Here is a 57,671-nt window from a genome sequence, read left to right on the forward strand (position 1 = left end):
GGATAAGGATATTTTGTGGCTCGCCACCTCGGCAGGGCTCTATCACTGCGTCAACGGCAAGTGCACCAGGATTCCCGGCGTGGAAGGAGCTGTGGGCGACATGACGATGGACGGCTGCAAGCACCTTATAGTCGCAAGCACGGGAGGAGTCTACCGCATAAACACCGAAAACTACGACCGTGAAGTGTGGAACGACAATCCCGGAGTGTTCCCCACCCTGATAAAGCTCGACAAAGCCATGAACCGGCTGTGGATCGGAACGATGTCTGACGGACTCTACTATCTCGACTGCGACACCAAGGAGCTGAAGGCCTCACCCATCAAGCGATTCCCCCACCAGTATGTGCGTGACATCGAAATAGTGTCGGACTCGGCCATTTGGTGCGGAATCGACGGACGAGGCATCTGGCAGCTCTCGCGCGACGGAAGCCGCGTGACCGAGATATTCCAGGAGGACAAGGACAACCCCCACTCCATTGCAGGCAACGGCGTACTCGACATGTGTTACGACCGTCCCGACAGGGTGTGGGTGTGCTCGTTTACGGGCGGTGTGTCGATAGCCGAACTCAACTCGCCCCTCATAACCCACTTCCGCCACCGCGTCAACGACCCCAATTCGCCGGCCAACGACTATATATATGATGTGGCCGAGGACAGCAAGGGGCGTATATGGATAGGAACCAACGGCGGACTGAGCTACTGGAATCCCGACACGGGAAAGTGGGTCAACCGTTTCGGCCACGAATATGAGTCATTCATCGTGCGCTCGGTGTGCGAGGACAGCAAAGGCGACATCTGGGTGGGCACCTACTCCAACGGCGTCTATGTGCTCGACGGAAATACACAGCGCATCAAGGCGCATCACACCGACCGCCAGGGAATCCTCTCTAAGAACGGATTCGTATTTGACATTCTGCGCGACAGCAACGGCGATATATGGATGGCCGGAATGATAGGCGCGATAATAAAGTATGACCACGTGACGGGCCAGTTCGACGAGTATCCCGTGAGGCCGGTATCGACAATGGCCGAGCTCGACGACTCCACGCTGATAATGGCAAGCAACAACCAGTTGCTGTCGCTCGACAAGAACACCAAGGAGATCAAGGAGCTGCTGACCGACAACATGATACAGGACATCGAGGTGACCGAAGGCAAAATATGGGTGGCAAGTAACGGCAACGGACTTATATGCTACGACATTGCGTCACAGGCCACCGAAACTTTCAACCTGAAGCACGGTTCGGTGTCCGACAACATCAACAGCATCCTATACCACAACGGCAACCTGTGGCTCGGCACCGACAACGGATTGTACCGCTTCAATATCGACGACAAGAGCGTAGCGTCATTTGACTTTCCCGAAACAGCGGGCAAAATCGACTACACTTCCGATGCAAGCGTGAAACTCAGCAACGGCACCTCGGCATGGGGAACCTCCGAAGGCCTGATTATACTCGACACCGAGTCGATGACGTCACGCACCCCCTCGGGACGAATATATCTGCAGGACATTCTGCTCTCAAGCCGATCGATGCGTGACATGCCCGACATTCTGCCCGAAATGCCGCTCGACGAGATTACCGACCTGACGCTGCAACACGACCAGAACAACATAACGTTCAGCCTGCAGCCGCTCGGAAGCCACTCGCGCACATCGCTCTTCTCATGGAAGATGGAGGGATTTGACGATGACTGGAGCGAGCTTTCCGACCTCAGCATCATCAATTACACCAACCTCAACCCCGGCAACTACACATTATATATAAGGCTCTACAATCCCGACCTTATATCGGAGCGCAAGATATCGATTCACATCAAGCCTCCGTTCTGGGCCACATGGTGGTTCAAGACCGCCTATGTGCTGCTGATTGCCACCCTGCTCTATCTGCTGCTGCGCTTCTACATCAACCGCATCAACCGCCGTCACGCCGAACACAAGCTGCAATTCTTCATCAACACGGCCCACGACCTGAGAACGGCACTGACGCTCATCAAGGCGTCTATCGAGGAGATAAAGCGGTCGCCCAACATCAACGAGGAGGAGAAGCAGTATCTGCAACTTGCCATAGACCAGATGCAACGGCTCACAATGGTCACCACCCAGCTGATGGACCTCCAGAAGATCGACCTCGGCAAGGGACAGTTCCATCCTATGAACTACGACATCGTACCGCTTATCAGCAGCCGCATAAGCATGTTTGAGTCCATCGCCGAGAAGCGCAACATCACATTGACCTACAGCTACAAGCCCGAATCCTACGTAACGGCCGTGGATGCCGGAAAAATCGAGCGCATAGTCGACAATCTGCTCTCCAACGCCATAAAATACTCCCACGAATACTCGTCGGTCGACATCAACTTTACAGCCAACGACAATGAATGGCGCCTCAGCATCGTCGACCACGGCATAGGCATCGACAAGAAGTCGCTCGACAACTTGTTCAAGGAGTTCTTCCGCAGCGAAAACGCCGTCAATTTACGCATAAGCGGCTCAGGCATAGGACTTGCACTGACCAAGAAGCTCGTAGAGCTGCACGACGGAAAAATCATTGTCGAAAGCCGTGAAGATGAAGGCTCACGGTTTGAAATAGTGATTCCTCACCGTCTGGTCGACTCCGCTCCCCTGCCCGTGAATGCCGAAGATCCCGAATCGGCCGACAAGTCGATCGACAATGAGGAGATAAAGAACATGCGCATCCTCGTATGTGAGGACAACGACGACCTGCGCCGCTTCATGAAGCGTCCGCTCGGCCGTCACTTCAACGTGGCCACCGCCTCCAACGGCGTTGATGCATGGGAATACATCAAGAAAGAGCTCCCCGACCTGATTGTTTCCGACATCATGATGCCGGGCATGGACGGATTTGAGCTGTGTCGCCTCGTCAAGTCGACATTTGAAACATCCCACATCCCCATAATCCTGCTCAGTGCGCTCTCCGACCAGTCTGACGAGCTGCACGGCCTCGGACTTGGAGCCGACGACTACATGACCAAGCCCTTTGACATGAAGACGCTTACACAGCGCATCATGTCGATAATACTCAACCGCCGCGCACTCGGAAGCCGCGTGATTTCAGAGGGCGGCGAAACGGTTGAAGAGGCCGACACCAAAGAATCCAACGAGCTTAACGACGCATTTGTGCGCCAGGCTCTCAAGATTGTGGTGAATCACCTTGAGGACTCTGACTTCAGCAAGGAGGAGTTTGCACGGGAAATGGGAGTGAGCACATCGCTGCTCTTCAAGAAGATAAAGGCGCTTACCGACATGACTGTCGTCGACTTTATACGCAACATCAGGATGGATCATGCGATGAAGCTCCTGAACGACAGTCAGTACAGCATAGGCGAAATAGCCTACAAATGCGGATTCTCCTCAATCAGCTATTTCAGCACCGTATTCAAGAAGCACTTCGGCAAGTCGCCTACCGACTTCCGGGCATGATGACGATCCCCGGTCGGCAAGTGACGCACAGCCGTTGCAGCTGAAACGACGACACATAAAAAACATAACGGCCGCATGATTTTGATGTCATGCGGCCGTTACGCTTATATTACTATTTCTAAACTATGCAAGGCAAAGCACAAGCACCTGGGCTGCTACAACTCGCAGGAACATGGTCAACGGATACACGGTCGAGTAAGCAACCGCCGGTGCATCGTTGCCGGTGCTGTTGTTGGCGTAGGCAAGAGCGGGGGGATCGGTCATGCTGCCGCCGAAAAGACCCATTATCGTGAGCAGGTTGATCTTGTAGACACCGCGTGCGATGCATCCTGCCACAAGCAGAGGCACCACCGTGATGATGAATCCCCATATAACCCACCACATACCGGTGTAGTTGAACACGGTCTTTGCAAATCCGGCTCCCGAAGCGATTCCCACCGAAGCGAGGAAGAGGCAGATACCGATTTCACGCATCAGCAGTGACGAAGCCGACGAGGTATAGGTGACAAGCTTGAGCTTGTAGCCGAAGCGGCTGAGAAGTATTGCCACTACAAGGGGACCGCCGGCAAGGCCGAGCTTCATAGGCACGCTCACGCCGGGGAACGCGATAGGAATGCTTCCTACAAGAATACCGAGGAATATACCCACAAAGAGCGTTATCATGTTGGGCTCGTTAAGACGCTTCATCGAGTTACCGAGCTTGTCGGCAAGTCGCTTGATGTCCTCCTCCTGTCCCACTACGGTGATGCGGTCGCCTATCTGGAGGCGAAGGCTGGGCGATGCGAGCAGGTCGACACCGGCACGGTTGACGCGGGTGGCGTTGAGCTTGTAACCCATGCGCAGGCGCAGCGAACCGAGAGCCACACCGTTGTAGTGACTCTTCGTAACCACGATGCGGCGTGACACTACAGGGCTCGGAGTTGCCTCCCAGTCCATGTCGATTTCAGGGCCTATCACAGCCTTGAAGCGATCCTCATCCTGAGCCGACATGACGATGTAGAGCTTGTCGCCGATGTGTACGGTGGTCTGTGAGTTGGGTATTATGACATTGCCGCTGCCGTCACGCAGACGCGACACGACAAAGTTACATGATATGATGTCGTGCAGCTGCACGAGGTTTTTACCGTCGATCAATGAATTGGCCACCTCAAATGTCACGATGTGAGGCTTCAGCTGGCTGCTGTCGATCTCATCCTCGATCTGCTTGACCTCGCGGTCCATCTTTACGCGGAAGATGGCGCGGATCACAAACATCGAGAGTATTATACCGATAACACCGAGAGGATAAGCGGCTGCATAACCCATAGCCATCTCCTCCGACATGCTATAGGCTCCGGGGTTGACCTGAAGTATGGCCTGCTGTGCGGCACCAAGTCCGGGAGTGTTGGTTACGGCTCCCGACATAACGCCCACAAGTGCGGTTATAGGAGTGTTTCCGTCGATGAAGAAGATTGCCAGCACTATCGCCACGTTGAGCACTATCACAAGCACGGCAAGACCGTTGAGCAACATTCCGCCCTTCTTGAACGACGAGAAGAATCCGGGGCCTACCTGTAAACCTATTGAAAAGATAAACAATATAAGGCCGAATTCACGAATGAAGTGCAGCACCTCGCTGTTTACGACATAACCCAAATGCCCCATAACGAGTCCTACAAACAGGACGAACGTGACTCCGAGCGAAACACCTCCAATCTTGATTTTACCTAAAAAGACACCTACGGCTATGACAAACGAGTACAAAATAATCGTACTCGCCAGTGTCATATTTCCCGGTGCAAGTAGTTGTTGAATCCAATCCATGAGTTCCGATTGTATTATTTATGAATTTAGCATATAAATCATTGAAAGCCAACAACAAATGATTACATCGTGTGCAACCGCCTGTTTTGAGAGTGCAAAGTTACGCTTTTTTATCAAATGTTTGATTATTTTCCCCTCCAAATATTTCACCCCACCCCCATTTATTGCCCGTTATTGCCCGTTATTGCCCGAACCTCATGTATGCCGACTTCTGCAATTATTGTTTGGGTTTCCACCGTTGCTTAATGTAGGCGCTGTTCACCCGGTATACGAGGATTCCAAGCAATATGGCGAATACCAATGCACACAATCCGGCACATCCCCTCAGAAAGAGGTACACTCTCGGCGATATCTCGGCATTCCAAAATATCATTACCATAAAAATGGCAATGGTTACTGCAATAAACGCGATGGCCGCATATTTCAATCGTAGGTTGGACGGAGTATTGTATAGCTTCTCCATCGCCTCCCGCTGTTGTTCATCCTTATACATAACTCATTGATTTTATATTTTCATTTCAGTATTTTACTATCGTTATCACCGATTTCCAATATGCTCATCTGGTGGATGGCAATTTGATTCAGCCTTATCAGACGCTCGCTTTGCTTCATGCCCTGCTCAATGAAAACAGCATTCAGATTTTCCATATTCGACAGACATATCAGCTCATTTATAGAGGCATAATCGCGTATGTTGCCTTTCAAGTCAGGATGAGCCTCACGCCATTGCCTGGCAGTCATCCCAAACATTGCCACGTTGAGCACATCGGCCTCGTTGGCATAGATGATGTTGGCCTGTTTCGCCGTAACTTCCGCAGGGACAAGATTCTGCTTTATGGCATCGGTGTGTATGCGATAGTTGATTTTCGACAGCTCGCGCTTTGCCGACCATCCAAGCAGCTTCTGCTCCTCTTCCTTAAGTCGCTGAAATTCCTTGACTATGTAAATCTTGAACTCCGGGCTTATCCACATCGCAAACTCAAAGGCAATATCCTTATGGGCATATGTGCCTCCATAGCGCCCGGCCTTTGCCTGAACACTTATTGCATTTGTTCTCGCAACAAATTCCTTGACACTTATCTTGAAGCTATTGAGACCCGACTGACTTTTAATTATGGCGAATTCGCCATAATTAAAATGTGGATTATATACCTTTTCCCAAATGCCTATGTATTCAAGCGTATTGCGATTACGCAACCAATCGGTAATGAAAAAATCCCCGTCTTTGGCACGTAACATATCCGTCAGACAAATATAGTCTTCGCCGTCCACCTTTATAACATTAACTTCGGTATTCTGCACAGAGATTTTTGCCATAACACTGTTGTTTTTTAGCCTTTGTAATATGTGATTGCAATTATTTGCTCAGATGCAAATTAAAGAAAAATAGCAGTGCTGTACAAATAATTCTATCGAATAATTGCGCCAAATAATAATAATAATAATAATAATAATAATTCAACGCCTGTTAATACATTAATATTCACTACGCTACAAGTCTCTACCCTGCTGCAGGGGAAACGCGGAACCGTATCCGATATAAAATTTATTGACAAATATTTGGTTTATAAAATAAACTTGTTTATATTTGCATCATGAAAGAGCGGAATCGCGCGACCGCTCTTTTTTAAGACAATTCCGGTTTATAAAATAAACCAAATGAAAATCTCTAAACTCCTTAAAAATGGAAGAACGAAAACTTACCGAAAAAGAGAGCCTTGAAGTAATCACTTCAATGATTTCTCGCACCAAAGAGCGTTACATGATGGGCGACGGAAACATCATGTTGATGTGGGGCTATCTCATCCTTACGGTCACGGCCCTCATCTGGATTCTAATCGCAACGACCCACAATCAGCAATGGAACTGGCTTTGGTTTGCCATCTGGATTGGAGGAATAATAACTCCAATAATGAGCCGCAAGAAGCAGATCAAGTCGGGTGTTAAAAGCTATTCCGACAAGATAATGTCACGAATATGGTCAACCGTAGGCTTTTCAGGCCTGGCAACTACACTGATGTGCTTAGGATTCCTGCTCATTATGGGCCTCGACACATGGAACACGATGTTCGCGTTCGCACTTATCATAGTGCCTTTTGCCGAGATAGCCCAAGGTATAGTCATCAGGGAAAAGTCATTCATATTCGGAGGCGCGATAGGAATGCTTCTTGGCATATTCACCATTTGCTGCATATCGGGCAATGTGACGCTCTACGCCAACTGGTTTTTGCCGATGTTCATGATCGCAATCATCTTCATGATGGTCATTCCCGGACACATTCTCAACTATAAAGCTCGTAGAAACTGATGAAAGAATTGAATCCACTTCTTCACTCCCAATTGCGCCTTGCCATAATGTCAATATTGATGAACGTTGACGAAGCGGATTTTGTCTATCTCAAAGAGAAAACCGAATCCACGGCAGGTAACCTGAGCGTCCAGCTCGACAAGCTGTCGACAGCAGGCTACATCGCGGTCAACAAGGGCTTCCTCGGCAAAAAACCACGCACCGTGTGCACGATAACCGACGCCGGCAGGAAAGCCTTCGAAGAATATGTCGACGACCTGCGACAATACCTGCACCTTTAGGCCCCGTTCCCCCACCCTCCCTGCACAACAAAGGCTGAGCCATCGACATGACTCAGCCTTCGCTGCAAATACATAATTCCACTTTGTCACTGCTGAGATGCAGTTTGTCACTTTTATTTCAACCGCACATTCCATCCTACATACTTTTGTGAAAAAGTAAAACAACACATCATGAATACCAATCTAATCACATTATGCCTCCTCCTTACCGGAATAAACATCATGAACGCTCAAGATAATGGCAACATAGTCACCGACAGTGTGCGATTCGCCAATCTGGAGGAGATTGTCGTGACATCACGGAAACCCCTGTCCATCGTCAGGGCTGACAGGATTTCATATTTGCCTTCGGAAATGACATCGGCAATCGGCTCCAATGTATATGACGCACTACAGTCAATCCCTGGAGTATCCATCGGCAGCAATGGGGTGATATCAGTCAATGGAGAGAGCGGAATAAGCGTCTATATCGACGGACGGAAGTCGATATTGACAGGTGAGATGCTGATTTCACACCTCAAGTCGCTGTCGACATCCGGTATTGAAAAAATAGAGATACTCACAGTTCCCGGCGCTAAAAGGGATGCATCCGAGGCCACAACCATCATAAATCTGCAAAAGAAGCGAAAGAAGGACGAAGGGTTTACCATTGGCCTAAATTCCGGTGGGCATATCGGGAAAGCGCGTAATGTCTATGGAAACATATATACGGAATATCTTATGAACAGCCACTATCTCCAACTTACATATTCAGGGAATAGAGCACGTAACGCCTCCAAATTATTCACAGTGCGTCCATATAGCGATAACGATGAGCATTTGCAACAGAATTACGATCGTATCCGGCACGATGTCATGCACAATACAGGTTTTTCCTATGACTATCAGCCCAATTCTTCATTTAAGACAGGAAGTGTCATTAATTATAACTATTTCAGGCGCAGAGAGCCGGCTGTCATGACAACATTTATTCCCGATAGCAAGCCTACGGTTACGGATAATACCGCATGCTTCATCAATAAAAATATTTATGGCGGAGTGTATCTGAAACGTATATTCGATCACCCCGAAACCGATTTCAACCTATCGCTTGATTTCTTCAACTATCACAATTCCGAAGACCAATTCATGAATGACAACACCGGGAATTCGATTATAGGAGATATGTCGAGCAAAATATTCGGATTGGTGGGAGCGATGGATTATCGACGGCTGCTTTCATCTCATTGGCATCTTTCATGCGGCACCCGCATATCTTATGTAAAGATGAACAGTCATGGAGATTATGAAGACCTTAAAGCCGCACAAATAAACTCGCGACAAAATCAGGCCGACAATTTCGGTTCCGATTTTGGATATAACGAAAATGTCAATGCTCTATATTTTGAGTCCAAATCCACCTATGGCATTTCAGCGTTATCTTTAGGCGCGAGAATGGAACAAAGCTCTACACATAATGCATTCTCAGGAAATGAAAGCGCCGAATCCAAGGATTACACCAGGCATGGCTTTCGCATATATCCGTCTGTGGCATTGTCGATTAACGATTCTGAATCAGGGAGCTGGGTTCTATCCTACTCTGAAAAAATAACGCGTCCTCGATTTGCCGATTTAGATCCGTTCATACACATATTCGACGACATTACACATGTAGGGGGAAATGTCAATCTTAAAGAAGCTATAAGCCATTGCATCGATATGGCCTATTCAAATAATTCATGGTTGAGAATAGGAGTCCGAGCCATATATACATCCGATGAAATAGTAAAATGTTATCGTGAAATAACCGACAAAACAGTCTATGTGACGCCTGAAAATTTACCTCGGTATCTACAGTTCATCGGTACTGTTTCGGCAGCCAACATAAACATAAGCTCATGGTGGGCTTCATCCATAACCGCAAATATAGTGTATTCCAACTACCATTTTCCAGCATCGCTCGATTCGTCGTCCAACATAATGTTCACCCCGATGATCAATGTCATGAACCGCCTGAATCTCCCTTATGGATGGGCTACCGAACTGAATGTTTCCTACAGGGGCAAAGCGGCCTATGGTCAGGCTGAAGTATCATCGTCATGGAGCGCATATTTAGGATTTAGGAAATCATTCTTCAACAATAGCCTAAATTTGGCAATATACATGAACGATGTTTTCAACACCAACCGTACATGCTCAAAAATAGTAATTTCGGGGCGTGAAGCTTCTTTACAAGAGCGTGAATTTGAAAATATGAGAAGATTGGGCGTTTCACTCTCCTTTCGATTCAATTCAGGCAAAAATACTTCCGGCAAAGAGAATCGCAAATCTTGTATAGACGAGATGAATCGCGTAAATTTGTAGATAAATACCATATACACCGCAAATTATAACAAAAAGCAATGAAAATAGCACCATTGATTTATGCCTCGATATTATTTTTACTGATCAGGCTTGTTAATGATGTACCTATGGGACACAATTATTTTACCCATTCACCAGAATTTATAGCAATTGAATTAATGGGGTTGATTGGAGGCTGTTATCTATATTTTTTCGCGGCAAACCGATGGATTAGAATTTGTGCCGACCGCAATATCCTCATTGCATTGGAGTATCTGGTTGTCGTCATATTTGCAGTCACGTTACCTGTCATGATAATGATAGTTTCCCATGAAACTCCATTTTACGATTATCTGCCCGAAATTGTAATTCCTGTCACCATCACGCTTCTCATGTCGCTGTTGCTCTATACCATTCTAAAGTACGGTTATCAGAAACTACGGGAAAAAGAAGCACAGAACGAGAATGTAAAAACCGAATTGCGCCTGCTTAGGTCGCTATATCATCCCCACTTTCTGTTTAATATGTTGAACACTATATATTTCAGCATCGACGAGAATAACACCAAAGCTCGGAATACAATCGAACAGATGGCCGACTTTATGAGAATGCAACTATATGAGGATGATGAACCCATACCGATTGAGAGAGAAATTTTAGCATTGAAAAGCTACATTGAACTGTGTCGCACCCGTTATGGCGACTCGGTGGAAGTGTCGGCATCCATTGATGCCCGATATCCTCAAGATAGGATTCACCCCTATCTCCTGCTCCCTATTGTGGAAAATGCATTCAAACATTCGGGAGGCACCCCCAAACGAATCCATATCAGCCTTATGCGATTGCCGGGAATAGTTGATTTCAAGGTTGAGAACACTCTTCCCGAAATGAAGCATGACAAAATCATGCATGATGCATCAGGAATCGGGTTAAAGGCCCTTAGGAGAAGACTTGTCCTTTTATATCCGGGCAGATATGATTTTGAGGAGAGAAGTGATTCAGGACTATATTCAACGCATTTACTAATTAGATTATGAATAATAACATTCCTACATTGTCGTGTGCAATCATTGATGATGAACCCACAGCCCGCTACGGCATTGCGAGCTATATAAATCGAACTCCTTGCATCAATTGTGTAGGAGAGTTTCACGACATTCCGTCATTTGAAGCCTATCTTAAAACAAACAAAGCTCCCGACATTGTATTCATGGATATATGCATGCCTGAAGTATCGGGACTGGATTTCATATCCAACTGCACGATTGATTCAGCGATAATAATAATTACCGCCTATGAACAATATGCCCTTAAAGGATATGAGCTTAATATTTCCGACTACCTCCTTAAACCTGTTTCCTATATCCGTTTCCAAAAAGCCATAGACAAGGGTCGTCAGTATCTTGATTTTAAGCGTAACGCCACAGTCGAGGATTATATATTCGTACGCTCCGACCGCATCATTCACCGCATAGATTTAAGGGACATAGTCTATATTGAATCTCTTGAGAATTATGTGCGCATAATGACTGTTTCCGATTGTATAATCGTGAGAACCACATTGAAGGATATACTGAAAAGTCTTCCGTCCGAGAAATTTGTTCAGGTTCATAAATCATTCATAATCAATCTGACGCGCATAGGAAGCATCGAAAAGAACGTTATAAAAATGAATCCGGTTGGAGAAATAAATATCTCCCGCAACTACAAGAAATATTTATTTCAACTTATAGAGCCGGAAAATAACCGGTTTTGTTAAATATACAACAAAGGCTGAGCCATCGACATGACTCAGCCTTTACTGCATTTATTACGGACAGACTTACTGTTTCTTGGGGACTATGGTGTAGGTCTTAACTACGCCGTTGTAGTCAAACTTCACAACTGCCTTGTCGGTAGCCGACTTGGGCTGAGTGATGTCAATCTTAACCTCGGGGTTGTCACACACGGCAACAATCTTGGGAGTAGCCGATGACATGAGTCGATAATCAACCTCATATTGGTCATATCCGGTGTAACCGTTGTCGCTGGTCGAGCGAACGGGGTGTTCGGGAAGGTCGAGTGCGACATCGTTTACTGCAATCGTCACCTGGGGAACTACAGGACACTCAAGAGGAGCGTTCTTGGTACTGAATCCGAGTCCCTGAAGCTCGCACACGAGATTTCGTGCGCCGCGAGGACCTTCGGCAACAAGGAATATGGCATGCTTGCCCTCAAGACCGTCAACAGCGTCCGACACATCGATGGTGTACTTTGTCAACTCCTGCGGAGAGCCTGCGGGCACCTTGATTTCACCGATTTTCTTGCCTTTCCATGCATCGTTGTCCCAGGGACCGTCGAGCCATACGCTTATAGTAAAAGGCCAGCGAGCCTTGGGAGTGAGGAACAGATTGAATTCGGTACCGTTGCCCTTCTTGGTTCCGGCAAAAGGCTTAAGACCGTCCTTTGCCTCGTCAAGGCCACCGAATCCGAAGTACTTGTAACCCACGATTTCGCCACCGGCCATGGTAACGGGCATGTTGTTGTCCCAGATGTCCCATGAATCCTGCTGCGCTCCTATGTTGGAAAGATAGCAGGCATATCCGGCCGAATAGTACTTATAGGGATCAAGTCCGTAAATCTGGAAACCTTCCGAAGTAACCTCGGCACCGGTGTATTCGTCACCGTTGGAAGCCTTTGCGCTCCACTTTCCGTCCTTGCTGTAGGGGTCATAACCTGTAATGGTAACCTTTCCGCCCTTTGCTACGGGAGTTTCGTCCCATTCAATCTTCACGGGTGCCACCATAGGCTGACGGGCAAATCCGAATCCGCGTGGCGGACGGTGGTAGAACACATACCATTTGCCGTTTATCTCCTGAAGACTTCCGTGAGTGTTATGAGCGGCGTTGGTAGCCTCGAGAGCATCACCCTCCTTGTTGAGCACGATACCGCGCGAGTCGACAAGAACGCCTCCGCTGCGCCAGGGACCCAGAGGAGAGTCACCGAATGCATAGCGCAGTGTCGAGTTGGAGCTGCCCTGTCCGTAGTCGGGGCCTGAATGACCCGAGAATATCATTATGTACTTGTTGCCAACCTTACGTATCGACGATGCCTCGAAGAAGTTGAAATCGCCGGGATTCTGCTCCTTGTAAAGAGCCGGATATTCGGTGCCTTCGGGGTCGCGCACTACACCGTAACGCACACCGGCGGGCACAAAGTAAGGTATCACCTCAGTACCGGGACGCACCGAGTACATGGTATTCTGGTCCAGCTGTGCGGCCGATGAACGCTGGAAGCCCCAGAATCCATAGGCGCGGAAGCCGATTTTATAGTCGGGGTCCGACTTGTCGGTTATGTTCTCTACATAGATTGAGGGGTCAAATCCGAGGATACTGCCCTCTACGGTCTGTGATCCGTCGGGTGTGAGGTTCACAGGCACAAAAGGTCCGTCGGGACGGCTTCCCTTGCACACCATCGCCTCGCGACGCGGGCCACGGCTGTGGGGATAGAGATAATACTCCTTTTTACCGTTCTTGCGCTTTACCTCCACAAGGTCGGGGGCAAACATGACATCCCACTTACCGTCCTTTTCGTAGGTAAATATGGGGCCCTCGTCACGCCAGTCGGTAAGGTCCTCAACCGGAGCCGACCACATTCTGATGTCGGGACCGCAATATTCATTAACCCTGAGGTCATGCGATCCGATGATGTAAGCACGATATTTTCCGGGGTTGTCAGGATCCTCAAACACACGAGGCTCACCGTCGGGCAAATGCTCCCACAAAGGTAAGTAAGGATTACCCACACCAACCTTCTCATTCTTCGCGCCGTAAATGTCGCCGGCGCCGAATGTCACGGCAGCGAAGCATAGCAACACCGCAGCCATTTTTCCAAAAGCAATGTTTTTTATCTTCATTATATTAACACTGTTAAAAATTCTTCATGTTTTACAAAGTTAGCCAATAAACGATGATTGTGAGCGTAACCTGTGTTACATATATCTTTGGCTACGTTACACGATTAGCCAAATCACATAAAAATCACTAACTTTGCGAAAATTTTATCGACATGAACAAGGAAGAACTGAAGATAGTGTTTCTCGGAACGCCTGAATTTGCGGTCGAGAGCCTCAAGCGCCTCCACGAGGGAGGATACAACATTGCAGGCGTAGTGACGATGCCCGACAAGCCTGCCGGACGCGGACACAAGCTGCTGCAGTCGCCGGTAAAGCAGTATGCCGTGGAACACGGAATGCACCTCATGCAACCCGCCAACCTAAAGAACCCCGAATTTGTCGACGAGCTGCGCAGCCTCAATGCCGACCTGTTTATCGTCATCGCTTTCCGAATGCTTCCCGAAGTGGTGTGGAGCATGCCCCGACTCGGCACGTTCAACCTCCACGGATCGCTGCTTCCCAAATACCGAGGCGCCGCTCCGCTGAACTGGGCGGTGATAAACGGCGACACCGAAACGGGTGTGACTACATTCTTCCTGAAACATGACATCGACACCGGCGACATAATCGACCGCCGAAGCATCCCGATAAATCCCGAAGACAATGTAGGTGACATCCACGACCGCCTGATGATGCTCGGCGCCGAACTCACCATCGACACCGTACAGCGAATACTCGACAGCAACCTGACGACAACGCCGCAGGACGAGCTGACCAAAGGCGTGGAACCCACACCGGCTCCCAAGATATTCAAGGAAACATGTCACATCGACTGGACACGTAACGCACGTGACATACACAATCTCGTGCGCGGACTGTCGCCCTACCCCGCCGCATGGTGTGAAATTGTGTCGACCGACAACGACATCAAGACTATTAAGATATTCACAACAGCCGTTACCGACGATAACGCATCGGCCGCGCCGGGAACCATAAAGAGCGACAATCACCGCATGCTCATCGCCTGCGGCGACAAGTGGCTCGAAGTGCTGTCGCTTCAGCTTTCAGGAAAACGACGCATGGATACAGCCGAATTTCTGCGCGGATTCAATCCGGCCGCCTATAAGGCACAATAGTCATCGGTCAAGGCTCAGATTAAGCGTAACACCGTAACTTCCCGTGCTCGTGGGGTAAGCGCTCGATGAAATGAGCGGAGTGTTGACCTGACGGTCGATAAACGCTCCGAGCGTCACCCTGCGGTTAAGCACATAATTGGCCGAAATGTTGAAGCCTATCGTCCTCGTGCCCGATGTGGCCTGGGTATAGTCGGTTTCGATGCGTCGTATGAGAGCCTGATTCTGTTGATAGGAGAAATCGGCATTCACCGTGAGGTCGTTGCTTATGCCGTGGCCTGAGCCGCGCAGTCGCAGCACGGTGTTGAATCCCACAATTTTGTAGCCCACTCCCACCGTGACATTGTTGCTGCAGGCTTCAACAAGCTGTCCGGCATCGGAATTGAGCGTCAGTGTGCGACCGTCACGATATTCGGCGCTTATGCGCAGGTCATTCTTTAGCGTGACCTGAATGCCGAGCAGCGGAGCAAACCGTTCAGTTATTGAAACCGACGATATGTTGTAGGGTGACGAAGGCACAGGCTGTCCCGTCAGCTCATCGCGGGTGAATCCCAAATCACCGTCGACACTCATCCAGTCGAGGAATGACGAATAGGAGCCTACCGTGTAGGTACACTGATAGGCATGAGAGAGCGTCACCGCCTTGAACCATCGGTCGAGCGAACCGATGCGAATCAATCCGTCATAGGTCACGCGCCAGTTGGGCAGCACATGAGCCAGCGACGGGAAGGGATTAAGATATATCTTGCGTGCATCAACGCCCGTGTAAGCGGCTAAAAACGCAGGTATGAGCACATCGCTGCTTGAATGGTTGACTCCCGCAACCGAGGGGTCAAAGACGCGTCCTGCGACAGGATTGTCCTTCATGAAACCGCCCATAGGATAACGCAATCCAGCATAACGTGCCTCGACACGCCCGGCCACAACAGGTATATTCTCCAGGAACCGGTCAAATGCGTCACTATGGTATCCGTCGATAGCCTTAAAGCGATGAAGCGATGTGGCAATGGCGCAATGCGTCTTGGTGTAGCTTCCGGTGCGCGTGACAGGCATGTCGTCATACATGAATTGTATCTGATTGGTGCGGTTGTCAGTGCGGTTGTTGGTGAGCTTGATTTTAAGTCCCCTTATGGGTTCGAGGTCGATTTCAAATGTCACCTCACTCGTGCGCGACCATATAGCCGGCGATGTCTGTCCGTCGTCACACAACAGCCATCCGCGCTCCTTTGCCTTGTTCACATAATCTTCGTTGACAAAACCGAAAGCGAAGTCCAGTCCCGGAGCCATGGGGCCGTAACTGCGCGACTGTCCGAATACATTGCCTATCTCGGGATTAAACAGCGGCACCGACAGCGACCCGGTGGAACGGAAGCGCACATTGACGCCTCGCAGCATCATGGCAAAGCGGGTGGCGTGCTCACCGATGTCACTCCATGTAGTGCGGCGATTGTCGATAACCTCAGTTACCGTAAACTTAAGATTTTGGTCGCCACGGCTCAATACCTCGACACGGTTGCGGTCAAGGACTTTGGTGCGCACTCTATAAGGCTTTCCGTCAAGTGTCGTGGCCGCAACCCTCACCTTGTTGTTGCGCAGATTGTGTCGTATCACGATTGAAGTGTCGGCCGACAATTTGAACGTTCGCTCGTAACGCTTGGCTCGCGTAGGCGCAGCGCTTCCACGGCTCGATGACGAAAAGCGCCGATTGACCCTCTTGAGATATTCAAATTTATTATACAGTCCTTCAACATTTATGCGTCCGTCGACATTCCACGAAGCCTGGCTGTTGATGGTGTTGCCTATGTCGACACCGTCAATCTCAGCTCCGCGATTCCAGCGGTACACGGCATTATAGCTCATTGTACCCGACATGAAGTCAAGCACAGGTATGCGATTGAACGGAGCGCGATATGACGCGACAAAGCTCTGATTGTAGGCCCACGGCGTGCCGAGGTGCATTATGCTGTGGATTACGGTGTCACGCCACTCGCGGTAACGGTCGGGAAACAATTTGCGATTCACGGCTCCCATTGGCTCGTCGATTCGTGCCGATGTATTGGATATGAACGTGAAGCTCAGCCGATTGGTAAGATTCCATGTAAGGTTTAACTGACGGTCCCACAGAAAATTCTTTGACACCGAAACCGGCAACGTGAAATCGCGGTCGACCTCACTGCGTGTCTGCGACTCATAGTAGTAGCGTGACATCGTTGTGATAAACGAAATGTTGGCGGGCAGATAATTCAATTCAAGTTCCGACAGGAATCGCAGGTTACGCAATTTGGAGCCGATCCATCCGAAGGGTTTGACTCCCTTTACAAACGGATTCCACTGATACTGGAACGAGCCGCGATAATCGTTCACATATTGATACTGAGTTGTGGGATTACGGTCGTTACGCTTGTTAAACGAGAAATTAAACGTGAAGTTGGCCGGATCCCAGGGCATGGGATTAGCGCTTCTAACATCAAAGCGCAATCCCGATATGCTGAAACTCTTCACCGTAGAGCGATCGACGGCATAATTCATTATCGAGTCACGCTCGGCACGTGTGTCGGCAATGTCGAGGGCATCCTTCAGAAGCACGTCACGGTCGAGAGGATTATATTTGGGTGTGCTCTTCTCATTCATCACCGAATAGAACACGGGAGCACGCAGCTTCATCTTTTCGGGTAGGAAGCGCCCCACATCGACTTGAACAGCAAAGTTGTATTGACGGTAATCGTCCATGCGCCGCGAATTGAGAGGCTGGTCCACCGCACCGAAACCTGATGTTTCATAATGTGTCCCGAAGTTGAATGTCGCTATGTCCGATACTCCGAGATTGACATTGGCCTTTGCCGCCCAACCTCCGCTCTCGTCAAAGTCGGTCACCTTCAATTCATTGACCCACACAATGCCGTCGCGTGCCGTCGACGCATTGTTGCGCACACCTATCATCATCACCCTCACATCGCTCAACGAGGGATTTCCGAGCACTGACATGCGATTGGATTCCTTGTCGGGGTCCCTGCCCTCAAACACCTTGTTGTAGCTGACAGTGCTGTTTTCGCTACGCATCGCCGCATTTCGCATCTTCTTCAGGTCAACAAGATTCTGCAGCACGAAGTCAAGGCGATTGGCCTCGGGCCACACCTTGTAACGCTCACTCGCCGGCTCCTGTGAATAGTGTCCGTGAGGAGTCAGTTCAAGAGGTATCTCATACTCATAGTAGTTGTTTTTCACATCGGAACCAAGTCGCAGGAACAGTGAAAGCTCACCCGACTGCAGATTGGTCAGGTCGTCAATAAGGCTCTCGGCATGTACCCACATCTGAATACGCTTATAGTTACGCAAATCGAGGGATGTGTTACGGTAGACGGCACGTGCGTCACCCGACTGAAGCCCTGTCACCTTCATCGACATCGACTGCTCGTTGAGCTGCGTTATCTGCGACTGTCCCGGGTCGGTTATTCGGCTCACACCCGGAGGCAACACATAATTCACAGGCTCGCGCCCTGCATTCTCCTCGATGTTTACAACCGACAGGTCAAGCTCGCCTTCGGCCGGAGCGTCACCTCGCGAATTGAGATTGAAGTCATAGGCCCGCCACTCCCCGCGCACAAGCTCTAGAGTAGCAAAGCGCAAATGCGTAACCTGCTTGAACCCGGTGAGGAAAATGCGGGCAAACCTTACGGTCGAGAAGTCGGATATGGAGCCTACAATGCGTTCATAGTCGCTCAACGGAATCTTGAACTGATACCACTCCACCTGCTGATTCTCACCGTCACGTGTACGCACAAGCGACACCTGCTTGTCGGTGATGTAGTTCTTTCCCACCACAAGATCTTCGGGACGAATCGACACCTTGTACTGGAAGTAACGCTCATACTCGTTGAGCGTGTTGTCCTGATTTATATCCTCGACATCGGGGCCAGTGCGAGCCGACTGATACAAAGGATCGGGAGCATCCTCGGGCGAAAGCGAGTTGCCTTCAACTCCGTTGTAACGCTTGTAACGCTCCAGAATCGATAGCCGCTCGGCATCGTAGTCGTAACCTCGGTAGAAGTGGTAGTTGTCGCCGGCCGGGTCATTGAATGCCGAAAAGCGGTCGCTCTTCATTCGTTCTATCGTGGAGGGCGGAAGCTTGCGCTGCAACCGCTCAAGATAGTCACGATAAGCACCGAAACCGAACTCCTCATCATTCTTCAAGCCGTCAAGACCCACATCCTGCACAAGTCGCGACCCTCGGTTGTTGTCAAAGGCATAGGTCAATGAATTCTGCTTGGAAACTCGTCCCCACACCGTTTCGGTGAGATACTCGTCGTTACGGTCGTAGGGTATTCCATTCTCGTAGGACTTCATTCCGTCCTTAAGTATGTCCTCGCTTATCTCACCGAAGTTAATATACATGTCACCGCCGTCATAATTCGGGTTGTCGGGGTCGAGAAACGGATTCATCAACCAGAACTGCACATACTCAATATTGGCCTGCTCGAAATTAGTGTTGTCGAGTCGCCTCATTATACCACCCCATCGCTTCTCGGGATTAAGCAGCAGTGCGTTATCGTCGATGTCGAATGCATCAAGGTTATAAGGGCCTCGTTCAGTGGGATAGTATGACAGATTCAGTGTCTGTATTATGTTTGATTCGCCGTAGTTGAGCTGACGGTCGGGGAAAATCTCGGTGGATGTGACTTCACGCACATAGGGGTTGGAGAGCTGCTTCAGGTCGGATGCAATATATCCCGGCACGAGCGACGAGTTACGCTGCGTGAACATGCGGTCGATGTAGTACCATGCAAGCAGCGCGCGGTTTTTGCCATAGTCGACATTATTGGACAACGCCGCCTCGGGGAACAGTGCATCGGGGCCCGCCTGATAAGGTGTCGACGCCAGATTCCATGCGTAGGGCGAACGGAGGTCGATGCCGGTCTGTGTCGACTCAAAATCATCGACATAGGAGCTGCCCTTGTTGGAACCCGACTTCTGTCCGCGAGGCACAAGGTGGGCAAACTCGGCCTGCACATTCAGTGTCGACGGCTGCACGGCATTAACCGTAGGAATCTTGTTGATGAGATTGGTGAGCCAGAAGAATTGCTTGTTATAGGAGAGATTCAGTCCCCATATAGTGTTGTTTATAATCTCGTCACCAATGTTGACCTTCTCGGTAAGCGCCTTCTCCGAGAAGTGCATCACTGTGGCGCCGAGATTGAAGTCGTTGCTGAACCTGTAATTGAGGTCGAGTCCGAGCAGTGTCTTGCGCTGGGTGCTGAACAACGATTGATTTTCAAGCGTGACGCTTATGCTCTGCCCCGAATCGATTATGCTCTGATTGGTTATCGTCACGATACCCATCGAATAGTCGACCGTGTAGTCGCTGTTTTCAACAAGGCGCACACCTCCGGCCATCACCACAACCGACCCACGCGGCACATTCATGGCGTTAAGCCTTATCTGTGCGCCGTTGGAGGCCTGATATTCACCGGTAAGAATGAATTTGTTCTTATCGGCAAACTGGCGTGCGACGACAAGTGTCGAGTCATACAGCTCCTGGTACACGTAACGTTCGGCAATGACAGGATTGTCAATAGCTCGGGCAAGATGCTTTCCAAACGGCTCCACCACGGGAAAAATCACCTTTCCGGTCGAAGGAAGTATCGTGTAGCCGTCGATGAAGTCAAAGAGTCCATCGGGATTGGACGCCTCGTTGGCGTCAAGACGGTCAAGATTCATCACCTGCAGCAACGGCTTGTGGGACAATCGGGCTATAGGGAGGTAATTTATCGGTGTGCCGGTAGTGTCGCTCAGATATTTTATATTCAGCTTGAAATTGGACGGCTCCACCTGATAGGCCCCGAGCGAATATACATTCTTCATCATCAGATGCCACATGGGCTGATGCGGGTCGAACGTGGTGCTCTTTAGCATCTTGACATAGAGCGACTGGTCGGACACGGTTATGTCGGATGAAAACTCGCCCACCTGAAACACCTGCCCGTTGTAGGTGTATTCATAGGCCACGCCAAGCACCTCATCAGCATTTAGCGCGACATTCAGCGACAGATATCCGAGCGTGGAATTCAGCGTGTACTCCGACGACTGTAGAAGTCGTGCGCTCTCAACTTTCTCAAACTCCCGGCCTCCTTCTATACCGAATGCCTGCAGTGGCGCAAGCGCCTGCGTGACCATGTTGATGTTGCGTGCATCGGGATATTCATCCTTGATAACCGTCAACAGATTGTTGGAGCGATTGGATGTATTTTTTATAGCGGGATCGGGACGCCAATAGTCGCTTGCAAGCACCTTGCTCTCGCCAAGATCCATGAAAGCGATAATGTTGCGCGATTGACTGTAGTTGCCGCTCTTGTTGGTAATCCACACCTCAATGCGCGTTATCTTGACGCCCGACGACACGAGAGGTAAGCGCGAGGCAAACTCATCGTAATTGTCGCGGAAGAAGTGTCCGAGAAAATAGTGACGGTTGGCATCATATTCATCAGCATTGACGGTAAACGGAGTTGTCTGCACTCCACCACGGGTGCTCACCGAGCGTGACTCACTGTTTTGCTGCGACACCAATGCCGTAGCCGTGAGTCGGCCAAACTGAAGCTGCGTCTTGATACCGAACAGCGCAGTGCTTCCGCGTATCAACGACGAGCCGGTGGTCATGCTCACGTTACCGGCCTCTATCGACTTGACGATGTCGTCCTCGGTGCCGTCATATTGCAGCTTGATGTTCTTGCTGTCAAAGTCAAATGTCGCATCGGTATTGTAATTCATGCCGAATTTCAATCGGTCGCCCACCGATGCATTCACAGTTGCCTGAATCTTCTGGTCGAAGTCGAAATAGGTCTTGCGTCGCGAGGTCAGCGACAGGGCGGGATTATCGGTCTTGGTGCTTTTTATTCCGGTGGATATGAGCACCGTACCGCGTGTGCGAAGCTGAATGCCACCGGGGCCGAATATGCGTTCGAGCGGTCCCGAAGCGAAACTCATGTCGAGCACATTGAAGGGCTCACGCTCCTTGACGCTACGCCCCTCGGTCATTGAATTGCGACGGTTGAAGTAACGCTGCATCGAGTGGCGCATGTCGATGTCGTAATATTGCGAAGGAGTGAGCATGAAAGGTGTAGCTATGTCCCAGTCGCCAACTTTGGTGCGCACGATGTAACACCCCGACTCGGGGTCATACTCAACTTCAGTGACAACATTGGAGGGAGTGTCGAGATCAAGAGCAAACTCATCCTTGGCAAGCGACTCATAGTCGGGAGCGACAGTAGGACGCACCGGGAAGCGCAATGAGAGGCTGTCAGTCGCCCCGTCACCACCTTCTCCGTCGCCCGGCTCGGCGGCAAAAACCGAACCTGCCATGCAACCTAACACACAGCAAACCGCTACGATGAGAGCCCAACGGCATATATGATGAATTATACCTTCCATTGCATAGTGGATGTCCACTCCCGACAGCCACTATACCTCGTCACTATCTTTAAAGCATGGCAAGAGCCTTCTTTATAGCCTGCTCCACCTTGATTGAAGGATCGGCATCAAAGAGCTTCTTCAACACTTTCTGCGACTGCTGACGCGCAAAGCCGAGCATCACCAGTGCGGCAAGAGCCTCGTCGTAGGTATCGGATGTAGCCGACGGTTGTAATAGTAACGCTTCCTCGGCGGGTTTTATTTTATCCTTCAAGTCGACAATGACACGTTGCGCAGTTTTTATTCCTATGCCCTTCACATTTTTAAGCCGGGCATGGTCGCCGCTTACAATAACCACCTCCAATTCAGGGGCGGGAATCGACGACAAGATGATGCGGGCAGTGTTGGCACCCACTCCCGACACGCCGATAAGAAGGCGGAAGAGGTTACGTTCACGCTCATCGACAAATCCGTAAAGCAGATGCGCGTCCTCGCGTATCACTTCATGGACAAGAAGCTTCACATCGCTCTTCCCTTCCAAAGCCTCGTAGGCCGGAAGTGTTATGTTGAGCATATATCCGATACCGGCAGTTTCAAGCACGGCATAGGCTGGAGTCAGCTCTGAAAGCACGCCCTTTATATATTCTATCATAAACGCATATTTTCCACAAAAATACAAAAATATCGACTGCTTGCAAAAACTCGCCGACATAAAAAAAGTCGCTCTTTACGAGCGACTTTTTTATATTGATATGGTAGGATAATGCCTGTTACTTCATCTTGTCGATGTAATCGCGAAGAGCCTGGTTGGTGGGATCGAGTTCGTAAACCTTCTCGTAGTACTCCTTGGCCATGGGCACATCACGCTCCGAGATGTAGTAGGATGCAATCTGGCTGTAAGCCTCGTTGTAGACATCCTTGTTCTTGGTCTTGTTTTCGGGATCCTTGTCAAGCATCGAAACAACCTGCATGTAAGTGTCGGCCATCTCCTTTGAGGGCTGATTGTCGTTCTTCACGAGGAACATACGGGCCTTGTTACGCACGGGAACATAGTGATCGGGAACACGCTCGATAACCTGGTCGATGGTAGCGATTGCGTTGTTGATGGCGTTCTGCTTCTTCTCTGAACCGTTCTCCGAAGTAGCGGCTACGTTCTGATAACGGTTGGCAAGAATAACGAGGTCGTTGGTCACATAGTCACCACGGTCAATGAAGTTCTTGAACACCTCAAGAGCCTTGTCGTAGTTCTTCATGCCTGAATAAGCCGAGCTGAGTGCCTTGTAGAGGTCGCCCTTTTCAGGATTAACCTCAAGAGCCTTCTCGTACTCAAACACTGCAAGTGAATCCTCACCGAGTTCCTCAAGTACCTGAGCGTAGGTAGAGTAGTCATTGGAGGTGTACTTGTTCTTAGGATCGTTGAGAGCGAAGAAACGCTGAGCGAGCTGCTTAGCGGCAGTGTAGTCCTTCATTGCAGCCTTGTCAAGGAAGGCGATACGCTGAAGCTGGAAGTTGTTGGGATCGCTGGCAAGAAGCTTGTTGGCAATGGCAATACTCTCATCGTAGTGCTGACCGTAGTAGAGAAGTACTGAATAGCGCACCTCATCCTCGGTAAAGTGGTTGGGGTTGTTGATGTAGTCGCCATAAGCCGATGCAGCCTTTGCCCACTGGTCGTTCTGATAGTACTTCTCAGCGAGTTCGCGCTGACCGAGAGCTGAATTGGGGCTTTCCTTAAGAAGCTCCTGCAGCTTTGCGATAGCATATTCGGGGTTCACGTTGAAGTAAGCGTTGGCATACTTAACGTAAGCCTCGGGCAGACCCTTTGAATAAAGGATAGCGTTCTCGTAGTTTCCGGCAGCGTCACCCCACTCCTTCTCGGCAGCCTTCATGTCACCGCGAAGAACGAAGATGTCGGGTTCCTGCTTGTTGGCCTTGTAAGCCTGCTCAAGATTCTTGTCGATTTCCTTGGCATACTTAACGGGGTCGGTGTTGAAGTAAGCGCGAGCGATGGCAACCATCACCTTGGCATTCTTCTTGTTGATTTTGCGAGCCTCATCAAAGTAATTTGATGCAGCCTTTGCGTCACCGCCCATAAGTGCGAGTTCACCAAGACCTACCTTGTTGAAGGCGTTGTTGGGATCAGCGGCAAGGCCCTTTTCAAAGTCAGACTTTGCTGCGGTCAAATCCTTGTCATGAACGGCGATTGCACCAAGATAGTAGTAGGCAACAGCCTTGTCGGTAGAAGCATCGTTAAGATTACGCTCAAGAAGAGTCTTGGCGTTTTCGTACTGTCCGGCCTTGAAGTATTCAACTCCGTCCTTGTAACCTTGCTGCGCCGATACGCTTAAAGCCCCTGCAACTAACAGGGATAACAAAAGTTTGATTTTCATCGTTTTAATAAATCTGTTTTGTTGTTATTTCAGTTATTATAATATTATGAGCTTTGTATTGTTTCAAATAATTCTAATTCAAATTCACCATACGCGGTTGTACCCGAGCCGGCAATATACCTGTGCGCTGAATTATCTTCTGGCCTATTGTGCCGGTTACGAATGAATAAAAACCGTGGGAAAGACTGCCATTGGCCGATGTCGTAATCATGTAGATCGAGCGATATAGCGGATAGCGTCCGTCGTAGATGTAACCCTGATAGGGCTTATAGGCTTCGATGCTGTCGTCGCGGCGCACTTTAAGAACCTTGATTGAAGTGTCAAACTCGGCCACCGTGGTGTCCTGACGCTCAAGCGACTTTATGCGCTCCTCGCGAGGGAGGTCACGTGTGCGCATGTCGGCGCTGATCCAGCTTACTCCTATTATACCGAGCGCACTCTTGCGCTGCTGAACCTGAGCAAACACCTCCTGATTGGAATTCTGTGCGTAGACATTGGGCGAGAATTTGCGACCGTTCATCAGCGAATCACGCATATACTGCACGGTGCTCGAGCCTTCGTTGTCAAACACTACCTGAATCTCACCAAGCTTGCTGGGCTCGATTTGATCCCATCGCGTGATTTCGCCCGACAGAATTTCGCCGATCTCCTTTTCCGAAAGTATCTCAACGGGATTTCCGGGGTTTACTATAAGGGCGATGGCATCTACCGCTATGCGATTGGAGCGCACGAGCTTCTTCTCGCTCTTGAGGTAGGCCTTCTCCTTCTCGGTAAGGTCACGTGCTATCACAATGGTCTTGGTGCGGAAATCAAGAAGAGAGTCTATGCACGCTTTTTCGGAAACGTAATAGGGGATGATGTTGGCATTGCCTTTGGTGGTGTACTCAAACACATCAATCTCCTGATTCATTATGTTTTCAAAGCTGTCGTCACACACTATTGTCGCCAGTCCCGAAGTACTGGTGTTGGTCGGGGCCTTACGGCAGGAGCCAAGTCCGAGCAGTGACGCGCTTAATAATGCTATGGCTATTTTCAGTTTCACGTTATTCAGGATTAATTATTACTTACTATTCAGGATCGCCGACATTACGGTCGATGCCCTTGAATTGCCGATAGGCTCTCCAAAGTCCGTAAACGATGAAAAGACATCCGCCAACCCAACGAAGCCATTGCCAGCCGTTGTCCATCCAGTTGAAATAGTTGATTAACAACAAAATACCCATTCCTACGTATATTATTATCATAATAATACCGAAAATGGTGCGAGCGGTCTTTCCGCCATTGTTTCCTGTTCCTTCGTTGCTCATAACAAAAAGTTTTTAGTGTTTAAATGATGCGGCATACGCTTGAACGAATGCCTATATCATACTAACACCCGGCTTAGTTAATAGTTCGTAAACAAACGATTGCACAAAGCCTGCAATATAATTTCCGGCCTGAGAGGAGCATCGTGACAATACTCTTTCACCGACCAAAATTTTAGGTTTGTAAAGTTAAATAAAAAATCTCAATTTAGTAATCATGGGTTAACATATTAATTACAATTAACACGCAGATTCCTCTTTTTTCATCGATTTTAGGTACTTTTGTAATAGAAACAAGATTCAGAAGCACAAAAATGCAAGCACCACTGGCCGAGCGGCTACGACCGCGCACAATCGAAGAATACATAGGACAAACTCATCTGGTAGGCGACGGTTCCATACTGCGACGCATGATCGACACCGGTCATGTGGCATCGTTCATCCTGTGGGGTCCTCCCGGAGTGGGCAAGACCACGCTTGCACGCATAATAGCCAACACCACCGAGTCGCCGTTCTATACACTGAGTGCGGTTCACTCGGGAGTAAAGGAGGTGAGAGAGGTGCTTGAACAGTGCAAAGCCGACGCCCGAAGCATATTCTCAAAAGGGCGCCCCATACTGTTTATCGATGAAATCCATCGCTTCAACAAGTCGCAGCAGGACAGCCTGCTCGGTGCTGTCGAGAACGGAACCGTGACATTGATAGGAGCCACTACCGAAAATCCCTCATTTGAAGTGATTCGCCCGCTATTGTCACGCGCCCAGGTATATGTGCTTAAGCCTCTCGAAGAGGAGCAGCTGCAAGAGCTGCTTCAACGCGCCATAACCACCGATGAAATCCTGAAAAAGCGTGACATCAGGGTCGAGAGCACCACGGCCCTATTCAGATTCTCGGGAGGTGACGCACGCAAATTGCTCAACATCCTCGACCTGCTGGACCAATCAACACCCCAATCCGAACCTATTGTAATAAACGACGAGGTGGTCACCAACCGACTGCAGGAGAATCCCGCCGCATACGACAAAAGCGGCGAGATGCACTACGACATCATTTCGGCATTCATCAAGAGCATCCGCGGCAGCGACCCCGATGCGGCAGTCTACTGGCTCGCGCGGCTCATAGCCGGAGGCGAGGATCCCAAATTCATAGCCCGCCGACTCGTAATACTGGCCGCCGAGGACATAGGCCTCGCCAACCCCAACGCGCTTCTGCTCGCCAACGCCACATTCGACACCATCCACAAAATCGGTTGGCCCGAGGGGCGGATTCCGCTGTCGGAATGTGCCATATACCTTGCCACATCGCCCAAGAGCAACTCGGCCTACATGGCCATCGATGCAGCATTGAGTCTTGTCGAGAAGACAGGCAACCTGCCCGTGCCGTTGCATCTGCGCAACGCGCCCACCAAACTGATGAAAGAGCTCGACTACGGCAAAAACTACAAGTATGCCCACGACTATCCGGGCAACTTCGTGCGACAGGAGTTCATGCCCGAAGAACTCGGACATCCATCGCTATGGAAACCCGGTGAAAATCAGTCGGAAGCAAAGCTGCGCGCACTACAGGAGAACCGCTGGGGCAAAAAAAATTGACATTTTCTGTCACATTTTTCCTCATTCATTCGTCTATAATATGTATTCATCGATGACGCCCTCCAAGAGGAGAGCATCACCGCTGCTTAAACCATAAAAATACCGACGAGCAACTACCAATGGACTCTACGACTTTCAAAAAAATGATATTGCCACACTACGAGGAGATGTATCGGGTGGCCTATATCATCCTTGAAGATCGACATGATGCCTTTGACGCAGTGCAGGAAGCAGTGGTGAAGTTGTGGACGAAGCGCGAAGAACTTGAAGGAATCCAGTCGGCCAAGGGTTTCTGCATGACGACAATAAAGCGACAATGCATCGACATGACAAGGACGCGCTATCGCCGTAACGAGCCTCTTGACATCGCGTTGGAAAACGACGAAGCCGATGACGACCTCGTCAAGCGCATCGACCAGCGCGACACGCTGGAAAAGGTGACGCAGCTGATGGATACACTGCCGGCCATCCAACGCGAGGCTTTGAGGCTGAGAGCCTACTCCGACTGCTCAGTAAAGGAGATTTCGGAGTTGCTCGGAATAACCACCGACAACACAAGGACTCTGCTGTCGAGAGCCAGGCGACAACTTAAAGAACTATACAAACATCTCATAAGATGAACGAGGAAATATATCAAATAAAACAACTGCTAAACCTCTATTACTCGGGGCTTTCGTCGCAAATCGACGAAAAATGCCTTGACCGCTACTTCGCCGACATGAAATCGGTGCCCGAAGAGCTTATTGTCGACCGCGACCTCTACATCGCTTCAAGAAAGCGTCCCCACATAGAGGTGCCCGAAGATCTTGGTCCGCAGCTCGGATTGCTAATCGATCATCTCGAGCGCCAGGAGCATACCCACAACCGAGGCCGCCGCTGGATCACAACCGGAAGCGTAGCTGCCGGAGTGGCTATAGTAATTTCGCTGGCGACATTCTTCTTTTTCGGTTCGGAGAGCAATCCCTATGAGATAACCGACCCTCAGATTGCATCGTTTGAAACCGAAAAGGCGCTCCTTGAGGTGTCGGCAAGCCTGAAAAGAGCCGACAAGCAGATGGCACTTGTAAATGATGAGATAACCAAAATAGGTATATTGTACAACGACTTTCTAAACGCTAACAACGATGAAGTTAAGTAACTACATATTGAACACAATGTTTGCGGCAATGCTGCTGATTCCTGCGTCACTGACGGCCCAAAACAAGACATTTGAAAATCTCGCCAAGAAAGAGAATGTAGAGTATGTCTACATTCCGCAATCGATGCTCAAGTCTATGGACGGAATGCAGTTTAACGGCTCAATCAACCTGTCGCAGGCCGTAAACAAGCTCAAAAGCGTTGAAGTACTCGCGTGTCTGGATCCCGTTACAATCGAAATGATAATACCCGCGCTTAAGGAAGATGCCGATAAGATGGAAACATTGAGCAAGGTAATCGACGAGGGCGACTCGGTCGAAATATATGCAGTGCGTAATGGAGAGCGATTCAGCGAGTTGTACATAATCAATGTGACGCGCTCCGACGCTGACAAGCACGAGCTGTCGGCCATCTACATAACTGGCGACTTTTCAGCCGACGACTTAAAGAATTTATAATCGATACTTCTACAACATAACCAGTAATAATTCAATTTACATTTTTATTAAATAAACATCCGCTTCAAAAACTCATCAGGCACATAAGCTGGCGAAGCCAATGTGCCTGAATTTTTTATACCTATGTCAGTAATAAGCCCCGTCAATGCATGAACGTGGGGGCGAGGAAGAAGAGTCCGAACGACAGTCCGAAGTTCCACTTTGTACCGGGATTATTACAATAGTTGGCATAAGCCGTGAGATGGGCAAACGGCAGTGAATAGATGGCCGCCACCTCGCCAAAGAATGCCGGATCGCTGAACCAATCGCCGTAATGCGGCGGTACACCTGCCTTTCCGCCCTTCACCCTGCGCCAGGGCATGAAGCCGTGGAACTCGCCACGCACCTGAAACATCTGGCTGATGGTCCATATCGGTTGCAAGCCCAGCGTGACATACTGCGGAGCCGATAATGCCGTGTTGAACACGCTATAGGTCGATGCCGTGGGATGAAATGCGGGAAGCATGACCATCGTAGCCGCATAGTTGTCATGGAGCTTTTGCGATGAAGCCACCACGTTGCCCTCAAAACCCATAGTGAAATTACGGCTTACGCCCCAATAGCGTTCATAACGGAATGTAAACTCACCCCACCCATTTGTGTCGCGCACCTCAAGCGAATTGTCGTTCAGCGGATAGTAGTATTCATTGCCGTAAACGCCGTCGAGCGTGGCCCTTATCAACATTCCCGATGTTGGATAGAGCACATCGTTGAGCGTATTGTAGGCATAGTGCAGCCTAATTTGTCCGAGCACATTAGTGAGCCTGTCACGGTTGTCGGCGCTTACAATCAAGTCCTTGTAGAATCGTGAGCTAAGGCGCCCCACCCCGAGGTCGAGCTCAACCTTTCCGCTGCGTCCGGCCGCCATGCCGTAACGCAATCGGGCAAAAGCCTCCGACGATGTAACCAACGTGCTTCCGCTGTCATAGAATATGCGGTCGTTGTCATACATCTTATGTCGTGAGATGACGGCCTGAAGCTTCAAGTAGGATGGGATGGCCGATTTCATCGAAAGCCTGAGGTTTAACGCGCCGGCAAGATAGTTCTGCCCCACCCATCCGTTTATATCGGAGTTAAGCGAATTGAAGCTAAGCGTATTGTAACCGGCCGATAGGAACAGCATCGAATTGGTCGACGAACTGATATAGCCGCCAACTCCCACATTGAAGTTGTTTTTTATGTCGGCACGCAGGTCGAGCGTGAATGTACCCGTGGAGTCATTCAACTCGGCATGCGGCACCAGATTTCGCAACTTGCCCGGCGAGATGGCCCTGTAATAGGCATCCTTGGCCTGAGCGAGCCCGAATGTATCGGTGCGACCGTTGGTGAACATATATTTTATGAAAGCATTCTGCGACGGAGTGGCACCGTGAACCGTTACCGAATCAAACTCCACGTAGGGGGTCTTGGACTTGAACACGGCCCTGCGCAGCTTGCGTGCTTCCGATGGAACTCGCGCCGTGACGCGGCTCTTTATCGAATCCATCATCGACATGGCATGGTCATAACCTATTTTATATATAGTGCGACAAGCCTCAAAGTCAAGAAGCGAGAACTCTTCAAGGTGGATGCGAAGCTTTATGCCCTCGTCGGCAGGAAGCGAATAGTCATTATTCTGTATTATCATGTCCTCGACCTGGCTGAAGAGGTCGTTGATATTAGGCTTGGAATCGGGCGAACTCACATCGACACCTATCATGATGTCGGGAGCGAAATCCTCGCGCATTACATCGACAGGAAAGTTGTCGTAGATGCCGCCGTCATAGACCAGCACACCGTCCATTTCGATAGGCTCAAACACTATGGGAAACGACATTGACGCACGTATGGCATCGCCGAGCGAGCCCGAGCGACACACAATCTTGTGCTTGTTGTAGACATCGGATGTCACGCACCTAAACGGAACAAACAACTTGTCGAAATCATCGCCGCACTGGGCCGAATAGGCAGCAAAGAGATTCATGAACTCAAAGTTCATAGGCAGCGGATTGATTATGCTCGACGGAAGAATCGACTTTGTAGCGGCACTGTCGCCGAGATTCACATTCACAGTAGCGAGCCGAGGCGTGGGATCATCCTTGGCATAATAGTAGACGAGCGACGGATCGATCTCGCCGGTCGACCAGTAGTGGAAGCCCTTTGATTCAATAAGTTGCATCATCTCGGCGGGCGTATATCCCGACGCATAAAATCCGCCGACAATCGCCCCCATCGATGTTCCGGCAATGTAATCAATGGGAATGTCGTTATCCTCAAGAGCCTGAATCACGCCTATGTGGGCAATGCCTTTGGCACCGCCACCGCTTAACACAAGGCCTACCGACTGCTGAGCATCGGCAACCCCACTACAAGTTAACAAGATGATCGAAGCCCCAAAGGCTACGACATATTCCCTCGCTTTTTCAATAATTTTTACTTTTAGAGCCATCGGAAATGAAAGAGTCTTTAAAACCTATAAAATATAACACTCCATCAAGCCCGATTGTTGATATGCTCTGCCCTGCCGTGGCCTTAACCTTAGGTTTGGCATGGAAAGCGATTCCAAGTCCTGCCGTGGCAAGCATGGGAAGGTCGTTGGCTCCGTCACCCACCGCTATGGTCTGCGCTATGTCGATGTTTTCGACCTGAGCAAGAAGCCTTAACAGCTCTGCCTTGCGTCGGCCGTTGACAATCTCGCCTACGTAACGGCCGGTAAGTTTGCCGTCGACTATTTCAAGTTCATTGGCGTATACATAATCTATGCCGAATTTCTGTTTAAGATAGTTGCCGAAATAGGTGAATCCGCCCGAAAGTATCGCTGTCTTGAATCCGGCACGTTTCAGCACCTCCATCATGCGGCCCACGCCTTCGGTCACGGGAAGATGCTCGGCAATGTCACGCATCACACTCTCGTCGAGTCCCTTGAGAAGGCTTACACGCTCCCTGAAGCTTTCATCGAAGTCGATTTCGCCGCGCATGGCCCGCTCGGTTATAGCCTTAACCTTGTCACCCACCCCGGCGCGCATTGCAAGCTCGTCGATCACCTCCGTTTCAATGAGCGTCGAGTCCATATCGAAGCACACGAGGCGACGACAACGGCGGTACATAGTGTCCTCCTGAAGAGATATGTCAAAGTCCTCACTGCCTGACAGCTGCATGAACTGCGACTGCATTTCGCTCACATCACGCGGATTTCCACGCACCGAAAATTCCACGCACGACTTGGTGCGCGACTCGGCCGTTTCCTCAAGCGGAACTCGACCGGTCAATCGCTGAATACTGTCAATGTTAAGATTCTGGTCGGCAATTATACTTGTCACGGCAGCAATCTGCTTCGCAGTCAGCCGTCGGCCGAGAAGCGTCACTATCCAGCGGTTTTTGCCCTGCAGCGTCACCCACTCCTCATATTCGGCAACCGATATGGGAGTGAAGCGTATCTGCACGTTGAGCTCGCTCGCCTTGAACAGCAAGTCCTTCATTATGTTTCCCGACACGTTACTATAGGTCTTGAAAAGCAGTCCGAGCGACAATGTATGGTGTATGTCACTCTGTCCTATGTCAAGAATCGCCGCATCGTAATTGGCAAGAATCTCGGTAAGCGCCGATGTCACACCCGGGCGGTCATATCCCGATATGTTGACAAGAATCAGTTCAAGGTGAGGCTGTTCCATGCTGTGTTATTGTTACAATGTCGACGAATGATACTTGACAAGCCCCTCCATAGGAGTTTTCAGTATGGTGTCAATCTTGGCGTCAAGCGCATCGGCCGCCTCGTTAAGCACCGACTTATAGTGATAGGCAATCGAGCCTACGAAGCTCACAGGAAGTGTGCGATAACGGTCGTACTGTGCCACATTACGCACGAAGAACGACTTGAACTCATTCAGCACAAGACGGTGTATGGCAGGCTCCTCGATGTTTTTAAGCAGGAACGGAGTTACCGATGCCAAAAACCGGTTGGGAGATGGCTCCTTATATACACGGCGCACTATAGCATTACGCTCAAGATTATACTCATCAAGGAATCGGTCGCACAGCTCACGGGGAAGCTGATGCTTGAGCACATCGCCTATCAGCAGTCGGCCGAGCACGGCGCCACTGCCCTCGTCGCCCAGGATGTATCCGAGAGGGCTTACGTGATCCTTTATCTCATGTCCGTTGTAGTAGCAAGAGTTGGAGCCGGTGCCGAGTATGCAGGCAATACCTTCGTTATGTCCGAAAAGTGCGCGTGCGGCTCCGAGAAGGTCGGAGTGAGCCTCGATGGTTGCAACATTCAGATTCTGACGGATAGCTCGTCGGACATTTCGGCAAACCTCTTCATCGATGCAGCCCGCACCGTAGAAATACACTTCAGTCACCTGCTCGGCAAGGTCGCCGAGCTGAAACATCAATTCATCATCAAGATACTGCGAAATCTCCTCTTCGGTGAGCATAAGCGCATTGAATCCTGAAGTAAATATCTGCTTGACCACATTTCCGTGATCGACAAGACACCATTCAACTTTGGTGCTTCCGCTGTCAGCTATCAGTTTCATCTTATTCCAACAAATTAAAATAGACTGCAAATTTACAAAAAAATCCATATTGTCATTTAAAATGCAGCCATAGATTGAATCCTCGCTCAACATTTCGGCCTTCCACCCCGCTAATAGAGCCAAAACAGGCCGACTCGTCATTCTTCAAAAAATATATCAAATTATAACAATCTGAAAATCAATAGTGATTAAAAATAATCACAAAAAAAGTTCCAATAAGTTTTGGCAGTTTAAAAATAATGCCTACCTTTGCATCGCAATCGCGAAAAAACAGGTTGCCCAACGCGAAAATAGCTCAGTTGGTAGAGCACAACCTTGCCAAGGTTGGGGTCGCGGGTTCGAGTCCCGTTTTTCGCTCAAGAGTACAATAACATACTTAAGTCAAGACTCCTTGAGCCAATCAAGAAACAATCGCAATTCGCGAAAATAGCTCAGTTGGTAGAGCACAACCTTGCCAAGGTTGGGGTCGCGGGTTCGAGTCCCGTTTTTCGCTCAAATTCAAGGCGACTTGACCAAATGTCCGGGTGGTGGAATTGGTAGACACGCTACTTTGAGGGGGTAGTGGCCGTTGGGCTGTGTGAGTTCGAATCTCATCTCGGACACCTCGAAAATCCGCAAGTAATTGAACTTCAATACTTGCGGATTTTTCTTTTTTATTCCCGTCAACCATCTGTCAACCAAACCAATATAAAATTAGACCGAATTGGAAATCACAAATTGTGATATCATATTCCGTCAAGATGGGAATGAGGCGTAAACAGCATGTGTTCACGGAACTTGGCATGGCTATACCGTCCTAAAACCTTTCGTAATCTTTATATCGCACCGTGCATGATGAACTCATGTACATTGAGCAGCTTACCTAAGTGATGCCATTTCAACTGTTTTTCACCCGATTTCCATGTTTTATCAATTATTGTCATTATATTTGCATTTGCGTGATTTTTACTGCTTTCGCACCGTCCGGCATTATGGAGGTCTACCAAATCAATATATAAGCTAAGCCATGAACGAATTGCAGTTAATCCAGAGCAAAATCTACGAAATACGGGGTCAAAAAGTGATGCTCGACAGAGATTTGGCCGAGTTGTATAATGTCACGACCTCCAATCTTAATAAGGCAGTAAAACGAAACATACGACGCTTTCCCGATGATTTTATGTTTCAACTGACCAAAGCCGAATTTGACGAGTTGAAAACAAACTTGATATTCCAAAATGGAACATCAAACTGGGGCGGTACTCGAAAGTTGCCCTATGCTTTTACGGAGCAAGGATTGGCCATGCTTTCGGGATTGCTAAACAGTGACATTGCAATTAAGGTAAATATCAATATAATGCGGGCATTTGTTGCAATCCGTCAGATGATAGCCGACAATTCACCGCTCAAACGACTTTCCACGCTTGAAAAGAACTTCAACGAACTAAAGCAGGACTTGGAAGAGATTTTTGCCGACTACAACGACATCAACGAAGATACACGCGCCCAAATAGAAGCAATCAACACCACACTTGCCGAGCTTCAGGCAAAGCCCAAGAACACGCCCCGCCGCCCCGTAGGCTTCATTAAACCCAAAGAATGATAAACGCGGGGATAGCTGCCTGCGCACTATGATCGTCAATGAATCAGGTGCATTCTAAACCCGATTTCAACTGCGGCAGCGGTATTGGTAACGCGAAGTCGTGAAAGTATGTCCTGACGATGGCGGCTTACAGTATGCACCGATATATTAAGCTTATCGGCAATCTGCTTGCTCCCCACCCCTTTAGCCAACATAGAAAGTATCTCAACCTGACGCTTGCTGAGAAGCAGGTTATCGTACTGAAGATACTGCTCTGAATCCACAGCCTTGCCCGTACGCGTATTTGTCATGCACCCCTCAACCGATCCGTGCGCCAACGGGAAAGGCACATAAGTGCATAAGCCAAGCCAAAGACTGCCGTTGGTATTGCATATTATATAACGTATCGTGTGAAGCACCGACAACGTTGTTCCGTCGGGCTGACGAAGATGTATCAGGCAGAATGCATTGTAGTCGGGCCTCTCCTCAACAGGTATCGACTGAAGGAAATGATAGAACCTGAGTTCAAGAATATGCCGTTCAAGCAGCTCATCAGCAGGAATTGTATTGAATATCTCGCTCTCAAAAGCCGAACTGCTGTTCTCGGTATAATCGGGAAGGCCTAATGCATGACCGAATTTACCCGAGTATATATAGCACACATCCTGCTGCAAATCCGATATAACCGCAATGCCGTTGGTAGCCTGCGCGTAGGCATAGGCATACTCTTTTGCATTTTCCAGCGATTCATCTTTCTGAGCGTCATCGACAAACTGTTGTCCGGTCAACAGCTTTTTCAATCTTAGTTCGTGTTCCTTCATTTCAAATTTGGTTATTATTCACCATTGCAGCATCAGGTATCGCAAGCTAATTTTGCAACAAAATTACAAATAACAACCAACTTACACAACATCAAAAATATATGACTACAAAAAACATCATCACATTGGCAATGCTGGCCGTAACAATGGCATCATGCAGCCAAAAACAGCAAGAAGAAAAAACAACTGCAATCATCACCTCAACAACTGAAAAAAACGACACCGTCATGAAAGAATTTGTAAAAGAGAATCTGTATTGGACGCGCGAGCCTAAACAGTATGTCATCACCGATTCATTGATAACCATTGAAACAGAACCCAATACCGACCTTTGGCAGCGCACCTACTATGGCTTCAGCAACGACAATGCCCCGGTGCTCCAGATGAAGACATCATGCCAATACTTCTCATTCACGGTAAAGACTGAATTTAACAGTTCGGCCCTTTTCGACCAATGCGGAATTGCCATATACCTTGACAGCGACAACTGGATGAAAGCCTCTATCGAATACGAAAACGAAGATTATCAGCGATTGGGAAGCGTGGTAACCAACAACGGATATTCCGACTGGGCAACCCACGACATACCATCGTCAATACGTGAAATGTGGTACCGCCTGAGTCGCCGAGGCAGCGATTATTACATCGAAACAAGCCTTGACGGAATCACATTCAACCAGATGCGCGCTTTCCACCTGTTTAAAGGCGACGGAGAAATATCATTCGGCATATATGCAGCAAGCCCTGTCGACCACTCATTCACAGCCCGATTCTCCAATATGGAAATGGGAGAATGTAAATGGGAATCATGGTCGGCCGAGGAAACCGGCTTCAACCAAACTCAGTCTAAATGATTGTCACATACCCGCTATTCATCAAACCAATCAATCACATCATGAAACGAAGCTCAATTTACAATGTAATTATAGGCATGAGCATCGCCTTGATTGCCTGTCGCCCGCAAAGTCAGGAAATTCAACCCGAAGTGGCAAGTGACGACACTCCAAGCCGAAACAACGTTACCGAATGTATGGTAGCAACACAGGATGTCACATTCACTCATGCGTTAAACAACGCCGACAAATATGCCAAAGTCCTGGACAACGGCACATTGGAATTCAAGTGTCCCGAAGGTCTTGACTTTTTCATCGACCCCAACGAAGGCAAGCTCACCAACACTACCCTTCCGGCTCTGTTAACAAAGGTAGACAATACAAAACCGTTCACTCTTACGGCTAAAGTAACGCCCGAATTTACACCTGAAGGATTATACAATGCCGCCGACCTGCTGGTATATGCCAATGATTCACTTTGGCAGAAACTATGCTTTGAACAGGATGAATACGGCATGCACCGCATAGTATCGGTCAGGACAAAGGGCACATCTGACGACAACAATCATGATAAACTGGATGTTCCGTCGGTATTCCTTAAGATATCATCGGACACCCACACTATTGCAAGCTACTACTCTATCGACAATAACGAGTGGCACATGGTGCGACTTTATGAAAACTACTACCCCGACAGCCTGTTAGTCGGTGTCAGCAGCCAATGCCCCAAACGCGGCTCCTGCACGAGCTTGATTGAGGACATAACGCTCAATGTCGACAATGTTAAAGATTTCAGAATGGGAAAATAGGCAATAATCAATCGCTTCAAAACCAAAAGGCAATCAAACTCGTGTTGGTTGCCTTTTTAAGTATTGCACTTCACAAAATCGATCAACTTTCATCGGAATATTTATGCACACATTTGACATAAGCAATTAACTAAACCCGATTTCAACTGCGGCAGCGGTATTGGTAACGCAAAGTCGTGAAAGTATATCCTGACAATGGCGGCCTACAGTATGAACACACAAAACCTTTGCAAAGCGGATATTACATAACACACATCAACAATAATCCCTACTCCGACGGCCCGTAAAGCCAGCGCAAACTCCCAAACAAAACACTTCCGAACAAAAATAGCCTCACAAATGTTTCCATATATGTAACATTTTATTAACTTTGCAAAAACTAAGCCAACCTTATGTGCCTGAAAGCAAAGTTTGATATAATATACATGGAGGATGCCCTAAGTTTTCTCCAATCCTTGCCCGAAAAGGTACAAGACAAGATAGCATTCAACATTTCCAAAAGCCGTTATTTTATAGATAAGGAATTGTTCAAGAAGCTTAATGATGATATTTGGGAGTTCTGCACAAAATATCAAGGCATGACTTACAGGCTATTGGCGTTTTGGGATAATGAGGTCGGAAGTTTGGTCATTGCCACTCATGGCTTTATTAAGAAAACCCAAAAGACTCCGATTAATGAGATAGCCAAAGCGGAAGCACTTAGAAAAGAATATTTTAGCAATAAACAGAAATAAGATATGAACAAAATAAAACTTTACACTCATGATGAAATGCTCAACCGCGTTGTCGGTGAGATAGGCACTCCGCGTCGAAATGCAATGGAAGCTGAGCTACAGTCCTATCTTATAGGAGAGGCAATAAAACAAGCCCGTAAAGAAAAGAAACTCACACAATCGCAACTCGGAGAACTTATGGGGGTACAACGCGCACAAGTATCTCGAATCGAAAACGGACATAACTTGACAATTGGCACTATATCAAGGGCTTTTAAAGCACTCGGCATGACGGTTTCTCTCAATTGTGGAAACATGAGTATAGCGCTTGGATAGATTTAAAGATCAACCGACTTAAAATAAAAAGGCCGCCTCTTGCGAGGTGGCCTTTTTCAGGGTGAGGTGTGGGGGTCGAACCCACGACCTTCGGAACCACAATCCGACGCTCTAACCAACTGAGCTAATCTCACCATTTTGATGGTGCAAAGGTACAACTATTTTTGTAACGCACCAAATGTTTTGTACAGAAATTTCTCCAGCGGAGTCATTTTTTGTTGGCGTATTGTAACGGTATCGCGTCCTATGCCTACATTGTGCTTGTTGAATATTCGTTCGGCCGATTGTGTAAATGCCTTGCACTTAGCCCCGACATCTCCTTTAGTACAGTTTTCGACCGGGACAAGGCGGAAATTTCCCGACGCTGCCGACGGAGGCACCGTAAACACCAGTCGGTAATCGGCCGAAGCCACATGCGCCCTACCCTCGTCGTCACGTTCAAGATTCACCTTCACCATGGCACCTCCTCGTGTATCGACGGTCTTCATGTTGGATATAAAATTACCGAGTGAATACACGACTACAACGTTGGAGCCGTCGGCACGGCGACGCATTTCCATAGGCTGAATCACATGAGGGTGACCGCCTATTATCATGTCGACACCTTGTTCAACAAGAAAATCGCGGTAGTTTGACAGTTGCATTTTCATGAATCTTTTTTGCTGGCACGCTTGCACGTGTCAAATTTTATTACTATCTTTGTAGCACCGTGTAGCAATCAACGGCAGGGCGGCATAATATGAAGCTGAAAATAACCAAGACAAAAAAGACTTCCATCCTTTATGTACAGAAGGCATACAGGGACAAGAACGGCAAAAGTACCTCAAGAATCCATGAGCGCCTTGGAACGCTTGAGGAAGTTCGTCAGAGATGCGGAGACAGAGATCCTGTTGAATGGGCCAGGGAATATATCGCCAGGCTTACGGCACAGGAGAAGGAGGGCCGGCAGGTGATAATATCACGTCTGTCGCCCACAAAGCTTATTGAAAAAGGCGAGGCTCAGAGTTGCGAGAGCGGATATCTGTTTCTTAAACGGCTGTACCATAAGGTCGGGATGGACAGGATATGCGAGGCAATCTCACGTAAACATAAGTTCGACTTCGATTTCAACAAAGTTCTGGAGCTGATGGTCTACGAACGGCTTTTGAGACCGGCTTCAAAACTAGGTAATTATCGCAGGAGCGGAAGCTATATCGAGCCTTTTGATATAGAAAAACAGCATATCTACAGGAGTCTGGATATCCTGGACAGACACGGTGAATACATCCAGAAGAGACTTTTCCTTAATTCGTCAAAGGTTGTCGAACGGGATACGACCGTCATGTACTATGACTGCACCAACTATTTTTTCGAGAGAGAATCTGCCGATCCGGACTATGTGACAGACAAAAAAGGGAACGTTCATGAACGTATACGCAAGTACGGAGTCTCCAAGGAACATCGACCGAACCCCATCGTACAGATGGGTATGTTCATCGACAACTCCGGCATGCCGGTTGCGATGTGCATCAATCCCGGCAATGCCAACGAACAGACTACCTTGATTCCAACTGAAAAGATTATAGTTGAGAAGATGGGGGTCAGCAAGATTGTAGTCTGTACAGACGGAGGTCTCTCTTCTGAAGGCAACCGGTCATATAACTCCACAGCAGAAAGATCATTCATAACGGTGCAGTCAATAAAGAAACTGGAGGATAATCTCAGGGACTGGTGTCTGGAACCGACAGGATGGAAACTTGTAAAGTCCGACACGGTACAAAAAGACAAGCGGTACCGGGATGCAGACGAGGATGAACTGGAGTTTGACCTGACTGATGCCGATACTGCCCGTTATTACGGAGACCGCACTTTTTATCGCGAGCGTTGGATTGTCAATGAAAAGACAAAGTTCTCTCAAAGATTGATTGTGACATTTTCATACAAATACCGCGACTACCTCCGATTCCTGCGTCAACGCGAGATTGACAAGGCTGACAGCAATGCACGTGGAAACAGGACATTGACCAAATCTTATAAGAGCCCTGACAGGTTCCTTTCCGAGACCTACGCCACAGAAGACGGCGAGGTTGCGGTATTCAGAACCGTCTCCCTGAATCTTGACGCCATATCAGAAGAAGAAAAATATGACGGCTTCTATGCGATATGTACGGATCTGTCTGACAATGTGACGAAAATCATCGAACTGAACCATAACCGCTGGGAGTCGGAGGATGCCTTCAGGGTCATCAAGACTGACTTCAAGGGTCGACCCGTCTTCGTCTGGACGGCGGAACACATAAGGGCCCACTTCATTGTCTGCTTTATCACACTACTGCTCTTCAGAATAATGGAAAAGGAACTGAACTATAAATACACATCCTCCGCTATAATTGAGAAACTACGGTCAATGACTATGAACATAGTCAAGGGAGAAGGCTACAAGCCTAACTTCACACGGGATGATCTTACCGATGACCTACATGCCAAAGCCGGCTTCAGACTCGACACCGAGATTGTTACTCGTCAGAAAATCAAACAGATTATTGCTAATATTAAAAAAGGTTAAATATAGATAACCCCATTCCAGTGCTACATATATAGACCCTTTTGCACATGGCTTCACGCCAATGTACAAAAGGGTTTGCTCGTTTTTGGACTGTAAAAGATGGGATTTTGATGGTGCAAAGGTACAACTATTTTTGTAACGCACCAAATGTTTTGTACAGAAATTTCTCCAGCGGAGTCATTTTTTGTTGGCGTATTGTAACGGTATCGCGTCCTATGCCTACATTGTGCTTGTTGAATATTCGTTCGGCCGATTGTGTAAATGCCTTGCACTTAGCCCCGACATCTCCTTTAGTACAGTTTTCGACCGGGACAAGGCGGAAATTTCCCGACGCTGCCGACGGAGGCACCGTAAACACCAGTCGGTAATCGGCCGAAGCCACATGCGCCCTACCCTCGTCGTCACGTTCAAGATTCACCTTCACCATGGCACCTCCTCGTGTATCGACGGTCTTCATGTTGGATATAAAATTACCGAGTGAATACACGACTACAACGTTGGAGCCGTCGGCACGGCGACGCATTTCCATAGGCTGAATCACATGAGGGTGACCGCCTATTATCATGTCGACACCTTGTTCAACAAGAAAATCGGCAAGCTGACGCTGTGCAGGCGACGGGAGCAGCTGATACTCCAAGCCCCAGTGCACGCACACCGCTATCAATTCGGCTCCACAGCTTCGGGTGCGAGCTATGTCACGCGCCATCTTGTCACGATCGATATAGTCGACCACGGCATCGCTGTTTAGCTTTATGCCGTTGGTACCGTAAGTGTAATTGAGAAATCCCACCTTGAAGCCGGCTATGTCGACAATCATCGGCAACATCGAGTCACGCTCGGCGGCATTGCGATAGGTGCCGAGATGCGTCACATTGCGCTCGTCGAGTTTGTCAAGAGTGCGCACAAGTCCGCGGTCACGCTTGTCGAGAGTGTGATTGTTGGCTGTAAGCATCATGTCAAATCCGGCATCGGTCAATGCATCAAGATAGGAGTCGGGCGCACTGAAACAAGGATAGCCCGAATAAGGTTCGCCTCCAAGCGGTGTTTCAAGATTCACCACCGCATAGTCGGCATCGGAGATGTAGGGCGACAGCGCCGTGAAACAGTCGGAATAGTCATACACCCCGTCACCGCGGGAGGCAGCATCTATCTGCGCCTTATGCTGCATTGCGTCGCCGGCAAATACAATATCGGCCTTTTCGCTGCCGAAAAGCATCGACACGAACGACAACAGCAACAGGTGCAACAGCGTCATGGCTGTAATTTTTTATCCGTAAATAGCTCCCTGGCCTGCAAGAAGAGTGTTCTTCATCAGCGAGCAGATGGTCATAGGGCCTACTCCGCCGGGCACGGGTGTGATATAGGAGCAAAGAGGAGCCACGTTTTCAAAGTCGACATCACCGCTAAGGCGGAATCCGCTCTTGCGCGTAGCATCGGGAACACGTGTAGTGCCCACATCGATTATCACGGCTCCGGGCTTAACCATGTCGGCGGTTACAAATCCCGGACTGCCGAGGGCGGCGATTATTATGTCGGCCTCGCGGCATATATCCTTCAGGTCCTTGGTCGCACTGTGACACACCGTAACGGTGGCGTCGCCGGGATTGTGCTTCTGCATCATGAGCATGGCCACAGGCTTGCCCACGATATTACTTCGTCCGAGTACGACACAACGCTTGCCCTTGGTGGGTATGTCGTAGCGTGCGAGCAGCTCAAGAATACCGGCCGGAGTGGCTGAAACGTAACACGGAAGTCCTATCGACATTCTTCCAACGTTTATCGGATGGAATCCGTCGACATCCTTGCGATAGTCTATCGCTTCGATTATCTTCTGCTCGGATATGTGACGCGGCAACGGCAGCTGCACGATAAATCCGTCGACATCATCATCGCGGTTAAGCGAATCAATGGCTTCAAGCAGCTTCTCCTCGGTCACATCATCCTCAAAGCGGATAAGCGTCGACTTGAATCCGCACTGCTCACAGGCACGCACCTTGTGAGCTACATACGTTTCACTGCCCCCGTCATGTCCTACGAGTATGGCGGCAAGATGAGGACGCTTGCGGCCTTCAGCCACCATCGACTCAACGGCGGCGGCGATCTCCTGCTTTATTTCATCGGCGATTTTTTTACCGTCAATAAGTGTCATATCGATTCGTTGTTAATTGGTTGTTGCAAACAATTTATCACTTTAGCGACGACGCATGTTGCGCATCATCTTCATCGGATTGGCCTTCATTGCAGTTGCGGCCTTCATCATCTTGCGGGTTTCCTCAAACTGCTTCAACAGGCGGTTGACCTCCTGGATGGTAGTACCCGAGCCGCGGGCGATTCTCTGACGGCGGCTGCCGTTAATGATTTCAGGATTAGCACGCTCCTGCGGAGTCATCGAGTGGATTATAGCCTCGATGCCCTTGAATGCGTTATCGTCAATGTCAATATCCTTTATGGCCTTGCCCACACCCGGAATCATCGATGCAAGATCCTTGAGGTTACCCATCTTCTTGATCTGCTGTATCTGATTCAGGAAGTCATTGAAGTTAAACTGGTTCTTGGCAATCTTGCGCTGCAGCTCACGGGCTTCCTTTTCATCAAATTGCTGCTGGGCCTTCTCAACGAGCGACACGATGTCACCCATGCCGAGAATACGGTCGGCCATACGCGCAGGATGGAAGTAGTCGAGTGCGTCGAGTTTCTCGCCCGTACCCACAAACTTGATGGGCTTGGTGACAACCGTGCGTATCGACAACGCGGCACCACCTCGGGTATCACCGTCGAGCTTGGTGAGCACTACGCCGTCAAAGTCGAGGCGGTCGTTGAATTCCTTGGCTGTGTTTACCGCATCCTGACCTGTCATCGAGTCGACGACAAAGAGTGTTTCCTGAGGCTTTATGGCCTTCTTTATGGCAGCGATCTCGTTCATCATCGCCTCGTCGACAGCAAGTCGGCCGGCGGTATCGACAATCACGAGGTCGTAGTGGTTGGCCTTGGCGTAACTGATTGCGTTCTCCGCTATCTGAACGGGATTCTTGTTTCCTTCCTCAGTGTAGACCGGAACCTCTATCTGCTCGCCGAGCACCTTCAACTGCTCGATGGCAGCCGGTCGATAGACGTCGCCGGCAACAAGCAGCGGACGCTTCGATTTTTCGCTCTTGAGCTTGCGGGCAAGCTTTCCCGACATAGTGGTCTTACCCGAGCCTTGCAGACCCGACATAAGAATCACTGTAGGATTACCCGAGAGATTCAGCGGCGCAGTGTCGCCACCCATCAGGGATGTAAGCTCGTCATGGACTATCTTCACCATGAGCTCGCTCGGCTTGATTGCGTTTATAACGTTCTGTCCGAGCGCCTTTGCCTTCACCGTGTCGGTAAACTGCTTTGCCACCTTGTAGTTGACATCGGCATCAAGCAGCGCGCGGCGCACATCCTTCAGCGTTTCGGCTACGTTAATTTCGGTAATTTTGCCTTGACCCTTGAGTAGCTTGAAACTGCGTTCAAGTCTTTCACTTAGATTTTCAAACATATATCGTAATTATTCTATTATTCGGTTAGTCACACAAGTCGATTGGTTGCGGTATCGGGGAATATTACCGCCGGCTTGAAGTTCTTGGCCTCGTCAAAAGGCATCATGGCGTAGGCCATTATTATGACAATGTCACCCGGCTGCACCTTGCGTGCGGCAGCTCCGTTGAGGCAAATCATGCCCGAACCGCGCTCTCCGGGGATTGTGTAAGTGTCAAATCGCTCGCCATTGTTATTGTCGACGATGTAGACACGCTCGCCGGCAATTATGTTGGCGGCATCCATCAAGTCCTGGTCGATGGTGATGCTGCCTATATAGTTGAGATTGCTCTCGGTCACTGTTACACGGTGAATCTTTGATTTCACCACTTGTACCTGCATCATTTCTTTCAAATAGTGTATTTAATATTATCGATCAGACGCACATCGCCGAGATAGACGGTGATGCATCCCACGGCCTGAGATGCCTGCGACCAATCGGTAATAGGCTGCATGTCGGCAGCATTTACGATTTCATAGTACTCCACATCCATTTCGGGATAAGCGTTTACAGCATCTATCACACTGCGCTTAACCTCCTCGACGCTGCAGTCACGGGCCTTGTCAAGGCTCTCGACCATGATGCGGTGTATGTTGGGAGCTATCTCACGCTGGTGAGGCGTAAGCCTTACGTTGCGCGAGCTCAGTGCAAGGCCGTCGGCCTCGCGCTTGATGGGGCAGTCGACAATTTCGAGATTCTTGAATCCCTCGATTTCGACCATGCGGCGTATCACGGCAATCTGCTGGAAATCCTTCTCTCCGAAATAAGCCCTTGTAGGCTCGACCATTCTGAACAGCTTGCTCACAATCTGAGCCACGCCGTTGAAATGTCCGGGGCGCATGGCGCCTTCCATAACTTCGGCCACCTTGCCGAGGTCAAACACACGGTTGTCAGGTTCGGGATATATCTCCTCTACCGAGGGGATGAATGCGATGTCGACACCTGCGTCGCGCATGCGGGCGCAATCGGCCTCCTCGGTGCGGGGATAGGTGCGCAGGTCATCGGGATTATTAAACTGTGTAGGATTTACAAATACGCTCACAACGACAACATCATTGTCACCGCGAGCCTTCTCCATCAATGATACGTGTCCGTCGTGAAGGGCACCCATGGTAGGAACAAGTCCCACCGACTTACCTTCGGCTTTCAATGCGCCAACGACGCTCTTAAGCTCTTCGACTGTTCTAATAATTTTCATTGTCAAATACGCAATTTTTGCTTATCAGAGTGCAAAATTACGCAATAAATCAATTATTAGCAATGTAATCACCAAAAAATGCGAAAAAGCCTGCCGACAGGTTGTCATATTCGCATCTTTAGGCTAACTTTACATCACAAAACGCAACGATCCCCCTTATGGAACAAGAATACGCCTCAACACTTCTTGAAACGGCGGTCAACGAGTTGTCGCGACTGCCAGGAATAGGCCGAAAAACGGCTCTTCGCCTTGCGCTGCACATTCTGCGCCAGGACGAAAAGTACGGAATCGAGCTCGGCGAGGCAATAATAAACCTGCGCAACGGCATACGCTACTGCACCACCTGCCATAACATATCGGAAACCGACACCTGCCCTATATGCTCCAACCCCTCACGCGACGCATCGACGGTGTGCGTGGTCGAGAGCGTAAAGGATGTCATGAGCTTTGAAAACACCCGACAGTTCAACGGGCTCTACCATGTACTCGGTGGCGTAATCTCGCCCATGGACGGAATAGGCCCCGACCAACTTGAGATAGAGTCACTTGTGGAGCGCGTAGCCAACGGAGGCGTAAAGGAGGTGATCCTGGCTCTAAGCGCAACGATGGAGGGTGAAACCACCAACTTTTATATCTACCGCAGGCTCGGGACGCTCCCCGTCAAGATAACCCAGCTTGCACGAGGCGTATCGGTGGGAAATGAGATCGAATACACCGACGAAATCACACTCGGCCGCTCATTGCTCAACCGCACACTCTTCAGCGAATCATTCAACCAGCATCTGCAATGACACCGTTACTGTGCGACGACAAGATTATCCTGCGTGCTGTCGAGGCTACCGACCTTGACACCATACTCGCATGGGAAAACGACACCACCATCTGGGAAGTGGGCAGCTCCATGGCACCATTCTCACGGAAATCGATATGGGACTACATCGAGAGCTATAACCCCGACATATTCGCGGCCCGTCAGCTGCGGTTGATAATCGAGCGCAACGATTCGCGACAAGCCGTAGGGATGATCGACCTATACGACTTTGACCCGATGAACCGTCGCGCAGGAGTGGGCCTGCTGATTGACCGGGCATATCGCCATCAGGGCTACGGCATGCGTTCGCTCGCGCTGCTCGCCGGATATGCCGGCAAATTCATAGGCATGCACCAGTTGTGGGCTGTCGTTTCGGTCGACAACTCTCACAGCGTTGATTTATTCAAGAAAAGCGGTTACCGCATCACGGGCCGCATGAAGTCATGGCTACGAAGCGGCAAGAGCTACCGCGACGCATTCATGATGCAACTCCTCATCAATTGAGTCGAGGATTCTGAGGGTGATACAACCATCCCTTGTAATTGTTTCCCATAGAGCGCACCTGTCCGTGCCAATATCCGTCCTCGGCACCGAGCAGAAGTGAATCGGCGTCGGTAATCGATGTCACAGCCCACACATTGTCCTTAAGTTCCTCATCCAGTTGCCCTATGCCCCATCCGCTGTAACCCAGGTAGAAGCGTATCGTGCCCTCTACCGGATAATCGGAATTTACATAGTCAAGCATGCTGTCGAAATCGCCGCCGATGTACAATCCGGGGCAAATGCAGCGCGCACCGGGTATTATGTCGCCCAGTGTGTGGATGAAGTAAAGCCTGTCACACGACATAGGGCCTCCGCAATATATCGGTATCGGCTCTTTACGCGTAACGGTGCTGATAAGGTCAGAAAGCGTATAATTGGTCATCTTATTCATCACAATCCCCATCGAAGTTTCACCTATTTCATAATCAATCAAGCATATAACCGCATGATTGAAATATTTTTCCTTCAAAAAAGGCTCGGCAACCAACAACGCCCCTCTGCAAGGAACACCCTTGGGTAAATCAATATTAAATAGGAGCGAGTCAATTTTGTTCATAATTCTATAAGTGTGCTTAATTGGCCATAAATATACAAATTCGTTTTGATTATAACAAAATATTTTCATCATTATTTTATTCCCTTTCACTTATTTTCAAGTCCATTTTCCCTAATAGCACAAGAAATGCGAAATATAATCCAACATATCATACCCAATTCACTCAACAAGTAGCGACAACAATATTACGTGATGTTTTTGCTAAAATAAAAAATAGGTTTTATATTTGCGCTATAAAACTAAAGGTTTCGTTATGCGTAAGAAGAAAGATAAGATCGAGATGACCGACAAGGAAGAGGAACTGATGAGGATATTCTGGAATCACGGTCCGATGTTTGTACGGGAAATAGTGGAACTTTACCCCGAACCCCGACCACATTTCAATACATTGTCTACATTTGTCCGAAATCTTGAACAGAAAGGATTCGTGTCACATGAAGCGGTTGGCGGCTCCTTCCGTTATTACGCCGTGGCGCGAAAAGAGGATTTCCGCCGAAAGACTCTCGGCACGCTTATCAAGAACTACTTCGGCAACAGCTATTTCGGAGCCGTGTCGACACTCGTCGAGGAGGAGAAGATAAGCGTCGACGAACTCAAGGAGCTTATCGACATGGTCGAGAACAAGAATAAGGACAAGTAACAACCAATCCATAAACCGTCAGCAATGGGACACCTGCTCACCTATGCCATCTCGGCGGCCCTGCCGTTATTGGCCATGTACATAGTATATAAATGGCTGCTTGCCTCGGAGAATCAATACCGTTACAATCGAGTTGTGTTGTTGAGCATGATGTTGTGTGCGTTCATCCTTCCTGCAGTCAATGTATTAGTGCAGCAATTCGCGTCAAATAACGCCACAGTCCAATTAATGTCACCATTGCCTCAGCCATCGATCGCCGACGATTATGCTGCACAACCGACGACATGGCCAAGGATAGCCTTGATTGTCTATCTCGCAGGAATAGCGGCTGTCGTAATACACATGGCAATAGTGTGGCTGCGCATAGCACGCATAACGGCATCGGGTACCAAGATACGCGACGGACGCTACATCATAGTACTCACCGACGACGACAAAGTCGCACCTTTCAGCTGGCATCGTTACATAGTCATGAGCCTGAGCGACTACAAGCAGGCCGGAGTAATGATAACAGCTCACGAGAAGCAGCACATCGACCGCCAACACTGGATCGACCTCCTGTTGGCCCAATTCATCGTCACGGTCAACTGGTTTAATCCGGCGGCATGGCTTGTACGCGAGGAGCTGAAGGCCGTTCACGAGTATGAAGCCGACAAAAGAGTTCTCGATTCAGGAATAAACGCCCGTGACTATCAAATGTTGTTGATAAGCAAAGCCACCGGTATGAAATTCCCGACAGTAGCCAACAGCCTCAACCACTGCAAGCTGAAAAAGCGCATGACAATGATGATGACATCGCAGGCATCGATGTCACGCCGCTTGCGCACCCTTGCCGCAATTCCGGCCGTAGCCTTGGCCGTGTTGGCGATCAACCATGATGCGGTAGCGGCTGCACTGGACCACGTTAACAATTCAGCATTGTTTTATAGCGATGACAAGGAATCGACTCCCGATATAGTCATAATGGGGCACGATGCAACCGATGTGCAAACCGAAAGTAAACATGACGACACATACGGTATATCCGATATAAAGGTAATAGGTTACGAAGCAGTACGCAAAGAGCCGGCTCCGAAGCCCGACGACTCTCACGCCCGCGACAGGAAGCCCATGACATCGCCTCGCATATTCATAAACGGCATAGAGAAGGACATGGAAGAGATTATGAAGATTGACCCTTCATCAATAGAATCAATAGCAGTAACGCGCGATGACGACGATCGCATATATGTCACGCTTAAGGACAGAGCGAATCCATAAACCCGACTATTACATCGTAAATCTCTTCAAGATTATCAATATCCCCGATAAGTGACTCCAGGGGACATTGCCCTGTGCCGGCCCTGTTGATGATATAGGGCACAACCTTCTCCGCCATTCCGGCCACGCCGGAACGGTCAAGCAACGACAACGCCTTTTCACTTATAACATCGGTGTGATACTCCGCCACACCGCCGAGCGCCATCAGCGCCGCAGCTCCCGCACCCGTAACCTTGTCGGCCACGCGCGCGCCCTGCAGCAATTCACGATGATTGGTGTAGAGTTCAAAGAGGTCCTTCACACCCCGGCTGGTGAAGGTCATCACCTCACCGCGGCTTTCGACCACAAGTGTAGCTCCGCTATCGTGCAGCAGCTCCACAAGTCGGTTCATATCCATCGATTGCCCGTTATGCAAGCGTACCCTGCTTAAGCTGTTCGACAAAGTTGTCTATGTCCCTCATTCGTCGCGGTATGTTTATGCCCTGCGGACAATGAGGACGACATTTGTTGCAGCCTATGCAGTGGTTGGCCTGACGCAACTTGGGCACCGAACGGTCGTATCCCACAAGGAAAGCCTTGCGGGCTTCGGCATAATGCGGATCCTGTGAGCTTTCGGGCACATTTCCCTCATTGACACACTTGTTGTAGTGGGCGAATATCGCGGGAATGTCAAGTCCGTAGGGACACGGCATGCAATACTTGCAGTCGGTACACGGAACCGTGGGATAATTCAGTATCAGGTTGGCCGCGGTTTCAAGCATCGCAAGCTCATCGTCGGTACAAGGCTCCAGAGGCGAATAGGTGCGCAGATTATCCTGCAGGTGCTCCATGTAGGTCATGCCACTGAGCACTGTAAGCACACCTTCGGGAGTTCCGGCGTAACGGAATGCCCATGAAGCCACGCTGTCGTCGGGACGGCGCTGCTTGTACTGTTCCTCGATGTGCTTGTTGACCTGAGCGAGTCGGCCGCCGAGCAATGGCTCCATTATCACCACAGGTATGTCACGCTTATGCAGTTCGTTGTAGAGATATTCGGCATTGGTGTTGCTCGGATTGCTCGCCTTGGCATGCTTCCAGTCGAGATAGTTCATCTGTATCTGCACGAAGTCCCAGCGAATCTCGCCCTTGTCCTGCATCTCCAGAAGATGGTCAAACGCCTCCACATCTCCGTGATAGGAGAATCCGAGATTGCGTATATTGCCTTTCTTGCGCTCATCCTTAAGGAAATCAAGCACGCCGTTGTCGATGAAGCGGTCGTTCAACTGCTTTATGCCGCCCATTCCCACACCATGAAGCAGCATGTAGTCGATATAGTCGACCTTTAGCTCCTTCAGCGATTTGCGGTATATGTCGATTGAGCGCTCACGCGTCCATGTGTCGGGCGAGAAGTTGGACATTTTAGTGGCGATGAAATATTTGTCACGCGGGTGACGGCTCAAAGCCACTCCCATTGCACGTTCACTGAAACCCTTGCAATAGGCGGGCGATGTATCGTAATAGTTGACACCATGTTCCATGGCATAGTCGACAAGACGATTCACAGTTTCCTGGTCGATATTGTCACCGTCGGGACGGGATTCGGGCAATGTCGGCAGACGCATACATCCGTAACCGAGCAGCGACACCTTGTCGCCGGTGACACTGTTGGTCCGGTAGGTCATCTCACCCGAAGCCTTCTTGGGTGACGCAGTACCGGCAGGAGCGTCACTTGTCTTCTCCTCCGACTTGGCTCCGCAACGGGCAAGAGCCACAGCGGCGCCCGAAACTCCGAGCGCACGTAAAAATCCACGACGGTTTATCTTGTTTTTATCCATGATTGCAATTTTATTAAACGTTACGGTGAACTTCGTGTCCCTCTACATAGATGGCGCTGAACGGGCGCGACGGGCACAGATTCTCGCATGCGCCACAGCCTATGCAACGCTCGGTGTTGACCGACGGCACCTTGGGCGAATCGGGGTTGTCGGCATCAAGCGATATCATCGTTATAGCCCCCACTGGACAGTGACGGGCGCAGTTGCCGCATGACACGCCCTCGGTCACGGGAAGACAGTTGTTGCGCACCCACACTGCATGTCCTACCTGAGTGGCGCTTCGCTCGGCCCGGTCAATGGGAAGAATGGCCCCGGCAGGACACACATCGGAGCATGTCGTACACTCGGGTCGGCAATATCCTCGTTCAAATGACACCTCAGGCTGCATGAACGTATCCAGTTCGGTCGAAGGACGCAACACACCGTTGGGACAGTTGCTCACACAAAGCTGACATGATGTGCAATGCTTAGTGAAGTTGGCTATGCTGCGGCTTCCGGGAGGAGTTATGCGAGTCTGTCGCACAGGCTTCTCTTTATCAATAATAGTCGCGAGGCCGCCGTCGACAGTCTTCTCCTCGGCCTTCAGCACTGCGGTTCCGGCAAGAATGGTGCTCACTGTCAGGAATTGGCGGCGTGACTTGTCAACCGACTCATCGGCCTCCTTGACCGATGACTTTGACCTGTGGGCATAGGTCAACGCTCCCTGCTTGCAATAGCCTATGCAGTCCATGCAGGCCACGCAGCGTGTATAGTCTATCTTCTGATTCTTTGAATCGATGCACGACGCCTTGCAGTGGCGGCCGCACGATCCACAGTGATTGCACTTTGAAGTGTCGATGACAGGCTTAAGCCATGAGAACTGCGACAAGTAGCCCAGTATTGTACCAACCGGGCAAACAGTGTTACAATAGGTGCGGCCATTCATCCATGCAAGCACGGCAACCACGATGAATGTGATTGCGGCAACAGCCACCATGGCCCATGTCACGTAGTAGTCGACATGCCAGAAGGTGTAACTGTCGGGCGACTCGGCCGCAGCGAGTGCATTGTTGGCATCGACATATAGGGGCTTAACCAGCGAGCTGACTATTCGTCCGTATTCACTGTAAGGCTCGATAAATGCGGCAATGCGTGCAAGTCCCAATGCTATAAGCAGCACAAACAGCGCAAGCATCGTTATTCGGAGCCAGGTGACGGCAGGCGAATATGTAAACTTGCGGCGCTTGGCCACCTTTCCGTGAATCCATGATATGACATCCTGCATAACTCCGAGCGGACAGAGCACTGAGCAATAGACGCGCCCGAAAATCAACGACACAACTACGAGAACGGCCACTACGACTACATTCATCGCAAGCAAAGCGGGCATGAACTGCCACTTGGCAAGCCATCCTACATAGCGGACAGCCGTTCCGGTGACATCAAGGAACAGCATCGTGACAGCAAGCAAGCATATCACAGCAAGAATTACACGAATTGTTTTTAACATGACTATAGCACTGTATTTGTTGAATGAAACAAATTTAAATATAATAATCGTACCGACTTATATATTTAATATTTTTTATCAAATTTGGAAAATAAGAGGAATTTGCCTACTTTCGCATCAACAATAAATTTTCGATTTTGACTGCACGACACTTCACTCCATTTACACTTAATCTGCGCGGAAAGCTTGTTGAGTTTTCGCGTCAGCAGGTGATGGGCATAATAAATGTAACGCCTGATTCATTTTACTCGGAGTCGCGCACTCAAAGCCACGACGACATAGCCCTGAAGGCAAAGAAAATGCTTGACGAGGGAGCCGACTGGCTCGACCTCGGAGCATACTCCACGCGTCCCGGTGCCGATGATGTCACGCCGGCCGAGGAGATTGAAAGACTAAGAACAGGAATGCGTGCAATACGCTCCGTTGCACCCGATGCTATAGTAAGCATCGACACATTCCGTGCCGATGTCGCACGACAGGCCGTGGAGGAGCTGGGAGCCGACATGATAAACGACATTTCGGGAGGTTTGCTCGACGATGACATGCCCTCGACCATCGCGAAGCTCAAGGTTCCCTACGTGCTGATGCACACACGCGGAACTCCGGCAACGATGCAGCAACTCACCGACTATCGCGATGTCACCGGCGATGTGCTTGCCGAGCTTGCACGCCGAATCGACATATTCGGCATGGCGGGAGTCAACGACATAATCGTGGATCCGGGATTCGGATTTGCCAAGACGGTAGAGCAGAACTACCGATTGCTCCGCGACCTGGAGGCATTCCATGTGTTTGAACGCCCCCTGCTCGTGGGTGTGTCACGCAAATCCATGATATACCGCACCTTCGGCACAACTCCCGACGAAGCCCTGAACGGCACTACCGTCATAAACACGATTGCGTTAATGGCCGGAGCATCGGTGCTTCGCGTCCACGACGCTAAAGAGGCCGCCGAGGCGGTAAAAATAGTTGAACTCACTTACAACGACAAGACATGGCTCCATTTGGAATAAAAGACGCTCTCGACATATTCATAGTGGCATTGCTGCTTTTCTACCTCTACCGAATCATGAAGGAGTCGGGCACTATCAACATCTTCTTCGGAGTGCTGGCATTCATCATCGTGTGGGTGGTGGCATCGGAGATTCTCGAGATGCGCCTCATCGGTACGATTCTCGACAAAGTGATGTCGATAGGCCTCATAATACTTGTGATTCTGTTTCAGGACCAAATCAAGAGATTCCTCGTCGAGCTCGGCAACCATAAACGCTGGAGGTTCCTGCGTGACATGTTCCGTCATCACCGAGGCGACAAGAGCAACGACGCCGACACGCGCCGATGGGTTATGCCGATTGTCTACGCCTGCATGTCAATGTCCAAGGCCAAGACCGGAGCGTTGATCGTAATCGAACAATCGATTCCACTTGAGAACTATGAGAAGACCGGCGACATGATCGACTCGGCAATAAATTCACGATTGATTGAAAACATTTTCTTCAAGAACTCACCCCTGCACGACGGTGCGATGATAATAGCCCATGAACGCATAAAAGCTGCCGGATGTATTCTGCCGGTGAGCCATGACACCAACATTCCGCGTTCAATGGGATTACGCCACCGCTCGGCACTCGGCATCAGCCAGGCCACCGACGCAGCCGCAATTGTAGTAAGTGAGGAAACAGGGGGTATATCATTTGCCTACCGAGGCTCAATCGTAAGCCGACTGTCATCGACCGACCTCGAGCATCGCCTGTCGCAGCTCGTCGCCAACGAGTAGCGCGGAGCATCAACAACCGCAGGCAAAACTACAGCGCCGCTATTCGTCGCCGCAACATCCGCGATAGTCGTCACACGGCTTTTCTTCCGACTTATTGCGCTCACACTTGTCGATGAGCGCACATCCGATACATGACGGATTCACGCCTTTACGTGTGTTTTTGTATATCCTGCGCGCATAACTTACAATGAAGATCAACGCACATATTACAATCAAGCCCACCCACACCCATTGCAGTGTATAGTCGGTTATCTTAAACGCTACCATTACTATTTTATATATTGCTTTATTAATTGATATTCCTGCTCGAAGTTGGGCGTGAACACACCCTTGCCTACCGAATCGTCAATCTCGTCAGCCGACCAGAACCGGCCTTCGGTAATCTCCTCCGGATCGGGAACTATGGCTGTCGACTCATCGACATAGACATAGAAAGGATTGATCAGCTCACGTTCACGCGACGACTCAAAAACGTAGGGCGACAACGCTATCGGATCGATGTCACGCAATCCGAGCTCTTCACGCGCCTCACGACGAAGAGCGTCAACCACTGCCTCGCCGTAGTCGACATGACCGCCCACCGATGTATCCCATTTACCGGGCTGAATGTCCTTGTCGCACGACCGTTTCTGCAAATAGAGTCCTGCGCCCGACATAATGACATGGAGATGCACTACCGGATGCAACAACATCGAACCGCCGTGACACTCCCGGCGGGTGGCGCTGCCTGTGACATTGCCCGCCTCATCGACAATAGGAAATAACTCTTCGCTGTTCATCATTTATACTGTTTCTTTATCAAGGATGCAAGTTTGGCCGGAGTGAGTTCCGGTGAGTAATCATTGAAATCAAGCCTCAGTGTGCAACCCTCGCGAAAACGGCTGCACCCGTAGGCTGCGCGACCTTTAAGGATGTGACCTTGGCCACAGGCCGGGCACACGATGTCGTCGAGCTTCTTTATTCTCGGAGCGCGTGGCTTCTTGGCCGCTTCGCCCGAATTGTCGCCGCTCCTGGAGCCGGAGCGTTTTTTCTTGACCGGTTCCTCATCGGCCACCTCGATGCGTCGCGACGAGTTGTCGCTCAACACGTTTATCACGATGTCGCCTATCAGCGTCTTCAGTTCGGCGATGAAATCGGCCGCCGAGAAGTCGCCGCGTTCGATTCGTCGCAATTTGTTCTCCCACAATCCGGTGAGTTTCGCGCTCTTAAGCAACTCCTCATTGATGGTTGCCACCAAGTCGATTCCTGCCTGCGACGCCATTATGTTTTTTCGCTCACGATATATGTAACGCCGCTTGAAGAGAGTTTCGATAATCGACGCACGTGTCGAGGGGCGTCCTATGCCGTTCTCCTTCATGGCCTCGCGCAGCTCCTCGTCGTCGACTGTCTTTCCGGCCGACTCCATGGCCCGCAGCAAGGTTCCTTCGGTATAGTATTTGGGCGGTTGTGTCTGCTTCTTCAGCAACGAAGGTTCGTGGGGACCGCTCTCCCCTACCGTAAACGGAGGCAGAATCCTGTCGTCGCTCTGCTCGCCGTCATCATTGCCTTCATTGGAGTCCTTGCCGGCATATACGTTACGCCATCCCGGATCCACGATTACCTTTCCCGTAGCCTTGAACCCCACTCCTCCGGCTTCACCAAGCACGGTGGTTGCCCGGAATATACAGTCGGGATAGAACGCCGCAATGAATCGCAACGCTATTAGGTGGTAGAGCTTGCGCTCATCGCCTATAAGCGCCGACGGCGACTGTCCCGTAGGTATTATGGCATGGTGGTCGGTCACTTTCGAGTTGTCGAATACCTTCTTTGACTTCGGAATCTTGGACGACAGCAACGGATCCGTCAACGTGGCATAAGGTGTCATCTGCTTCAGTATGACGGGTATTTTGGGATATATGTCGTCGCTCAGATAGGTGGTGTCGACACGCGGATAGGTGGTTACCTTCTTCTCATACAGCGACTGGATGAGCCGCAACGTGTCGTCGGCCGTCCATCCCCACTTCTTGTTGCACTCGACCTGCAGCGAAGTCAGGTCAAACAATCGCGGCGGAGCCTCCTTGCCCTGCTTCTCGGCGACATCCTTTATCACCATCGGCACACCCGAGATTTTATTCATGGCCTCGGTGGCCTCGGCTTCGGTCTTGAATCGGCCCGAAGTGGCATTGAATGTCACTTCGCGATACAGGGTCTTAAGTTCCCAGAAATCTTCGGGTTTGAAATTGGCTATCTCATGATGACGCTGCACAATCAGCGCAAGAGTGGGTGTCTGCACCCTGCCTATCGAAAGCACATTGCCCGGCGACGAATACTTCAGCGAATATAGCCTCGTGGCGTTCATTCCCAGAATCCAGTCGCCTATGGCACGTGAAAGTCCGGCATAGTACAGTCGGTCATAGTCGCTCTCG

The 57,671-nt window shown here is 49.6% G+C and carries 49 protein-coding genes and 4 tRNA genes (2 of these 53 running past the window's edge); 26 read left to right on the forward strand and 27 right to left on the reverse strand.

All coding sequences use genetic code 11. From position 1 onward, the window contains the following. A protein-coding gene (locus E7746_RS07655) for a hybrid sensor histidine kinase/response regulator transcription factor (protein ID WP_136410391.1) crosses the window boundary here: on the forward strand, positions 1 to 3,445 show its 3' portion. The gene continues 398 nt to the left of window position 1, outside the view; 3,445 of the gene's 3,843 nt are visible here — the last part of the coding sequence; its start codon lies off the left edge, out of view; it ends in the stop codon at positions 3,443 to 3,445. Between the two features lie 123 nt (positions 3,446 to 3,568). Here the strand turns inward: E7746_RS07655 and E7746_RS07660 are convergent, their stop codons facing one another. The 3 genes from E7746_RS07660 to E7746_RS07670 all read right to left on the reverse strand — a co-directional run bounded on the left by E7746_RS07660 (position 3,569) and on the right by E7746_RS07670 (position 6,565). Continuing rightward, on the reverse strand, positions 3,569 to 5,248 hold the full coding sequence (locus E7746_RS07660; protein ID WP_136410392.1) for a putative transporter: 1,680 nt from the start codon (positions 5,246 to 5,248) through the stop codon (positions 3,569 to 3,571). Positions 5,249 to 5,465: 217 nt separating this feature from the next. Then, entirely contained in the window at positions 5,466 to 5,741 is a 276-nt protein-coding gene (locus E7746_RS07665; RefSeq protein WP_136410393.1) for a hypothetical protein, read from the reverse strand. Positions 5,742 to 5,761: 20 nt separating this feature from the next. After that, positions 5,762 to 6,565 (reverse strand): KilA-N domain-containing protein, encoded by an 804-nt coding sequence (locus tag E7746_RS07670; RefSeq protein ID WP_136410394.1) that lies wholly within the window; start codon positions 6,563 to 6,565, stop codon positions 5,762 to 5,764. Positions 6,566 to 6,932: 367 nt separating this feature from the next. Here E7746_RS07670 and E7746_RS07675 point away from each other — a divergent pair, with 367 nt between their 5' ends. The 5 genes from E7746_RS07675 to E7746_RS07695 all read left to right on the forward strand — a co-directional run bounded on the left by E7746_RS07675 (position 6,933) and on the right by E7746_RS07695 (position 11,918). After that, a complete protein-coding gene (locus E7746_RS07675; RefSeq protein WP_136410395.1) occupies positions 6,933 to 7,556 on the forward strand; it encodes a hypothetical protein in 624 nt (207 codons plus the stop codon). Then, complete coding sequence (locus E7746_RS07680) at positions 7,553 to 7,837, forward strand: winged helix-turn-helix domain-containing protein (protein WP_136410397.1); 285 nt, start codon at positions 7,553 to 7,555, stop codon at positions 7,835 to 7,837. The genes E7746_RS07675 and E7746_RS07680 overlap by 4 nt, the downstream gene beginning before the upstream one ends. A gap of 171 nt (positions 7,838 to 8,008) precedes the next feature. Further along, entirely contained in the window at positions 8,009 to 10,180 is a 2,172-nt protein-coding gene (locus E7746_RS07685; protein WP_136410398.1) for an outer membrane beta-barrel family protein, read from the forward strand. Between the two features lie 38 nt (positions 10,181 to 10,218). Next, positions 10,219 to 11,196, forward strand: coding sequence for a sensor histidine kinase (locus E7746_RS07690; RefSeq protein WP_136410399.1), 978 nt, complete (start codon positions 10,219 to 10,221; stop codon positions 11,194 to 11,196). Continuing rightward, positions 11,193 to 11,918, forward strand: a complete 726-nt coding sequence (locus tag E7746_RS07695; protein WP_136410401.1) for a LytR/AlgR family response regulator transcription factor — start codon at positions 11,193 to 11,195, stop codon at positions 11,916 to 11,918. Before E7746_RS07690 ends, E7746_RS07695 begins: the two co-directional genes overlap by 4 nt. 63 nt (positions 11,919 to 11,981) lie before the next feature. Here the strand turns inward: E7746_RS07695 and E7746_RS07700 are convergent, their stop codons facing one another. Beyond that, the gene (locus tag E7746_RS07700) at positions 11,982 to 14,054 is read right to left on the reverse strand and encodes a hypothetical protein (protein ID WP_238337150.1); all 2,073 of its coding nucleotides are present in this window, start codon (positions 14,052 to 14,054) and stop codon (positions 11,982 to 11,984) included. A gap of 152 nt (positions 14,055 to 14,206) precedes the next feature. Between E7746_RS07700 and fmt the strand changes: the two genes are divergently transcribed. Then, positions 14,207 to 15,169 carry a methionyl-tRNA formyltransferase gene (gene fmt / locus E7746_RS07705; protein WP_136410403.1) on the forward strand — a complete coding sequence of 321 codons (963 nt, stop codon included), beginning with the start codon at positions 14,207 to 14,209 and terminating at the stop codon, positions 15,167 to 15,169. Here fmt and sov read toward each other — a convergent pair whose 3' ends face one another. From sov to E7746_RS07730, 5 genes are all read right to left on the reverse strand, one after another. Beyond that, positions 15,170 to 22,588: a T9SS outer membrane translocon Sov/SprA gene (gene sov / locus E7746_RS07710; RefSeq protein ID WP_238337151.1), complete on the reverse strand. Its 7,419-nt coding sequence runs from the start codon at positions 22,586 to 22,588 to the stop codon at positions 15,170 to 15,172. Positions 22,589 to 22,637: 49 nt separating this feature from the next. Continuing rightward, positions 22,638 to 23,219 (reverse strand): Holliday junction branch migration protein RuvA, encoded by a 582-nt coding sequence (ruvA, locus tag E7746_RS07715; RefSeq protein ID WP_123396846.1) that lies wholly within the window; start codon positions 23,217 to 23,219, stop codon positions 22,638 to 22,640. A 118-nt stretch (positions 23,220 to 23,337) separates the two neighbouring features. Then, positions 23,338 to 24,954 carry a tetratricopeptide repeat protein gene (locus E7746_RS07720; protein ID WP_123396845.1) on the reverse strand — a complete coding sequence of 539 codons (1,617 nt, stop codon included), beginning with the start codon at positions 24,952 to 24,954 and terminating at the stop codon, positions 23,338 to 23,340. A 73-nt stretch (positions 24,955 to 25,027) separates the two neighbouring features. After that, complete coding sequence (locus tag E7746_RS07725) at positions 25,028 to 25,996, reverse strand: PstS family phosphate ABC transporter substrate-binding protein (RefSeq protein ID WP_168184334.1); 969 nt, start codon at positions 25,994 to 25,996, stop codon at positions 25,028 to 25,030. Between the two features lie 25 nt (positions 25,997 to 26,021). Further along, a complete protein-coding gene (locus E7746_RS07730; RefSeq protein ID WP_123396843.1) occupies positions 26,022 to 26,261 on the reverse strand; it encodes a hypothetical protein in 240 nt (79 codons plus the stop codon). 311 nt (positions 26,262 to 26,572) lie between these two features. Here E7746_RS07730 and E7746_RS07735 point away from each other — a divergent pair, with 311 nt between their 5' ends. From E7746_RS07735 to E7746_RS07750, 4 genes are all read left to right on the forward strand, one after another. Further along, a complete protein-coding gene (locus tag E7746_RS07735) occupies positions 26,573 to 27,850 on the forward strand; it encodes a replication-associated recombination protein A (protein ID WP_136410405.1) in 1,278 nt (425 codons plus the stop codon). Positions 27,851 to 27,993: 143 nt separating this feature from the next. After that, positions 27,994 to 28,470 carry an RNA polymerase sigma factor gene (locus tag E7746_RS07740; protein ID WP_168184335.1) on the forward strand — a complete coding sequence of 159 codons (477 nt, stop codon included), beginning with the start codon at positions 27,994 to 27,996 and terminating at the stop codon, positions 28,468 to 28,470. Then, positions 28,467 to 28,988 carry a hypothetical protein gene (locus E7746_RS07745; protein WP_136410408.1) on the forward strand — a complete coding sequence of 174 codons (522 nt, stop codon included), beginning with the start codon at positions 28,467 to 28,469 and terminating at the stop codon, positions 28,986 to 28,988. Before E7746_RS07740 ends, E7746_RS07745 begins: the two co-directional genes overlap by 4 nt. Further along, the gene (locus E7746_RS07750) at positions 28,975 to 29,445 is read left to right on the forward strand and encodes a DUF4252 domain-containing protein (protein ID WP_135947602.1); all 471 of its coding nucleotides are present in this window, start codon (positions 28,975 to 28,977) and stop codon (positions 29,443 to 29,445) included. Before E7746_RS07745 ends, E7746_RS07750 begins: the two co-directional genes overlap by 14 nt. A gap of 142 nt (positions 29,446 to 29,587) precedes the next feature. On the opposite strand, the gene E7746_RS07755 is transcribed toward E7746_RS07750, so the two are convergent. Genes E7746_RS07755 through E7746_RS07765 form a run of 3 tightly spaced genes read right to left on the reverse strand, consistent with a single transcriptional unit; the run spans position 29,588 to position 33,998 of the window. After that, positions 29,588 to 31,912: a patatin-like phospholipase family protein gene (locus E7746_RS07755; protein WP_136410410.1), complete on the reverse strand. Its 2,325-nt coding sequence runs from the start codon at positions 31,910 to 31,912 to the stop codon at positions 29,588 to 29,590. Next, complete coding sequence (gene serB / locus E7746_RS07760) at positions 31,887 to 33,134, reverse strand: phosphoserine phosphatase SerB (protein ID WP_123396837.1); 1,248 nt, start codon at positions 33,132 to 33,134, stop codon at positions 31,887 to 31,889. The genes E7746_RS07755 and serB overlap by 26 nt, the downstream gene beginning before the upstream one ends. A gap of 12 nt (positions 33,135 to 33,146) precedes the next feature. Beyond that, complete coding sequence (locus tag E7746_RS07765; RefSeq protein WP_123396836.1) at positions 33,147 to 33,998, reverse strand: ATPase; 852 nt, start codon at positions 33,996 to 33,998, stop codon at positions 33,147 to 33,149. A 284-nt stretch (positions 33,999 to 34,282) separates the two neighbouring features. On the opposite strand from E7746_RS07765, the gene E7746_RS07770 reads away from it, so the two are divergent. The 4 genes from E7746_RS07770 to E7746_RS07785 all read left to right on the forward strand — a co-directional run bounded on the left by E7746_RS07770 (position 34,283) and on the right by E7746_RS07785 (position 35,580). Then, positions 34,283 to 34,355 (forward strand) — tRNA-Gly (locus E7746_RS07770). A gap of 63 nt (positions 34,356 to 34,418) precedes the next feature. Continuing rightward, a tRNA-Gly gene (locus E7746_RS07775) sits at positions 34,419 to 34,491 on the forward strand. Between the two features lie 25 nt (positions 34,492 to 34,516). Further along, a tRNA-Leu gene (locus tag E7746_RS07780) sits at positions 34,517 to 34,600 on the forward strand. A 404-nt stretch (positions 34,601 to 35,004) separates the two neighbouring features. Then, on the forward strand, positions 35,005 to 35,580 hold the full coding sequence (locus E7746_RS07785; RefSeq protein WP_136410411.1) for an ORF6N domain-containing protein: 576 nt from the start codon (positions 35,005 to 35,007) through the stop codon (positions 35,578 to 35,580). A 35-nt stretch (positions 35,581 to 35,615) separates the two neighbouring features. Here E7746_RS07785 and E7746_RS07790 read toward each other — a convergent pair whose 3' ends face one another. Beyond that, entirely contained in the window at positions 35,616 to 36,380 is a 765-nt protein-coding gene (locus E7746_RS07790) for a response regulator transcription factor (RefSeq protein ID WP_136410413.1), read from the reverse strand. Between the two features lie 101 nt (positions 36,381 to 36,481). Here E7746_RS07790 and E7746_RS07795 point away from each other — a divergent pair, with 101 nt between their 5' ends. The 4 genes from E7746_RS07795 to E7746_RS07815 all read left to right on the forward strand — a co-directional run bounded on the left by E7746_RS07795 (position 36,482) and on the right by E7746_RS07815 (position 39,071). Then, the gene (locus E7746_RS07795; protein ID WP_238337152.1) at positions 36,482 to 37,234 is read left to right on the forward strand and encodes a DUF1349 domain-containing protein; all 753 of its coding nucleotides are present in this window, start codon (positions 36,482 to 36,484) and stop codon (positions 37,232 to 37,234) included. A 41-nt stretch (positions 37,235 to 37,275) separates the two neighbouring features. Continuing rightward, on the forward strand, positions 37,276 to 38,022 hold the full coding sequence (locus E7746_RS07800) for a DUF1349 domain-containing protein (RefSeq protein ID WP_136410414.1): 747 nt from the start codon (positions 37,276 to 37,278) through the stop codon (positions 38,020 to 38,022). A gap of 392 nt (positions 38,023 to 38,414) precedes the next feature. Further along, positions 38,415 to 38,756: a type II toxin-antitoxin system RelE/ParE family toxin gene (locus E7746_RS07810; protein ID WP_136410415.1), complete on the forward strand. Its 342-nt coding sequence runs from the start codon at positions 38,415 to 38,417 to the stop codon at positions 38,754 to 38,756. 3 nt (positions 38,757 to 38,759) lie between these two features. After that, the gene (locus tag E7746_RS07815; RefSeq protein WP_136410416.1) at positions 38,760 to 39,071 is read left to right on the forward strand and encodes a helix-turn-helix domain-containing protein; all 312 of its coding nucleotides are present in this window, start codon (positions 38,760 to 38,762) and stop codon (positions 39,069 to 39,071) included. Positions 39,072 to 39,130: 59 nt separating this feature from the next. On the opposite strand, the gene E7746_RS07820 is transcribed toward E7746_RS07815, so the two are convergent. Continuing rightward, a tRNA-His gene (locus E7746_RS07820) sits at positions 39,131 to 39,206 on the reverse strand. 23 nt (positions 39,207 to 39,229) lie between these two features. Beyond that, a complete protein-coding gene (locus E7746_RS07825) occupies positions 39,230 to 39,715 on the reverse strand; it encodes a CapA family protein (protein ID WP_238337153.1) in 486 nt (161 codons plus the stop codon). A 95-nt stretch (positions 39,716 to 39,810) separates the two neighbouring features. Here E7746_RS07825 and E7746_RS07830 point away from each other — a divergent pair, with 95 nt between their 5' ends. Beyond that, positions 39,811 to 41,616 (forward strand): IS1634 family transposase, encoded by a 1,806-nt coding sequence (locus tag E7746_RS07830; RefSeq protein WP_107681949.1) that lies wholly within the window; start codon positions 39,811 to 39,813, stop codon positions 41,614 to 41,616. A gap of 127 nt (positions 41,617 to 41,743) precedes the next feature. On the opposite strand, the gene E7746_RS07835 is transcribed toward E7746_RS07830, so the two are convergent. From E7746_RS07835 to panC, 5 genes are read right to left on the reverse strand one after another with little or no spacing between them, the layout of a single operon-like run. Then, positions 41,744 to 42,871: a CapA family protein gene (locus tag E7746_RS07835; RefSeq protein ID WP_136410420.1), complete on the reverse strand. Its 1,128-nt coding sequence runs from the start codon at positions 42,869 to 42,871 to the stop codon at positions 41,744 to 41,746. Between the two features lie 12 nt (positions 42,872 to 42,883). After that, positions 42,884 to 43,765 (reverse strand): bifunctional methylenetetrahydrofolate dehydrogenase/methenyltetrahydrofolate cyclohydrolase FolD, encoded by an 882-nt coding sequence (gene folD / locus E7746_RS07840; RefSeq protein WP_136410421.1) that lies wholly within the window; start codon positions 43,763 to 43,765, stop codon positions 42,884 to 42,886. Between the two features lie 42 nt (positions 43,766 to 43,807). Next, positions 43,808 to 45,139: a signal recognition particle protein gene (gene ffh, locus E7746_RS07845; RefSeq protein ID WP_123396829.1), complete on the reverse strand. Its 1,332-nt coding sequence runs from the start codon at positions 45,137 to 45,139 to the stop codon at positions 43,808 to 43,810. A gap of 29 nt (positions 45,140 to 45,168) precedes the next feature. Then, positions 45,169 to 45,519, reverse strand: coding sequence for an aspartate 1-decarboxylase (gene panD, locus E7746_RS07850; RefSeq protein ID WP_123397012.1), 351 nt, complete (start codon positions 45,517 to 45,519; stop codon positions 45,169 to 45,171). 8 nt (positions 45,520 to 45,527) lie between these two features. Beyond that, the gene (gene panC, locus E7746_RS07855) at positions 45,528 to 46,376 is read right to left on the reverse strand and encodes a pantoate--beta-alanine ligase (protein ID WP_136410422.1); all 849 of its coding nucleotides are present in this window, start codon (positions 46,374 to 46,376) and stop codon (positions 45,528 to 45,530) included. Between the two features lie 158 nt (positions 46,377 to 46,534). On the opposite strand from panC, the gene recR reads away from it, so the two are divergent. Together recR and E7746_RS07865 are read left to right on the forward strand one after the other, a co-directional pair. Continuing rightward, a complete protein-coding gene (gene recR, locus E7746_RS07860; protein WP_123396827.1) occupies positions 46,535 to 47,167 on the forward strand; it encodes a recombination mediator RecR in 633 nt (210 codons plus the stop codon). Beyond that, the gene (locus E7746_RS07865; RefSeq protein WP_136410424.1) at positions 47,164 to 47,691 is read left to right on the forward strand and encodes a GNAT family N-acetyltransferase; all 528 of its coding nucleotides are present in this window, start codon (positions 47,164 to 47,166) and stop codon (positions 47,689 to 47,691) included. The genes recR and E7746_RS07865 overlap by 4 nt, the downstream gene beginning before the upstream one ends. On the opposite strand, the gene E7746_RS07870 is transcribed toward E7746_RS07865, so the two are convergent. Next, positions 47,684 to 48,286, reverse strand: a complete 603-nt coding sequence (locus E7746_RS07870; RefSeq protein WP_168184336.1) for a YqgE/AlgH family protein — start codon at positions 48,284 to 48,286, stop codon at positions 47,684 to 47,686. The two genes, E7746_RS07865 and E7746_RS07870, sit on opposite strands and share 8 nt — an antisense overlap. A gap of 253 nt (positions 48,287 to 48,539) precedes the next feature. Between E7746_RS07870 and E7746_RS07875 the strand changes: the two genes are divergently transcribed. Both E7746_RS07875 and E7746_RS07880 read left to right on the forward strand, forming a co-directional pair. Continuing rightward, positions 48,540 to 48,926 (forward strand): BlaI/MecI/CopY family transcriptional regulator, encoded by a 387-nt coding sequence (locus tag E7746_RS07875; RefSeq protein WP_136410427.1) that lies wholly within the window; start codon positions 48,540 to 48,542, stop codon positions 48,924 to 48,926. A gap of 24 nt (positions 48,927 to 48,950) precedes the next feature. Further along, on the forward strand, positions 48,951 to 50,186 hold the full coding sequence (locus E7746_RS07880; RefSeq protein ID WP_136410428.1) for a M56 family metallopeptidase: 1,236 nt from the start codon (positions 48,951 to 48,953) through the stop codon (positions 50,184 to 50,186). Here E7746_RS07880 and E7746_RS07885 read toward each other — a convergent pair. The 3 genes from E7746_RS07885 to E7746_RS07895 are packed head-to-tail and all read right to left on the reverse strand — an operon-like array spanning position 50,164 to position 53,489. Then, positions 50,164 to 50,577 carry a DUF1893 domain-containing protein gene (locus E7746_RS07885; protein WP_136411320.1) on the reverse strand — a complete coding sequence of 138 codons (414 nt, stop codon included), beginning with the start codon at positions 50,575 to 50,577 and terminating at the stop codon, positions 50,164 to 50,166. The two genes, E7746_RS07880 and E7746_RS07885, sit on opposite strands and share 23 nt — an antisense overlap. 16 nt (positions 50,578 to 50,593) lie before the next feature. Then, complete coding sequence (locus E7746_RS07890; RefSeq protein ID WP_202877183.1) at positions 50,594 to 52,003, reverse strand: aldo/keto reductase; 1,410 nt, start codon at positions 52,001 to 52,003, stop codon at positions 50,594 to 50,596. A gap of 10 nt (positions 52,004 to 52,013) precedes the next feature. Further along, positions 52,014 to 53,489 carry a 4Fe-4S binding protein gene (locus E7746_RS07895; protein ID WP_123396820.1) on the reverse strand — a complete coding sequence of 492 codons (1,476 nt, stop codon included), beginning with the start codon at positions 53,487 to 53,489 and terminating at the stop codon, positions 52,014 to 52,016. A 137-nt stretch (positions 53,490 to 53,626) separates the two neighbouring features. Between E7746_RS07895 and folP the strand changes: the two genes are divergently transcribed. Then, a complete protein-coding gene (gene folP / locus E7746_RS07900; RefSeq protein WP_238337154.1) occupies positions 53,627 to 54,502 on the forward strand; it encodes a dihydropteroate synthase in 876 nt (291 codons plus the stop codon). Then, positions 54,484 to 55,266, forward strand: coding sequence for a diadenylate cyclase CdaA (cdaA, locus tag E7746_RS07905; protein ID WP_136410430.1), 783 nt, complete (start codon positions 54,484 to 54,486; stop codon positions 55,264 to 55,266). Before folP ends, cdaA begins: the two co-directional genes overlap by 19 nt. Positions 55,267 to 55,305: 39 nt before the next feature. On the opposite strand, the gene E7746_RS07910 is transcribed toward cdaA, so the two are convergent. The 3 genes in view from E7746_RS07910 to E7746_RS07920 are tightly spaced (at most 2 nt apart) and all read right to left on the reverse strand, a layout consistent with a single transcriptional unit that may run on beyond the window. Then, complete coding sequence (locus tag E7746_RS07910) at positions 55,306 to 55,533, reverse strand: hypothetical protein (RefSeq protein WP_136410431.1); 228 nt, start codon at positions 55,531 to 55,533, stop codon at positions 55,306 to 55,308. 2 nt (positions 55,534 to 55,535) lie between these two features. After that, positions 55,536 to 56,045 carry an NUDIX hydrolase gene (locus tag E7746_RS07915; protein ID WP_136411322.1) on the reverse strand — a complete coding sequence of 170 codons (510 nt, stop codon included), beginning with the start codon at positions 56,043 to 56,045 and terminating at the stop codon, positions 55,536 to 55,538. Next, positions 56,045 to 57,671: the 3' portion of a DNA topoisomerase 3 gene (locus E7746_RS07920; protein ID WP_136410433.1), read on the reverse strand. The gene runs 440 nt beyond the window's last position; 1,627 of the gene's 2,067 nt are visible here — the last part of the coding sequence; its start codon lies off the right edge, out of view; the stop codon is at positions 56,045 to 56,047. The genes E7746_RS07915 and E7746_RS07920 overlap by 1 nt, the downstream gene beginning before the upstream one ends.

Origin of the sequence: Muribaculum gordoncarteri (genome assembly GCF_004803695.1) — a bacterium.
GTDB classification, from domain to species: domain Bacteria; phylum Bacteroidota; class Bacteroidia; order Bacteroidales; family Muribaculaceae; genus Muribaculum; species Muribaculum gordoncarteri.

What these genes read in the sequence shown, in the direction of transcription:
- E7746_RS07660 (WP_136410392.1), bottom strand. Translation starts at nt 5,248, where the DNA reads ATGGATTGGATTCAACAACTACTTGCACCGGGAAATATGACACTGGCG.
- E7746_RS07665 (WP_136410393.1), bottom strand. Translation starts at nt 5,741, where the DNA reads ATGTATAAGGATGAACAACAGCGGGAGGCGATGGAGAAGCTATACAAT.
- E7746_RS07670 (WP_136410394.1), bottom strand. Translation starts at nt 6,565, where the DNA reads ATGGCAAAAATCTCTGTGCAGAATACCGAAGTTAATGTTATAAAGGTG.
- E7746_RS07675 (WP_136410395.1), top strand. Translation starts at nt 6,933, where the DNA reads ATGGAAGAACGAAAACTTACCGAAAAAGAGAGCCTTGAAGTAATCACT.
- E7746_RS07685 (WP_136410398.1), top strand. Translation starts at nt 8,009, where the DNA reads ATGAATACCAATCTAATCACATTATGCCTCCTCCTTACCGGAATAAAC.
- E7746_RS07690 (WP_136410399.1), top strand. Translation starts at nt 10,219, where the DNA reads ATGAAAATAGCACCATTGATTTATGCCTCGATATTATTTTTACTGATC.
- E7746_RS07695 (WP_136410401.1), top strand. Translation starts at nt 11,193, where the DNA reads ATGAATAATAACATTCCTACATTGTCGTGTGCAATCATTGATGATGAA.
- E7746_RS07700 (WP_238337150.1), bottom strand. Translation starts at nt 14,054, where the DNA reads ATGAAGATAAAAAACATTGCTTTTGGAAAAATGGCTGCGGTGTTGCTA.
- fmt (WP_136410403.1), top strand. Translation starts at nt 14,207, where the DNA reads ATGAACAAGGAAGAACTGAAGATAGTGTTTCTCGGAACGCCTGAATTT.
- sov (WP_238337151.1), bottom strand. Translation starts at nt 22,588, where the DNA reads ATGGAAGGTATAATTCATCATATATGCCGTTGGGCTCTCATCGTAGCG.
- ruvA (WP_123396846.1), bottom strand. Translation starts at nt 23,219, where the DNA reads ATGATAGAATATATAAAGGGCGTGCTTTCAGAGCTGACTCCAGCCTAT.
- E7746_RS07720 (WP_123396845.1), bottom strand. Translation starts at nt 24,954, where the DNA reads ATGAAAATCAAACTTTTGTTATCCCTGTTAGTTGCAGGGGCTTTAAGC.
- E7746_RS07730 (WP_123396843.1), bottom strand. Translation starts at nt 26,261, where the DNA reads ATGAGCAACGAAGGAACAGGAAACAATGGCGGAAAGACCGCTCGCACC.
- E7746_RS07735 (WP_136410405.1), top strand. Translation starts at nt 26,573, where the DNA reads ATGCAAGCACCACTGGCCGAGCGGCTACGACCGCGCACAATCGAAGAA.
- E7746_RS07740 (WP_168184335.1), top strand. Translation starts at nt 27,994, where the DNA reads ATGATATTGCCACACTACGAGGAGATGTATCGGGTGGCCTATATCATC.
- E7746_RS07745 (WP_136410408.1), top strand. Translation starts at nt 28,467, where the DNA reads ATGAACGAGGAAATATATCAAATAAAACAACTGCTAAACCTCTATTAC.
- E7746_RS07750 (WP_135947602.1), top strand. Translation starts at nt 28,975, where the DNA reads ATGAAGTTAAGTAACTACATATTGAACACAATGTTTGCGGCAATGCTG.
- E7746_RS07755 (WP_136410410.1), bottom strand. Translation starts at nt 31,912, where the DNA reads ATGGCTCTAAAAGTAAAAATTATTGAAAAAGCGAGGGAATATGTCGTA.
- serB (WP_123396837.1), bottom strand. Translation starts at nt 33,134, where the DNA reads ATGGAACAGCCTCACCTTGAACTGATTCTTGTCAACATATCGGGATAT.
- E7746_RS07765 (WP_123396836.1), bottom strand. Translation starts at nt 33,998, where the DNA reads ATGAAACTGATAGCTGACAGCGGAAGCACCAAAGTTGAATGGTGTCTT.
- E7746_RS07785 (WP_136410411.1), top strand. Translation starts at nt 35,005, where the DNA reads ATGAACGAATTGCAGTTAATCCAGAGCAAAATCTACGAAATACGGGGT.
- E7746_RS07790 (WP_136410413.1), bottom strand. Translation starts at nt 36,380, where the DNA reads ATGAAGGAACACGAACTAAGATTGAAAAAGCTGTTGACCGGACAACAG.
- E7746_RS07795 (WP_238337152.1), top strand. Translation starts at nt 36,482, where the DNA reads ATGACTACAAAAAACATCATCACATTGGCAATGCTGGCCGTAACAATG.
- E7746_RS07800 (WP_136410414.1), top strand. Translation starts at nt 37,276, where the DNA reads ATGAAACGAAGCTCAATTTACAATGTAATTATAGGCATGAGCATCGCC.
- E7746_RS07810 (WP_136410415.1), top strand. Translation starts at nt 38,415, where the DNA reads ATGTGCCTGAAAGCAAAGTTTGATATAATATACATGGAGGATGCCCTA.
- E7746_RS07815 (WP_136410416.1), top strand. Translation starts at nt 38,760, where the DNA reads ATGAACAAAATAAAACTTTACACTCATGATGAAATGCTCAACCGCGTT.
- E7746_RS07825 (WP_238337153.1), bottom strand. Translation starts at nt 39,715, where the DNA reads ATGCAACTGTCAAACTACCGCGATTTTCTTGTTGAACAAGGTGTCGAC.
- E7746_RS07830 (WP_107681949.1), top strand. Translation starts at nt 39,811, where the DNA reads ATGAAGCTGAAAATAACCAAGACAAAAAAGACTTCCATCCTTTATGTA.
- E7746_RS07835 (WP_136410420.1), bottom strand. Translation starts at nt 42,871, where the DNA reads ATGACGCTGTTGCACCTGTTGCTGTTGTCGTTCGTGTCGATGCTTTTC.
- folD (WP_136410421.1), bottom strand. Translation starts at nt 43,765, where the DNA reads ATGACACTTATTGACGGTAAAAAAATCGCCGATGAAATAAAGCAGGAG.
- ffh (WP_123396829.1), bottom strand. Translation starts at nt 45,139, where the DNA reads ATGTTTGAAAATCTAAGTGAAAGACTTGAACGCAGTTTCAAGCTACTC.
- panD (WP_123397012.1), bottom strand. Translation starts at nt 45,519, where the DNA reads ATGCAGGTACAAGTGGTGAAATCAAAGATTCACCGTGTAACAGTGACC.
- panC (WP_136410422.1), bottom strand. Translation starts at nt 46,376, where the DNA reads ATGAAAATTATTAGAACAGTCGAAGAGCTTAAGAGCGTCGTTGGCGCA.
- recR (WP_123396827.1), top strand. Translation starts at nt 46,535, where the DNA reads ATGGAACAAGAATACGCCTCAACACTTCTTGAAACGGCGGTCAACGAG.
- E7746_RS07865 (WP_136410424.1), top strand. Translation starts at nt 47,164, where the DNA reads ATGACACCGTTACTGTGCGACGACAAGATTATCCTGCGTGCTGTCGAG.
- E7746_RS07870 (WP_168184336.1), bottom strand. Translation starts at nt 48,286, where the DNA reads ATGAACAAAATTGACTCGCTCCTATTTAATATTGATTTACCCAAGGGT.
- E7746_RS07875 (WP_136410427.1), top strand. Translation starts at nt 48,540, where the DNA reads ATGCGTAAGAAGAAAGATAAGATCGAGATGACCGACAAGGAAGAGGAA.
- E7746_RS07880 (WP_136410428.1), top strand. Translation starts at nt 48,951, where the DNA reads ATGGGACACCTGCTCACCTATGCCATCTCGGCGGCCCTGCCGTTATTG.
- E7746_RS07885 (WP_136411320.1), bottom strand. Translation starts at nt 50,577, where the DNA reads ATGAACCGACTTGTGGAGCTGCTGCACGATAGCGGAGCTACACTTGTG.
- E7746_RS07895 (WP_123396820.1), bottom strand. Translation starts at nt 53,489, where the DNA reads ATGTTAAAAACAATTCGTGTAATTCTTGCTGTGATATGCTTGCTTGCT.
- cdaA (WP_136410430.1), top strand. Translation starts at nt 54,484, where the DNA reads ATGGCTCCATTTGGAATAAAAGACGCTCTCGACATATTCATAGTGGCA.
- E7746_RS07910 (WP_136410431.1), bottom strand. Translation starts at nt 55,533, where the DNA reads ATGGTAGCGTTTAAGATAACCGACTATACACTGCAATGGGTGTGGGTG.
- E7746_RS07915 (WP_136411322.1), bottom strand. Translation starts at nt 56,045, where the DNA reads ATGAACAGCGAAGAGTTATTTCCTATTGTCGATGAGGCGGGCAATGTC.